Source organism: Brevibacterium sp. S22 (genome assembly GCF_004745485.1).
GTDB lineage: Bacteria > Actinomycetota > Actinomycetes > Actinomycetales > Brevibacteriaceae > Brevibacterium.
Map to the genome: position 1 here is coordinate 57672 of NZ_RHFG01000014.1, position 55879 is coordinate 113550.

Consider the following 55879-nt stretch of genomic DNA (forward strand, 5'->3'; position numbering starts at 1 on the left):
CCGAGGCTGGGCAGGACCTTCTCGATGTACTTGAGGAACACCGTCGACGGGCCGACGAGGAGGACGCCCGATTTCGCGATGCGCTCCCGGTGTCGGTAGAGCAGGAATGCGGCACGGTGGAGGGCGACCGCGGTCTTGCCGGTGCCTGGTCCGCCCTGGACGACGAGGACGCCGGAGAGCGGACGGCGGATGATCGCGTCCTGTTCGGCCTGGATGGTTGCGACGATATCGCCCATCCGACCGGTGCGGTGAGTCGTCAGCGCGGCGAGCAGAGCGCCCTCGCCCTGCAGGTTCGACCGCTGAGCATCGTCGAGCGCGTCGATGTCGAGCACATCGTCTTCGATGCCGGTGACCAACCGGTTCGCGGTGACGAGGTGACGGCGACGGGCGATCCCATCGGGATTGGCGGCAGTCGACTGGTAGAAGCGCTCGGCGGCAGGGGCTCTCCAATCGATGAGGATCTGCTGTCGCTGTTCGTCGGTGAGTCCGATGCGACCGATATACGTGGGGGCGTCTTCGTCGACGATGTCGAGACGACCGAAGCACAGTCCCTCCTCGGCGCTGTCGAGGCGGATGAGCTGATCTTCGTACAGTGTGGCGAAGGCATCGCGTTCGGTGCGATGCTGATGATTGCCTCCGACCTCGGAGATCCTCACCGTGCCCAGGCGGGCCGTCGCCTCCTCTCGGAGCTCATCGAGGCGGGCATAGAGCTCGTCGAGCTTGGTCTGCTCAACACGAATTTCTGAAGTTTCGGTCATCTCACCTTCTTGGGTCGGCATTCAATTATGCCGAACTTTCCCCGGCGTCTGTAGTCGCAACGTCATTTCGCACCGGGGCGTACCTCACATTCGCACTGCGGGCGCACCAGCATCTCCACCTGGGACAGGCAGGCGCGGTTGTCTCAGACCAGGGCGCAGGCAGGCGCGGGAATCAGAGACCGAGGCGGGAGCGCAGGCCGGCTCCGGCCAGGAATGTCGCAGAAGAGGCGGCGGTGCGCAGACTGCGGTCGAGACCGGCGATATCCGGCGGAGTATTGGATGCGAGGACGACGACGTTGCCGCGTCGACGTCCTTTGAGGATCGCCGGTTCCGTCGCTGCCGCCAGGTGTGCGAAGTGTTCGCCGAGGCCGCGCAGCTCGGACCGGAGGATGTGGTGGTCACCGCTGTCGGGGACGTTGGCGATATAGATGCCGGAGTCCTTGACCGCCTCGGCGCAGGAGGCGAAGAACTCAGCTGTCTGCAGGGACGACGGGACCGAGTCGTGATCGAAGGCGTCCCGGACGAGGACGTCGAGGGCATCGGGCCGGAACTTCCCGATCTCCACAGCACCGTCACCGGCACGCAGAGCCAGGGCGGGGGAGCGGGGCAGGTCGAACCACTCGCGCGCGAAGTCGAGCAGCTTGGCGTCGATGTCGATCGCCGTCTGCTTCGACCCGGGCCGTGCCGAATCGAGGGCCCGAGCCAGAGCACAGCCGGCGGCACCGATATGGGCGGCCCGCAGCGATCCGGCGGGGAGTTCGACGTCGATGATCCGACGCATCCAATCCAGGTACTCGAAGTCCAATCGCTGCGGATCACTGAGAGTGATCGATGAGGAGGGGACCCCATTGACATGGAGGACGTAGGAATCGGCCTCACCGTCGAGCTTCTCCAACCGGGCCTCGCCCGTCGAGATGTCGACCACTTGAGAACCAGGAGCTGTGTATATCCGTCTCTTCGCCACCCCTCACTTGTATGTCAGCGAGGGCCTGGAGGCAATTCGGCCCTGATTGACGTGGGGAGGACGATCACGACTCGCCCATCAGTGCGCTGTGGACCAGTTCGGGTCGTCCACAGGCGAAGAGCGGGCTCTGGAGGAATCGGCTCGGTATCGGCTGGAGTGGAAAACCACCGCCGCCGCAGGCGCCATCCCAAGCACGGGAACAGCTCCAGCCGTCACGATGCACCGCGACCAACACGCTCCACCCCGACCAAGGAGGACACAATGAAGACACCGGCCCGCACACCCGAAGACATCATCGGAATCATCCCCCACAATCTGGGCTACACCCCGCGGCGCAGTCTCGTCGCCGTCATCGTCGGCACCGAGAAGAATGGTGGCCAGGCCAGTTCGACGACGCTGCGCATCGACTTCGACCGGGAGAGCGCGGCACAGACTCTGGCCGAAGGCGGCGGCTGGTACGCCGACCTCATCATGCGCGCCTGCACGGTCACCGGCGTCTTCCTCGTCCTCTACGACGATGACTACCAGCCGATCAGTGCCTTCGGGGCCGGTGCCGACTCCGAATACGCCGAGGTCCACCGTGGCCTCATCCGGGCGGCGATCGACGAACTGGCCGTGGCATTCGCCGCCAGAAGCGTCGACACGCTCAGTGCTTGGTGGGTCAATCAGGACCACTTCGGGCGCATCGATGAGGACGGATACGACTGCACACCACTGATCGAGGCGACCACCTCGGCGTGTGCCACGGAACTCGTCGCCGGCGGATCCAATCCGGTCGCCGACCCCGAGGATCTGGTCATCTCCCCGATGCCGGCCGAGGCCTTTGCCGACAGTCGCCGTGGACATGCTCAGGAGTGGATGGGCACCGATGAGGCCTTCACGATCCTCGCCGACGTCTATCCGCGGCTGGAAACGATGCGACACGAGGACGAACCGTTCGACAAGGTGCGCATCCACGACCTGATGGACCTGCCGACCGTGATGGCATTCGATACCCTGCTCGTCGAGATCTGGTCCCGTGACGCCGTTGAGATGATCCTCAGCTTCGACCACCCCGACTTCCCGCCCTCCCTGGTCAGGGAACTCGACGGCGACGGACTCTGTGCGATGAGCCGACGCGTCGTGGCCCAGACTCACGCCGCCCAGCAGCTCGTCGGACTCTCATCCCGAGCACCCCAGCCGCGAGACATCCTGCTCACCATCGCCTTCCTCAAGGTCTATCTGCAGGCCGGACACCCGCAGGCACGCGCCAACACCTATGCCGTCATCGCCTGGTTCGAATGGGCATTGGGCGGGTCGACGATGGCGCTGAATTATGCGCTGGCCGCCGTCGAACTCGAATCCGAGCACGGTCTGGCCGAACTCATCATCAGTGCTGTGAACATGGGGTGCCTGCCTCGGTGGCTGACGGAGACGCAGCGTTCGACCATCTGAGGACTCGGCGAGCGGGAACAGTCTTGCGGGTCCCAGTGTTCTCATGGGCAGACCGGGCGGATCGCCTCGGAGTCTTCTGGGGCCGATTCGCAAAGCCGGGAATAACGTGAGAAAATTAAGCGTTGACCCAGTCATTGCACGATGGGCGGACTATGCGTTCGCCCCGGACCGCACGCGGACCACTTGACTTGGGTCTTAGTACTGTCCGAATGCATGGGGAAGTTTCAACGCTCGCGAAAGGTGAACACGTGCCCAGAGTCGACAAGGAATCCACAACGGTGACGGAGAAGTCGGAGGGAACGGCCGGCACGACCCCGACCGGTGGATCCAAGACCGCTGCGGCGTCGAAGTCCACTGCGAAGAAGACGACCGCCGGCGGAGCCAAGAAGGCAGCGACCGAGACAGCTGCGTCGAAGAAGACGACCGCTGCGAAGAAGACGACCGCCGCCAAGACCGCTGAGACCAAGTCGACGGCGACGAAGACCGAAGCGAAGTCGACGGCTGCTCCGAAGAAGACCACGACGAAGGCCACCGCCGCCAAGGAAGCCAAGAAGGCGACCAAGGAGAAGAAGGCCGACGACGTTATCGACACCACCGAGGAGGTCGAACCGGCTGCGGACGCCCTGGCCACAGAGGAGAGCCCCGCCGAGGCGACCGAGACGAAGAACTCGGAGGAGAAGGAGAAGAACGCCGCCGTGGCCGAGGCCGGAGGCTTCATCGTCTCCGACGCCGACGAAGAAGATGCACCTGCCCAGCAGGTCGTCTCCGCCGGTGCGACCGCTGATCCGGTCAAGGACTACCTCAAGCAGATCGGCAAGGTGGCACTGCTCAACGCCGCCGAGGAGGTCGACCTGGCCAAGCGCATCGAGGCCGGAATGTACGCCGAGCACCTGCTCGACGGCGGAGAGGTGACCGAGCCTCGCGAAACGATGGACTACAAGTGGATCATCCACGACGGTCGCATCGCGAAGAACCATCTGTTGGAGGCCAACCTCCGACTCGTCGTGTCCCTGGCCAAGCGCTACACCGGCCGTGGAATGCTCTTCCTCGACCTCATCCAGGAAGGCAACCTCGGACTCATCCGCGCCGTCGAGAAGTTCGACTACACAAAGGGCTTCAAGTTCTCGACCTACGCCACGTGGTGGATCCGTCAGGCCATCACCCGCGCAATGGCCGATCAGGCCCGTACGATCCGCATTCCGGTGCACATGGTCGAGGTCATCAACAAACTCGCCCGCGTACAGCGCCAGATGCTGCAGGACCTCGGTCGCGAACCGCTTCCGGAAGAGCTCGCGAAGGAACTCGACATGACGCCCGAGCGCGTCGTCGAGGTTCAGAAGTACGGTCGCGAACCCATCTCGCTGCACACTCCGCTGGGCGAAGACGGCGACTCGGAATTCGGCGACCTCATCGAGGACTCCGAAGCCGTTGTGCCCTCAGACTCGGTGAGCTTCACCCTCCTCCAGGAGCAGCTGCACTCCGTGCTCGACACGCTCTCGGAACGTGAGGCTGGAGTGGTGTCCATGCGGTTCGGACTCAACGACGGCCAGCCGAAGACCCTCGACGAGATCGGCAAGGTCTACGGCGTCACGCGGGAGCGCATCCGCCAGATAGAGTCGAAGACGATGGCCAAGCTGCGCCATCCGTCCCGCTCACAGGTGCTGCGCGACTACCTCGACTGAGGTTCGTCTCGACCGGTTCATCCTCGAGTCGAGGCCCGCGAACGCCCCTGGAGACTTCCCAGGGGCGTTCGGCGTTCCCGGTCCATGACGATGAGCTGCTCGAGGGCCGGAATCGGACACACCGTGTCCGATTCAGAACCAGTCGACGATGCCGTCGAACAGGGCATCGGCGTACTTCCGCTGCCCGGACTTCGACTCCATGACCTTCGCTTCGGAACGGTTGCGCATCTCTCCGCATTCGACGATGACGGCGGGAACGGAGGCATTGTTCAACCCGGCGAGGTCCGGTCGCCGGCTGATCGCCGCCTTTCCGTAGGCCTTGTTCGCGGTGAACTCCTCGCCCATCGACTTCCCCACGGATTTCGCCAGATCCACGGAGGCCGCCTCGGTCTTCTCGTCTTCTCCGGGATCGGCCACGATGATGTGGTAGCCCTTCACCGAGCTCGACTCGCTGCCGTTGGCGTGGATGCTCACGAGCAGGTCCGCATCGTCGGCGAAGGTTCCGCGCTCATCCACACATGGCCCCACTCCCTTGTTGTCCTTACGGCTGAGGACGACCTCTGCTCCGGCGTCGGTCAGCGACGTCTTCAGCTTCTTCGCCACCGACCATGTGAAATCGGCTTCCGGATAATCCGAGTTCGTCGACGTGCCCGTGGTGTTGCACGCCTTGGTCCCGCCCCGGCCGTCCGGAACTTCCCGATTGATCTCCTCCGGGTGCGCTGCATTGCCGCCGTTGTGCCCAGGATCGAGCGCAATGACCTTCCCCTTCAGATCCGCGTCGGCTGCCTGCGCCGAGGTGGTCTCACCCGCGGTCCCGGCATCTTCGGGACCTCCGCCGGCCGACGCCGACTGACCGGCGGTCTCAGCCCTCTCAGTCGCCTGCCCCGGTGCCGACGAGTCGTGGGAACAGGCCGTCAGACCGGGGAGGCAGAGACCAGCAGAGGCGAGGAGGCTCGGCACGAGCAGGCGATGACGCATGGACCCATTGTTTCAGCTCTGCGGCAGTTCGTCCGGATCGGTTCCCGACACGACCCGCCGAGAATAGGGTCCTGAGCCCCCAGCGATTAGAATTTAATCGAACGAGAGGAATTGTGTGGAAGACGAAAGCTACGGCGCCAGGCACCTGTCCGTCCTGTCCGGTCTTGAGGCGGTTCGCAAACGACCCGGCATGTACATCGGCACGACCGATTCCCGCGGTCTCATGCACTGCCTGTGGGAGATCATCGACAACTGCGTCGATGAGGCCCTCGGCGGTTTCGGATCCGAGATCCTCATCGAACTCGCCGCCGACGGCTCGGTGGCGGTCACCGACAAGGGCCGCGGCATCCCCGTCGACATCGAACCGAAGACCGGCCTGACCGGAGTCGAGGTCGTCATGACCAAGCTCCACGCCGGCGGTAAGTTCGGCGGCTCGTCCTACGCCGCCTCAGGTGGTCTGCACGGTGTCGGCGCTTCGGTCGTCAACGCTCTGTCGGCACGCCTCGACGTCGAGGTCACCCGCGGATCGAAGGTGCACAAGATGTCCTTCCGCCGAGGTGTGCCGGGACGCTTCGACGACTCGTCCGGCACCCCGAGCCCGGACAACCCGTTCGAGGCCTTCCAGGAGCCGACCGGTCTCGACATCGTCGGCAAGGCCAAGCGCGGTGCCACAGGCACTCGCGTCCAGTACTGGGCCGATCCGCAGATCTTCCTCGCCAAGGCCCAGTTCGACTATCCGCATCTGGTCGAACGCGCCCGCCAGACCGCGTTCCTCGTTCCCGGCCTCGAACTGCGCATCGTCGATCGTCGCGGGGTCGCCCGCGACGAGACCGGTGCCGTCATCGAAGAGCGTGAAGAGGTGTTCAAGTTCGACGGCGGAATCACCGAATTCGTCGACCACCTCTCCATCGACCCGCCGATCACCGACACGTGGCGATTGCAGAACACCGGCACGTTCAAGGAGACCGTTCCGGTTCTCAACTCCTCGGGTCACCTCGAGTCCAAGGAAGTCGAACGCGAGGTCGGTATCGATATCGCACTGCGCTGGGGGACCGGCTACGACACGAAGCTGAAGTCCTTCGTCAACGTCGTCGCCACACCGCAGGGCGGCACCCACCTCGCCGGGTTCGAACAGGCCTGCTTGAAGGCGATGCGCAAGGCCGTCGACGCCAACGCGCGCAAGCTCAAGGTCGGCAAGGACAAGCTTGAGAAAGACGATGTGCTCGCCGGCATCACCGCCGTGGTCACCGTGCAGCTGGCCGAACCCCAGTTCGAGGGGCAGACCAAAGAGGTCCTCGGCACTGCCGCAGTGCGACAGATCGTGGCAAAGACCGTCGAGACACAGCTCGGCGATGTGCTCGCCTCGGCCAAACGTGCCGAGAAGCTGCAGGCCGCGGTTCTCATGGAGAAGGTCGTGGCCGAGATGAAGTCACGCATCTCTGCCCGCACCCACAAGGAGAATCAGCGACGCAAGACCGCGTTGGAAGCCTCCTCGCTGCCGGCGAAGCTCTACGACTGCCGCGACAACGGAGTGGAGAACACAGAACTGTTCATCGTTGAGGGCGACTCGGCGATGGGCACGGCGAAGGCCGCCCGCAACTCCGACCACCAGGCGCTGTTCCCCATCCGCGGGAAGATCCTCAACGTGCAGAAGGCGACTTTGGCCGACATGCTCGCCAATGTCGAGTGCTCAGCGCTCATTCAGGTCATCGGCGCCGGTTCAGGGCGCAGCTTCGATATCGACGCCGCCCGATACGGTCGAGTCGTCATCATGACCGATGCTGATGTCGACGGTGCCCACATCCGCACTCTGCTGCTCACCCTGTTCTTCCGGTACATGAAGCCGTTGGTCGAAGCCGGGCGCGTGTTCGCCGCTGTGCCGCCGCTGCACCGAGTCGAGGTCGTGACGAAGCGCGGAACGCCCAATGACATCGTCTACACCTACACCGAAGCGGAACTCCACGCTCTGCTGAAGAAGCTCGAGAAGCAGAAGAAGACCTACAAGGAACCCATTCAGCGCTACAAGGGCCTCGGGGAGATGGACGCCGACCAGCTGGCCGAGACGACCATGGACCCGAGCATGCGCACCCTGCGCCGGGTGACGATGGCCGATGCCGAGATGGCGGAGAACACCTTCGAACTCCTCATGGGATCGTCGGTCGGTCCGCGCAAGGAATTCATCGTCTCCGGTGCCGCTGCCCTCGACGCCGAACGCATCGACAGCTGAACCAGTCCGGGCGCTCTGAGCCCGGGCCGCTCGACGGCCTGGGCTCAGATGCCGAATGCGGACGGTGTGATGATGAGCAGAGTCGGCAGGAGAAGAAGCAGCACGGCCAGTCCGATCGACATCAGCCGCACGGGGATCCGCGCCGGATCCAAGGGATGTGACAGCCGTCGGATGCGCTGGGCGGACAGGTCGCTGCGGTGTTCGGGACTGATCTCTGCGGCCGAACTCACCGCCTGAGCCAGGATCTGCGGATCGACATGGTCGCGAGCCTGATCATCGGCCATGAGTTCGATGAGCCGATTCACCGAATTCAACCCGATCGCAGTGGCGGAGAAGTACGGCAGGGCCCGATGCCACGCGGCAAATGGAATGACGAGCACATCGTGCCGGAAATCCAGATGCGCCCTCTCATGGGCGATGACGGCAGTGCGCTCATCCTCGTCGAGAGCCCTGAGCAGACCGGTCGACAGAACCGCAGTGCCCTTCCGGGGTCCCTTGGGCAGACAGTAGGCAACGGCTTCATCGGTGGTGATGATGCGGGTGTCGGGATACGTGATCGACGGTTCGCTGAGCAGATGCAGGATCTCGTCGTGGCGCAGACGAGTCTTCCGCGCCGAATAGAGAGTCAGGACCAGGCAGCCGAGCAGCCGACCGATGAGGAGCATGGCGATGACGAGGAAGATCCACGCCAGGAGCGACAGCTGGGTGTGGTCCTTGCCGCGCATGAGGTCGAAGAGTCCCTGTGGAAGACTCGTCGTTCCCGGGGCCACGGCGAAGGCGAGGGCAGCGCCGATGAGAGACAGTCCTCCCGAGAGTCCGACAGCCTGCCAGAGGACGACCTCGGAGATCGGATCACCACGAAAGCGGGACAGTGCCGCAGGAACGGGCCATGCCAGCAGAAATGCCAGCACGGCCAGAACGATTCCCACGATGGTCATTGAGGTGACCGACCTGATTCAGGACTGCGTCGAGTGATTGCGCCCGAGCAGATTGCGCAGCGCCTTGGTGTCAGCCTCCGAGACTGTGCCGAGGAAGCGTGCGAGGACGGCCTGACGATCCGGTGCCTGAGACAGCATCTCGGTCATCAGCTCCGCCACATGATCCTCACGGGTCGAGACCGCAATATAGCGGTGCGGACGGATGCTGCGATCACGAGTGACGAAGCCCTTCTTCTCGAGTCGAGACAGGACCGTATGGACCGTTGTCAGCGCGAGCTCGCGGTCCGAGAGGACTTCGCGGAGTTCGGCGGCACTCAACCCGTCGTCATGGACCCAGATGGCGTCCATGACGCTGCGTTCGAGTTCACCCAGTGTTCCCACAGTTCTTTCGCCCTCAGTTTCTTTGTCGGTCTGATTGCTCCAGTATATCTCTACAGACTGTCGAATTCCACACAGGCGCCCGGGAGTCTGCGGTTCGACGATCCTGGTCGGGCGTGCTGTCAAGAAGGCATACTTGGAACCGGGAGTCTTGAATGATGAAACCGCAAGGATGCTGTTTCTACGGACTGTAGAATTCTACGTGACGTAGAAACATTGCTCTCGTGAAACCTGAATGGAGCACCCATGGAGCTGGACCCGGTCCTCATCGGACGGTGGCAATTCGGAATCACAACGGTCTACCACTTCTGGATGGTGCCGTTGACTCTAGGGCTCGGCATGCTCGTGGCAGTCCTGCAGACGATCTACCATCGCACCGGCAACGAGGTGTATCTGCGGAGCACGAAGTTCTTCGGCAAGCTCTTCCTCATCAACTTCATCATGGGTGTGGCCACCGGCCTGGTCCAGGAATTCCAGTTCGGTATGGCCTGGAGCGAATACTCTCGCTTCGTCGGTGACGTCTTCGGAGCCCCCTTGGCGCTGGAGGCGCTGCTGGCCTTCTTCCTCGAATCGACCTTCCTCGGCCTGTGGATCTTCGGCTGGGGTCGCCTGCCTCGCGCAGTCCACCTCGGCTCTCTGTGGTTGGCCGTCATCGGCACGTGGCTCTCGGCCTACTTCATCATCGTCGCGAACTCCTGGATGCAGCATCCCGTCGGCGTCGAACTGGTCGACGGTCGACCCGTGATGACCGACGTCTGGGCGGTGCTCGGCAACAACACGGCCATCGCCGCATTCACACACACGATCTTCGGTGCCCTGGCCGTCGGCGGATCCTTCCTCCTCGGAATCTCCTGGTACCACCTCTACCACCGGCGCAAGGCCGGAATCGACACAGTCGGAACCGACGGCAAGGTTCTCGTCGGCTCGTCGAAGGAGCTGCCCGGACGGGACAAGACGGATCACGCGGTGTGGATCAAGTCCCTGCGACTCGGCGCCGTCGTCGGCGTCATCGCCTTCGCCGGTGTCTCGATCACCGGTGACGTCCAAGCCAAGCTGATGTTCGAGCAGCAGCCGATGAAGATGGCCTCCGCCGAGGCGGCCTGCCACGACGGCACCCAATTCTCGGTGCTCACGATCGCCGACCCCTCCTCGAACGACTGCGACGGAGTCCAGAACATCTTCGAGATCCCCGGTCTGCTGTCCTTCTTGGCCAACGGTGACTTCGACACCCCGGTCCACGGTGTCACGACCCTGCTGCCCGAATACCAGGAGCGCTACGGCACCCATATCCCCGATGATCCGCGGTACGGCGAACATGCCGGCGAACCGGTCGACTACCAGCCGATCATGATCGTCACCTACTGGGGATTCCGGATGATGATCGGCTTCGGCGCTCTGGCCGCCGGCGTCTGCGTCATCGGTCTGTGGCTGGCCCGGAAGGGCACGGTGCCCGAGTCGAAGTGGCTCAGCTGCGGATTCGTCCTGGCCATCACGGCGCCGTTCCTCGCGAACTCGGCCGGGTGGATCTTCACCGAGATGGGGCGTCAGCCCTTCGTCGTCGCACCGAACCCGGCACAGCTCGACGGGGTGTACATGTACACGCAGGCGGCGCTGTCACCCGAGGTGACACCGGCGATGCTGCTGTTCTCACTGATCAGCCTCACCTCCGTCTACGGGATTCTGATGGTCGTCGAACTGCGTCTGATCACGAAGTACGTCAAGGGCGGAGTCGCCTCGGCGATGCCTGAGCTCGACCAGACGAATACGAAACCCACGATCACCGACAACGGCGACGACGTCCTGTCGTTCGCGTACTGAGGGAAGGTCACGATGGAAATCCTCGCCACTATCTGGTTCGTCCTCATCGTCGTGCTCTGGATGGGGTACCTGTTCCTCGACGGCTTCGACCTCGGTGTGGGTATGATGATGCCCTTCCTCAGCCGCAGCGAACGCAGCAAACGCGTGCTGCTCAACTCGATCGGTCCGGTCTGGGAAGGCAACGAAGTCTGGCTGATCACCGCGGCAGGTGCGATGTTCGCCGCGTTCCCACACTGGTACGCCTCACTGTTCTCCGCGCTCTACATTCCGCTGACGCTCTGCCTGCTCGCACTGATCTTCCGCGCCGTGGCCATCGAATACCGTGGAAAGGGCCACTCGGAGCGGTGGAGGTCCTTCTGGACCTGGGCACTGGCCGTGGGATCGGCGGGAACAGCGTTCTGCATCGGTGCGATGCTCGCACTCACCACTATCGGACTGCCGCTCAATGATCATGGCGACCTGGTCGGCGGAGCCTTCGCCTGGGTGTCGTGGCCGGCGCTCGTCGGCGGGCTCGGCGGACTCGGCTTCTCCCTGGCCCACGGACTCATCTTCCTCGGTCTCAAGACCCAGGACGAGGTCCGGGCGAGGTCACGGCGTTGGGCTGGGCGGATCATGCTGCCGGCCGCGGTGCCGTTCCTCATCTGGTTCGCCCATTCGATCACCCAGCGGACGTGGCTGGTCATCCCGGTGCTCATCGCACTCGCCGCGCTCATCGTCGCATTCTTCGCGGTGCGTGCGGGCGCCGAGAAGCCGGCGTTCATCCTGCATGGGATCTACCTCATCGCCGGTCTGGCCGCTGTCTTCGCCGGAGCCTTCCCGAATGTGCTGCCCTCGTCGATCGATCCCGCGAACTCGCTGACGATCGCCTCGGCCTCCTCATCGGACTACACCCTGAACGTCATGCTCATCGTGACCATTGTGATCCTGCCGATCATCATCGCCTACCAGATCTTCAGCTACCGGATGTTCCTCGGCCGCATCGCCGAGACCCACATCCCCGAAGCGCACAAGCTGCCGGTGGCGATCCGGTCGTGAGTTCGCCCCTGTCGATCCTGCTCGAGCTGCCGACCGGTCGGCGCGGGCTCGTGCTCTCGGTGGTCTCCGCCCTGAGCCGGGCGGTGGGAATCGTCCTCATCGCCGAAGCCCTGGTGCGAGCCATCGTCGGCTACAGCGCTCCCGAGCTGTGGATCGTGCTCGGGGCCTTAGGCGCGCTGCTGCGCGGGGGTGGTCTCTGGCTCGACCGGAGTCTCGGCACTTCCCTGGCCGCCGAATCGAAACGCGGTCTCCGCTCCTCGATCCTTGCGGGAATGCTGCGTGGTAGGGGGCGGCCGAGGACGCACGCGGCGGTGACGGTCACGCGAGGAGTCGACGATCTCGACGACTACTTCACCACGGTGGTGCCGGCCCTGACCGCGGCTGCCGTGGTCCCTGTCGTTCTGCTGGTGCGGATCGTCTTCTCAGATCTGCTCTCCGCTGTCATCATCGCCTTCTGCCTGCCGCTGGTGCCGATGTTCATGGTGCTCATCGGCCGTTACACCGCTGAGTCGACGTCGGCGACGATGGCCGCTCTGGAACGACTCTCGGACCACCTGGCCGAACTCGCCGAGGGTCTTCCCGTCCTCATCGGCCTCGGGCGTTCGCGTGATCATGCACGTCGTCTGCGGGAGCTGGGGGAGCGTTACCACCAAGCGAACCTCACGACCCTGCGCGTCGCCTTCCTCTCCAGTCTGGCCCTCGAACTCATCGCTACGATCTCGGTGGCGCTTGTGGCCGTGGTCATCGGACTGCGTCTGGTGAACGGGACGATGGATCTCAGCCACGGACTGCTCGTCCTGCTGATCGCGCCCGAGTGCTTCATTCCTCTGCGTGAGCTCGGCGCCGGTTACCATGCGAGCGAGAACGGCCGCGAAGCCCGGGGGAGAGCCCACGCTCTGCTGTCCGAAACACAGTCGGCAGGAGAGACGACGACGGCGGAGGCCGGCCTCGACACCACCGGCCGGTCGGGTGAACAGAGTGTCCTCTACGGCGACGGCACGCTCATCACCTGGTCGGGCACCATCGACGCCCAGCCAGGAGTGACGACGGTCAGCGGCCGATCAGGGATGGGCAAGACCACTGTGCTCAGCGCGTTGGTCGGCAGTCTCCCGTCCGATGCCCACACCACCGTTGCGCCCGTTGCGGCTGCCTATGTGCCGCAGGCCCCACGCATGTTCGGTGAGACCATCGGTGCCGAACTCGCCCTCTTCGGACTCGACGAAGAAACGTCGCGGACGGCTCTGGCCGCGGCCGGGCTGGCCACCGATCTGCGGACGCAGACGGCGGCGCTCAGCCCTGGCCAGCAGCGCCGACTGGCACTGGCGCGTGTGCAGCACCGCCTCGGTGACGGGGCTGAGGTGCTCGTCCTCGACGAACCGACCGCCCACCTCGATGCCGACAATGCCGACATCGTGATCGAAATGATCGCCGAGGCGGCCGCCGCCCACCGAGTGATCCTCGCCAGCCATGACGAACGGGTCCGCGCCCTGGCCGACACCGAGATCCGCCCGGAGAAGACCAGTGCCGAAGCGGTCGAGAATGCGTCTTCAGCGGCGTCGACTTCGCATGTGACTGCGACTGCGACTGCGACTGCGACCGCGACCGCGGATCAGGGCCGGGCCGACACTGTCGAGGTTCCTGCGACGACCGAGCGGGACACGGCGGAGGTGCGTCCGGGACCCGGAGACGAAGCAGACAGTCGGACTGCGACAGAGCGGAAGCCGGATGTGTGGAGGCGGCAGTCCGGAGGCGAGAGCTGGACGGCGGCTCTGCGCCGTCGCTGGTCGATTCTGTACTCGAGTCTTCCGCTCTTCACTCCGACCATGATGGTGGCGGCGCTGACCGCCTGCGCCTCCAGCCTTGCGGCCATCGCATTGACCGCGGTCTCTGCGTGGCTCATCGTCGAAGCCTCCTACCAGCCGCCGATCATGCTGCTCATGGTCGCCATCGTCGGTGTGCGCTTCTTCGGACTCAGCCGGTCCGTGCTGCTCTACGTCAGCCGGCTGCGGCTCCACTCGGCGATCTTCGCCGCACTCACGCGACTGCGCACCCGGCTGTGGGAGCATTTCGAACGCGGCGGCATGAGCGATCGGCGGCTGCTGACCTCGGACTCGGCGCTGCGCGCAATGGTCGCCGACGCCGACGATGTCCGCGACCTGGTGCCGCGGACGCTGTTCCCGCCGCTCGTCTCCGCACTGGTCGTCATCGGCGTGGGCATCACCGCGGCGCTCCTCGACTGGGGTTCGCTGGGATGGTTCGCCCTCCTCGGCGTCACCAACCTCGTCATCGTCCCAATCCTCGTCGTCCGGGCAGAGAGCCGCCTCGCATACGGAATCCGGGAGGACCGCAACAGGATTCTGTCCGTGCTCACGCGCGCACTGCACGCAAAAGACGATCTGCGCACGAACGGGATCGACTCCCGGGTTCTCGGCCTGTTGGCCAGTCAGGAGAACGACCTGGAGGAGAAGCAGAAGGCATCCGCCCGAAACTTCGGGCTCACCCAACTGTGGCTGCAATTGAGCACGTTCATCATCGCCGTGATCCTGGCAGCCACCACGGATGCTCCGACCGAGATCGTCGCCGTGCTCTCGCTCATGGCGCTGGGGCTAGGCGAAGTGTTCGCCTCGGCACTCGAGGCATTCCGCCAGCTGCCCGGTCTGGGCGCAGCTCTTGACTGTCTGCCCGAACCGAACAGTCCGCAGGACCGTGAGGGTGCGGGCCCGGACGCCGATACGACGGCCCCTGCAGCCGGTGCCTCGACCCGGAACCCCAGCGCCGCAACGGTGCTCGATAGCGTCCAATCACTCGAATTCGACAGGATCACCGTGGGCTGGGACGACCACCCCGTCGTCGCCGAACTCGATTTCAGAGCCGAACGCGGGGGCTGGACAGTGCTGTGCGGCGACAGCGGAACCGGCAAGACGACGAGTCTGAGTGTGCTCCTGCGGTTCCTCGACCCCTGGTCCGGCCGCTACAGAGCCCGTGACCGGAAGGGGATCGGCCACGATATGCTCACACGCTCACCGGCAGATCTGGTCGGTCGAATCGCCTGGTGCCCTCAGGAAGCACACGTCTTCCGCTCCACCGTGCGGGGCAATCTCGCACTCGCTCAGCAATCGGTGGCCGGGGACGACGAGATGATCTCTGCGCTGGAAGCAGCGGGGCTCAGCGACTGGGCCGACGCCTGGGGGCTCGACCGGTGGGTCGGCGACCGAGGCTCGGAGATCTCCGGTGGTCAGCGACAGCGACTGGCAGTGGCTCGAACCCTGCTGACCGGGGCTGATGTGATCGTCCTCGACGAACCGACCGCGCACTTGGACGATGAGACGGCACAGCTGCTCATCGGTGATCTGCGTCGGAACCTCAGCGACCGGACGGTCGTCATGGTCACCCACGACAGACGCCTGATCGCCGACGGTGACGAGGTCGTCGACCTCGGCACGCACGTACCCGAGGCCGAGCACTCAGGGGCCTGAGGTCAGTCCCGCTTCGAACCGAACATGATCTCGTCCCAGCTCGGGATCGAGGCGCGCGAGTTCTTCTTCGACTTCGGCTTCGAATCCTTCGCCGGAGCAGAGTCCTCGAACTGCTCGTGATCGCTCACCCCGGGCTCGTTGAGCAGCGAGAGCTGATTCTCATCGTCGAAGACACCGACCTTCTCGGTCGGCTCCTGCGGTTCCTCAGCAGAGGCAGCGGAGTCTTCGAAGGCGAACACTTCGTCATCGGTGGCGGCTTCGGGCTGTCCCGGAGCGGTGTGTGCTCCCTGCGGGTGAGTCTCGGGATCCTCTGTGACCGCGCGCAGACGGGTCCGCGGCTCCTCCTCGGCGTGGCGACGCTTGCGCAGGTTCTCCAGAATCCGGCCGGTCTCGGCCTGGTGATCACGGGCATGCTGGGAAGGAGCCGATCCGGCGGTGGGACGGACCGGTCCGTCGGAGGCGATCGAGGCGGAGGTCTGATCCGGACGGGGGAGGACGTCGACCTCATCGGTGTTCTTCTGGCGTTCGGCACCGCTGCCGTAATTCGGGATCGGGCCGGTGTCTGTGGGTCCGGAATCGGCGAGCCACTTCGCCTCATCGTCGATCGGGGTCAGCGAACGGCGGTAGTAGTGCCAGCTGGCTGTGCGGACACGATCGGCGGCAGTGAAGCTGAGCTGGATGTACCAGTTGCCGTCCTGCTGTTTCCAGGAGTCCCACTCCATCGTCTCGATATCGACATCGCGCATCGCCAGACGTTCCTGACAGAGTTCGATGAGAGGGGTCGGCTCACCATTGGGATCATGATCGGAATAGATGGGGTGGCGGCTGGCGAGGTAGGCGGTGCGTTCGCGTTCGGCCATGGCCGGACTCTCATAGGTGCGCACGTATTCGATGTCGGCACCAGTGGAGGCGACGACCTCCTCAGCGTCCATGCCGCCGCGGATCATGGCCTGGATCTCTTTGGGGCGCACGGGAGTCTCGGACTTGGACTGGGTGCGGTCCCTGCGGACCGCGGCGATGAGAGCCTCATCGAGGACGACCCGGTACTGAAGCCCGTTCTCGTCGTTCAACAGCAGATGGGCGCCGTCTGCGCTGACTCCGTTCAAGATCAGTTCACGCATTGCCTTAAGCTCCTTTGTCGCGTCTCAGAAGCATCGTGTCACGTCCGGCGCGTCGTGTCGGGCAGATTTCCGCGCGAGTCGCGAAATCACGGGCCGGTTCGCGCCTGGACGGGGCGAGTCTGTGAGACCGACCACGAATGTCGACGACGTGGATCCGGGCGCCGGCCAGGTCGGGGTCTGCACGGCGAGTCGGCGCGGCTCACTCTGCGGACAGCGGGCGCAGTCACTCTACAGGCTGTAAAATCGAGTTCGTGAATACGACTGCACCCATCGACGCCCTGGTCCTCATGTCATTCGGAGGACCGGAGACCCCAGAAGAAGTGGTTCCATTCCTCCGCAACGTCACCGCCGGCCGCGGGATCCCCGAGGAGCGGCTCGAGGAGGTGGGGGAGCACTATTTCGGCTTCGGAGGCAAGTCTCCGATCAACGATCAGAACAAGGCTCTGCTGGCTGCGCTGCGTGCCGAACTCGATTGCCGAGGAATCGAGACTCCGCTGATCTGGGGCAACCGCAACTGGGATCCCTATCTCACCGATGAGGTCCGCAGCCTGGCCGAGGACGGTGCCACGCAGTTCCTGTCGATCGACACCTCGGCCTATTCTTCGTATTCGTCATGCCGTCAGTACCGCGAAGACTTTGCGAAGACGATCGACACGCTCAAGGGCGAGGGGCTCACAGTCTCGATCGACAAGATCCGTCAGTTCTACAACCATCCCGGCTATGCCGATGCCTGCGCCGACTGTCTCAATGACGGGCTGGCAGACTTCCGGACCAAGGTCGGACAGCTCGACGCGGCCAAGCATCGGATCCTCTTCGTCACACACTCGATCCCGAACGTCATGCAGGACGCATCGGCGGTGGAGACCAACGGCTACCTCGCTCAGCACGAGGAGCTCATGGGTCACCTCCTCGGGCGCCTCGACTCATCCGAACGCCTTCCCGCCGAGCTCGTCTACTGTTCGCGTTCGGGTTCGCCCGAGGTGCCGTGGCTCGAGCCCGATGTCAACGACCGGATGAACGAACTCGCCGAGGAGGGGGTGACCGGTGTCGTGCTCGTGCCCATCGGATTCATCTCCGACCATATGGAGGTTGCCTTCGATCTCGACACCGAGGCGAAGGAGACCGCCGAAGAGCTTGGTCTCGACTTCACCCGCGTCGGCACCGTCGGCACTCACGACGCCTTCGTCAAGGGGCTCGTCGACCTCGTCGAGGAGCGTGCCGCGCAGCTGCGCGGAGAAGACGTCGAGCCTCCCGCCCTGCCCGGGACGAAGGCCCTGGTGCCCGGCAGCGGTGCCTGCAGCATTGAGTGCTGTCTGGGCCGCATCGAACGTGCGACCTTCCCGAACTGGCCTGTCGCGAACTGAGACCCGGACACAGAGAACCCTCCCTCACCGAATCGGTGGGGGAGGGTTCTCGTTTCTGTGTTCCTCAGTAGTCGTCCGGGCTCGGGACTACGGGCAGGGCGCCCGTCTCGGCCTGGATCACCTCGGCGATGGGGCCGGTGTCGACATCGTTGCGACCGGCCAGCTCCATGAGGTTCTGCAGGTCGTCGATGAGATTTTCGACGAGGAAGTCGTCACCGGCGGACCGGGCCTCGTGAATGCGATGACGGACATCATCGATTCGGGTGTCGAGCTGATCAGCGAATTCACTCATTGTGGATCCGTCCTTCCTCGGGCCGCCTCCACAGGGGACGAACCCGGTAATCTACCGGCAGAGCGTGCTGTCGGTGCTGTCCATCACAAGCATTCTTGCAGAGCACCTCGTGAACTCTATGTGTGCTCTGCCTCTGCAGACAAGCTGGTGACGAGAATCACCGTACTGGGTGTTCGTTTCATCTTGCCAACGGAAAGCATACAGTGCACAATTCTGGGGACACATCTCGGAAGAGGGAAATATGCCCTCTTCGGCACCCCCTCCGGACAGAGAGCGATGAGGCCATATGGCAACAGACTACGACGCACCTCGCAAGCAAGACGATGAGATCAAAAGCGATTCGATCGAGCAGCTCAAGGCCCAGCGTTCCCAGGATCAGGCGAGCAAGATCGATGAAGACGAGACTGCAGTAGCCGAAGGCTTCGAACTTCCCGGTGCGGACCTGTCGAACGAAGAGCTCTCCGTTCGGGTCCTGCCCAAGCAGAATGACGAGTTCACCTGCATGGAGTGCTTCTTGGTCCGCCATCGTTCGCAGCTTGCGACAGAAGAGGGCGGTGTCCCGATCTGCACGGACTGTGCAGGCTGACTCGCCTCTCTCCCCAAATGACGGAACGCGCCCTCGAAGGACGCGTTCCGTTATTTTTCTCTCCCCTTGCTACCTGACGGGGGCTCTGCAACCTGGCGCCAGGTTGCAGAGCCCCCGTCAGGTAGCAATTTGGGGGCTTTAGGGGTTGAGGGCTGCCGCAAGCTTGTGCGGGTGGCGGCTGGACACGAGCCAGTACGGGGTGGGGTCGGAATCGTCGTCGAGGTCGATGCGGACGACGGACTTCGCCCACGGACGGATCTTGAGGAAGGCGCGAGCATCGAGATCGACGCCGCGGGCCTGGCGGGCCTCCTCGCCGTCGAAAGCGACCGCACGCGGGACGAATGTGCGGTCAATATGAGCCTCGCCCACGAACAGCTGACGTTCGGTGACGATGATCGTCAGCGTCAGCGAGTTCAGCCACCAGGCGAAGAGGACGAAGCTGACGACGGGAAGGATGATGGTGCCGAGCTGCCACACGGGCAGGACCATGAGCGCCGTCGACGCCGCAGCCACCACGACAAGGATCCACATGCCGATCGAGGGGCGGACCTTCTCCTGATAGACCACATGGGTTCCGGATTGAGTTGTTGCCATGGGCCCATTGTCCCATAGCGAGAAGTTTGGCCGCGTTCAGGCTGGAGCGTTAGAGTGCATGCTTGTGACGGAAACCCTGAAGATCAACCTCCAGCTCGTCGACGCGGGCATGAGCGCACCCACCTACGCGCATGCGAGCGACGCCGGGGCGGACCTGCGCTCGACGATCGACTTCGTCCTCGAACCCTTCGAGCGCCGCGTCGTCCCCACCGGAATCGCGATCGCACTGCCGGAGGGCTATGCCGCCTTCGTACATCCGCGGTCAGGTCTGTCGAGCAAGCACGGGGTCACCGTCGTCAATGCGCCGGGCACCATCGATGCCGGCTATCGCGGAGAGATCAAGGTGCCGCTGATCAACCTCGATGCGACGACCCCGCTGCGCGTCGTCCGCGGCGACCGCATCGCCCAACTCGTGATCCAAGCGATCACCCACGCCGACTTCGACATCGTTGAATCCCTTGACGACAGCACCCGCGGTGCCGGGGGATTCGGATCCACCGGCGGAATCGACGCCGGCCTCAGCGAAAAGGAGAAGTGAGGACTCATGGGACTGTTCTCCCGGTTCAAGAAATCCACACCGACAACCGACGACGACATCCGCACCGACGACGAACTCGTCGACGATGATGAGCTCGACGCTCAGGACACAGGCGCCGAGGCTGACGATCGTGACGACGATGAAGACTCCGCGGAGTCCGCTGCCGATGAGGCCGAGTCCGATGACGACGACCTCGACGACGAAGAGGCGCTGCTGGAGAAGTCGGCTCCCTTCGACCGGTCCGAGAAGGGCCCGTTCGACATCTCCGAGGAGTATCCGGAACATGACCGCCTCGACCTCGGCGCACTCAAGGTGCCTGTCGTCGACGGAATGCAGGTGCGTCTGGACACGGACGACGATTCCCAGCGCGTCCTGGCCGTGACCCTCATCCACGACGGCGGCGGCATCCAGCTGCAGGCATTCGCGACACCACGGTCGGAAGGACTGTGGAACACGGTGCGCCAGCAGCTCACCGAATCCGTGACGAAGCAGGGCGGCGAATCGACCGAGCTGCACACCTCGCTCGGCAAGGAACTGGCCATCGAGGTTCCGGCGAAGACGGAGTCCGGTCGACCCGGCAAACGCGCCATGCGCTTCGCCGGCATCGACGGCCCCCGCTGGTTCGTCCGCGCCGTGTTCTCCGGCAAGGCCGTGACCGATGAGGAGGTGCGTGCCGAACTCTCCGCGCTCTTCCGCGGAGTCGTCGTCGACCGCGGTGAGGACGCCATGGCTCCCCGCGAGCTCATCGCGCTGACTGCCCCACAGGTCGACGGCGACGAGACGGAGGAGAAGGACGAGGACGAACTCAACCCGTTCGAGCGCGGCCCCGAGATCACAGAGGTCCGCTGAGCGACGATGCGCAACGTCATTCCCCGCCTCGTGCGTGACTTCGGATCCCGCGAGGCGGAGGCCCGGGCCGATCTGCGTCTGGTCAGTCGGATCCCGGGAGTCATTCCGGTCGAAGAGCTGGAGGCACGCAAGACCGCACGCATCGCAGGAGTCGTCTCCGCGACCACTCAGTCGTGCAGCGCCGACAATCCGCGGCTCGACATCACCGTCGCCGACGGCACCGGCGAAGCCCGCGCCCAGTTCCTCGGACGCCGGGAGATCAGCGGCATCCGTCCCGGATCCCTCATCGTCCTCGAAGGACGCTTCTGCGGAAAGGACGGAGTGCTCACCGCACACAACCCCGTCTACGAACTGCTGCACACGCGCGACGACGCAGACGACTGACCGGATCCATCGACCGAGCCGACCCAGACACCCGGCCGCCGCAGACACCCGGCCGCCGCAGCTGAACTGCCTCAGCCCTCGGCGTCGGTCTCCTGCAGCAGCGCCAGCAGCGCCGGTTCCTGTTCGGGGGAGGAGAGAAAGAAGAGTTCGTCTCCGGCTTCGATGACGTCATCGGCACTCGGAGCGAACGCCCGCGAGTTGCGGATGATCGCCACCAGCACCGTATCGAGCGGGAAAGTGATCCCGCCGACGCGTTCGGCCACGAGTTCGGCATTCTCGTGCACCGTGAACTCGAGCAGCCCCGCCCGACCGCGTTCGAAGCTCATGAGATGAACCAGACCGCCGACCTCCACGGCCTCCTCGACGAGCGCGGTCATCAGGCGCGGGGTGGAGACGGCGACATCGACGCCCCAATTGTCGTCGAAGAGCCATTCGTTCTTCGGATTATTCACTCGCGACACCGTCCGCGGGACGCCGAATTCGGTCTTGGCCAACAGCGACAGCACCAGGTTGGTCTTGTCGTCTCCCGTGGCGGCCACGACGACATCGGCTTCCTCCAGCCCCGCCTCGGCGAGACCTGCCAGCTCGCAGGCATCGGAGAGCAGCCATTCGGCACCCGGGATCCGCTCATGGCCCAAGGCCTCTTTGCTCTGGTCGATGAGCAGGACCGAATGGTCCTTGTCCAGCAGCTCCCTGGCCACCGAGCGTCCGACGGAACCGGCTCCGGCGATGATGACCCTCATTCTTCTTCCTCCACGGTTCGCACTGGCTGATCGAGGATCCGTTCGATCTCGCCGAGGCAGTCGACCGGAGCCATGAGATGAACGAGGTCCCCGTCCTGGAGGAGCAGATCATCGTGGGCGACGATGCCCTCGGACAAGCGGGTGACATAGGCGACCCGGGCCTTGGTCCGTGTTTCGATCTCCTTGATCGGTCGTGCCACCCACTCCGGATCCAGATGCACCTCGGCCAGGACGAGATTGCCCGACGGCTCGCGGTATTCGGTGATCGACCCCTGCGGGACGAGCTTGCGCATCACCTGCTCGGCCGTCCACCGCACGGTGGGCACGGTGGGGATGCCGAGACGTTCGAAGACCTGTGCCCGGTCGGGATCGTAGATGCGGGCGGCGACATTGCTCACACCGAAGGTCTCACGGGCGACCCGCGCGGCGAGGATATTCGAGTTGTCACCGCTCGAGACCGCTGCGAAGGCGAAGGCCTCGGAAGTCTTCGCCTGGGCCAGGGTCTCGCGGTCGAAGCCGACCCCCGTGATCGTCGAGCCGCTGAAGTCCCGACCGAGTTTGAGGAATGCGTCCGGGTCCCGGTCGACGACGGCGACGGAGTGCCCATTCGCATCGAGGGCCTTGGCCAGGGAGGCCCCGACTCGGCCGCAGCCCATAATCACGAAGTGCATGGGTAATCCCTCCCGCAGTGATCTACCATTGGTTGCCGTGGCCAGCAGTTTTTCTGATGCCGTCAAAAGACTACTCGTCGGACGGCCCTTCCGCAGTGAGGACAGGCGTGCACCTGCGCTGAAGAAGCGCATCGCGATGCCCGTCTTCGCCTCCGATATGCTCTCCTCGGTGGCCTATGCTCCCGACGAGATCCTGCTGGCGCTGTCGCTGACCTCACTCGTGGCCCTGACCGTAGCCCCCTGGATCGGCGTGGCCGTCGGCATCGTCATCCTCGTGATCGTCGCCTGCTACCGCATCAACGTGCGGGCCTACCCCTCAGGCGGCGGAGACTACGAGGTGGCTTCGAAGAATCTCGGCTCCGGTGCCGGTCTCGTCGTGGCTGCGGCCCTCCTCGTCGACTATGTGCTCACCCTGGCCGTGTCGATGACGGTCTTCGCCGCCTACATCACCACGGCGTTCCCGATGCTGGCGCCCTACCGAGTGCCCGTGGCCATCGTCGGCATCCTGCTCATCTGCTTCGCCGGACTGCGCGGCTCACGGGCCACTCCCATGCTGCTGGCCGTGCCGACCTACCTGTTCTTAGGTGCCGTGTTCCTCACGATGTCGGTCGGTCTCATCCGCGTCGGGCTCGGCGACACCCCGCACGCCCAGACCGCCGACTACACGGTCGTGCACAGCAGCATCGGCGACCAGGCGACCCTCGGACTGGCCACTGTGCTCATCGTCCTGCGCGCGTTCTCCTCCGGAGCCGTCGCACTCGCCGGTGTGCAGACCGTGGCCACGGCCGTTCCGGCCTTCAAGAAGCCGCGTGGCAGGAACGCCGGCAACACCCTGCTCCTGTCCGGTCTGCTCGCAGCGCTCATGCTCACGGGGCTGACCTATCTGGCCTCGGTCACCGGCATCAAATACGTCGACGACCCGCATCTCTACCTCGTCCGCGGGGACGGCAGCCCGGTCAGCGCCGAATACGAGCAGGAACCCGTCCTCGCTCAGCTCGCGCATGCGATCTTCGACAACGCGCCGGTGATGTTCTTCATCGTCGTCCTCATCACCGCGCTCGTGCTCATCGCTGCTGCGAACACGGCGGTCGAAGGCTTCCCCGGTCTGGCGTCACGGCTGGCCCGCGACGAATTCCTGCCCCGGCAGCTGGCGACGAAGGGCGACCGACTCACCTTCTCCAACGGCATCCTGCTGCTGGCCGCGGCGGCGATCGTGCTCGTCATCGCCACATCCGCCTCGGCGACGGTGCTCATCCAGCTCTACCTCGTCGGAGTCTTCGCCAGCTTCGTCCTCGGCCAAGCGGGAATGGTCCTGCACTGGCGCAAACGGCTGCGGCTGGTCATCGACGCGAAGACCCGAGCCCGGATGCATGTCAACCAGGTCGTGAACTTCATCGGCTGCGTGCTCGCCGCCGGCGTCCTCATCGTCGTCATCGTCTCGAAATTCCTCGCCGGAGCCTGGCTGGCCGTCGCCGCCATGGCCGGGCTCTACCTCGTCATGGGCGCCATCCACCGCCACTATTCGCGAGTGACACGTGAACTCGCCCCCGATGCGGACATGAACTCGCGGACGATCCCGTCGAACACCCACGCCATCGTCGTCGTCAGCGAAATCGACAAACCGACGATGCGCGCCCTCTCCTACGCTCGAGTGACCCGATCGAGCCAACTCGAAGCCGTCACCGTCGCCGTGGACGAAGAAGCCGCAGCCGGTCTGCAGAAACGGTGGAACGAGATGGAGCTGCCGGTGCCGCTGACGGTGCTCGGCTCACCGTACCGCGAACTCGTCCGTCCGATGCTCGCCCATATCCTCGCCATCCGCCGCAGGTCACCGCGGGACCTCGTCATCGTCTACATCCCGCAGTTCGTCGTCGGCCGCTGGTGGGAGCACATCCTGCACAACCAGGTGGCACTGAAACTGCGCACCCGACTGCTGCTGGTGCCCAACGTCGTCGTGGTCTCCGTGCCCTGGCGGCTGAAATCCTTCTCTCGACAGTACGGCGGCGACGGACCCGATTCCGACACCTCGCTGTACAGACAGGCATAGAACACCCATGCGCGACGCTCAGGTCCCCGCACAGGAACTCACCCTCGACATCGAGGCACCGGCAGCCGGCGGTACGTCCATCGCCCGACATGACGGGCAGGTCGTCTTCGTCTCCGGGGCCCTGCCCGGTGAGAAGGTCCGAGTCCGCACCGAGGCAGGACCGGCCGCCCGGTTCCTCCGCGCCGTCGTCACCGAGGTGATCGAGGCGTCGGCCCACCGCGTGCCCGACCGTCGCCTCGACTATGCCTCCACCGGTTCGGCCGGGTTCGGCGGCATGGAATATGCGCACGTCGACCTCGCCCACTCCCGCACGCTCAAGGCCGAAGTCGTGCGCGACCAGCTGTCGCGCATCGGCCATATCGACCACGACGCCGAGGTGCTGCCCGCACCGGGAGAGACCGACGGCACCGACTGGCGCACCCGTGTGCAGCTGGCCGTCGACGACGAAGGTCGGGCCGGAATGCTCGCCCCCAGATCACACGAAGTCATCCCCGTGACCACCCCGCCATTGGCCGCCGGACCCCTGCATGGCCTCGACATCGCGGCGCTGCGCGTGCCCGGGGTTCGCCGCCTCGAATTCGCGTGGGCCGGCGACCACGGTGCGCTCATCGTCCGCGGTCGGCCCACCCCGCAGGTCCTCGACGAGATCGAATCCTGGCTGCCGATGACGTTCTCCCTCCTCGCCGAGGCGGCCGGAGGAGGGAATGACCGTGGCCGTGGTCGCGGCGGTCGCGCACGCGGTCGTGGGCGTGCCCATGCGCCGGCTGCCGAACTGCGAGTGATCCGCGGCGACCGTACCCTGACCGAAACGGTTCACGGGCGTGACTTCACCGTCGGCGCCGACGGGTTCTGGCAGGTCCACCGGGATGCGGCCGCACTGCTCAGCTCCGAAGTCGTCGCCGCCCTGCCTGCCGATGTCGATGCGATCACCGACCTCTACTGCGGGGTCGGACTCCTCGGCATCTGCGCAGCAACGGCCGCCGGTGCGCCCCTGTTCGGGGTCGAAGGGGCGGAGGCGGCCATCGCACATGCTCGAAACAACGCCGCTGATCTCGACGCTCGGTTCCTCGCGCTCAGCGTCGACCGGGCCCGACTGCCCGATTCGGACGTCATCATCCTCGACCCGCCGCGGGCGGGCGCAGGGAGGAAAGCCACCTCGGCGATCATCGGATCCTCAGCACGCACCCTGGTCTACGTCTCCTGTGACCCGGCCACGCTGGCCCGGGACCTCGCGGCGCTCACGGGTGGGGGATTCTCGATCGAGAGCCTCACCGGATTCGATCTCTTCCCGCTGACTTCGCACGTGGAGACGGTCACCGTCCTGCGGCGGTGACCGCGCGGCGGGGGAGGAGCACGAGGACGATGAGGGCGATGAACGTCGTGAGGAATCCCCACAGGCCCCACCATCCGCCCGACCGCCCCTTCTCTTTCGCGAAGGAGCTGCAGACGACGGCGAAGATGATGCCGACGAGCAGTGCGCCGAAGCCGAATCCGGCGCCTAGGGTGAACGGGTCCATGGGATCTCCTCGGTGGTGATCGGTCAGTGCGCTGACGTTCTGACTGTGCTTCTCACGCTAGGCTGTGCGGCCTGTCCGCAGCCCTGGTGATGCCCGCACGAGCGCCTGCGGAAAACCCGATCGAAGCGTTTCGCACCTCCGTGCGCCGCGGTGGTCAAAGCCCCTCAAATGCGATAGAATTTATCTTGACGTCAAGATACTTTTGGAAACATATGTGTCGCGTAAATCGGTGCGCGATTCAAGGGTCCGGCCATCGATTCGGACGGACCCGGTTTCTTGGATGAGTGTCGGATGAAACAGGAGAATCACGATGAGCAACGTCGATACGTTCAAATCGAAGAGCACCCTGACCGTAGGCGATAAGGATTATGAGATCTATCGCCTGGACAAGGTCAATGGGTCGGAGAAGCTTCCCTTCAGCCTCAAGGTGCTGTTGGAGAACCTGCTGCGCACAGAAGACGGCGCAAACATCACTTCGGAACACATCGAAGCCCTCGGCAGCTGGGATCCCAATGCCGAACCCGATACGGAGATCCAGTTCACCCCGGCCCGCGTGGTGATGCAGGACTTCACCGGCGTGCCCTGCATCGTCGACCTCGCCACCATGCGTGAGAAGGTCGTCGAACTCGGCGGCAGCCCGGACCAGGTCAACCCGCTGGCTCCGGCCGAGCTGGTCATCGACCACTCGGTGCAGATCGACCGCTTCGGCACCGCCGACGCCGTCGAACTGAACATGGACATCGAATACCAGCGCAACGGTGAGCGCTACCAGTTCCTGCGCTGGGGACAGACCGCCTTCGAAGACTTCAAGGTCGTGCCTCCGGGCATGGGCATCGTCCACCAGGTCAACATCGAGCACCTGGCTCGCGTGGTCATGCCGCGCGAGGTCGACGGAGTCCTCCGGGCCTACCCGGACACCCTGGTCGGCACCGACTCGCACACCACGATGGTCAACGGCCTCGGTGTGCTCGGTTGGGGCGTCGGCGGCATCGAGGCAGAGGCCGCAATGCTCGGCCAGCCCGTGTCGATGCTCATCCCGCGCGTCGTCGGCTTCAAGCTCACCGGTGAGATCCCGTCGGGCGTCACGGCCACGGATGTCGTCCTCACCATCACCGATATGCTCCGCCAGCACGGTGCCGTCGGCAAATTCGTCGAGTTCTACGGCAAGGGCGTCGCCGAGGTGCCGCTGGCCAACCGCGCCACCATCGGCAACATGAGCCCCGAGTTCGGTTCGACTGCCGCGATCTTCCCGATCGACGAGGTCACCATCGACTACCTCAAGCTCACCGGCCGCTCGGCCGAGCAGATCCAGCTCGTCGAGGACTATGCGAAGACCCAGGGCCTCTGGCACGACCCGGACAACGAGGTCGAGTACTCCGAGTACCTCGAACTCGATCTCTCCACCGTGGTGCCCTCGATCTCCGGACCGAAGCGCCCCCAGGACCGCATCGAGCTCTCCGATGCCAAGAGCCAGTTCGCCAAGGACATCCACAACTACGCCGCACCCGGCGAAGAGAACAAGTCTGTGGACGTCAGCACCGCCGACGGCCGCAACTTCGAGCTGGCCAACGGTGCCGTGGCGATCGCCTCGATCACCTCGTGCACGAACACCTCGAACCCGTCTGTGATGATGGCCGCCGGCCTGCTGGCACGCAACGCCCGCAAGCGCGGTCTCAACTCGAAGCCGTGGGTCAAGACCTCGATCGCACCGGGTTCGAAGGTCGTCACCGAGTACTACAACAAGGCCGGCCTCATCGAGGACCTCGAAGCGCTGAACTTCTACATCGTCGGCTACGGCTGCACCACCTGCATCGGCAACTCGGGTCCGCTGGACACCGAGATCTCCGAGAGCATCCAGGACAACGACCTCTCGGTCACCGCCGTCCTGTCGGGCAACCGCAACTTCGAGGGCCGCATCAGCCCCGACGTGAAGATGAACTACCTCGCGTCGCCCCCGCTGGTCATCGCCTACGCGCTGGCCGGAACCATGGACTTCGACTTCGAGAACCAGCCTCTGGGCAAGGACTCCGAGGGTGCCGATGTCTACCTGGCTGACCTGTGGCCGTCGCCGGAAGAGGTCGAGTCGGTCATCGCCGATTCGATCTCGACCGATATGTTCGACAACGAGTACGGCCGGATCTTCGACGGTGACGAGCGCTGGCAGCAGCTCGACACCCCCGAGGGCAAGGTCTTCGAGTGGGACGACAAGTCGACCTACGTGCGCAAGCCCACCTTCTTCGACGGCATGGGCCTCAAGCCCGAAGCCGTCGAGGACATCAAGGGTGCTCGTGTGCTCGCGAAGCTCGGCGACTCGGTGACCACCGACCACATCTCGCCTGCAGGTTCCTTCAAGGCCGACACCCCGGCCGGCAAGTACCTCGTCGAGCACGGCGTCGAGCGCAAGGACTTCAACTCCTACGGCTCGCGCCGCGGCAACCACGAGGTCATGATCCGCGGTACGTTCGCGAACATCCGTCTGCAGAACCAGCTCCTCGACGGAGTCCAGGGTGGCTTCACCCGCGACTTCACGCAGGAAGGCGCTCCGCAGACGACGGTCTACGACGCCTCCGTGAACTACCAGGCCGCCGGCACTCCGCTGGTCGTCCTCGGTGGCAAGGAGTACGGCTCGGGATCCTCGCGTGACTGGGCCGCCAAGGGCACCAAGCTGCTGGGCGTCGAGGCCGTCATCACCGAGAGCTTCGAGCGCATCCACCGTTCGAACCTCATCGGCATGGGCGTTCTGCCGCTGCAGTTCCCGGCCGGCGAATCGGCCGATTCGCTCGGACTCGACGGCACCGAGACCTTCTCCATCGCAGGTGTCACGGAGCTCAACGAGGGCGAGACCCCGGCGACCGTCAAGGTCACCGCCGAGAAGGAAGACGGCACGAAGGTCGAATTCGACGCCGTCGTCCGCATCGACACCCCGGGCGAAGCCGACTACTACCGCAACGGCGGCATCCTGCAGTACGTGCTTCGCCAGCTGGCCGAGGCCTGATCACAGGAATCGTGCCTGGCTGCACTGTCGAGGTGAGTCCGTGACTCCCCACGATCGGCACATGCTGGGCTGCTGAACCGGACCCGAACGAAGGCCGGTGGGTATTGAACCCACCGGCCTTCGTCGTACCCATCCGCAAGTGTTGTACGCAGTGGTTCGCCCGGCATCCGGCTGCCGCAACGTGACCATCACGCACCATTCGCGACCTCGCTTACAATCCACCCGGCATCCGGCACCCTCAGCAACATTTCCTACAGCCAGTGCGGCATCCATCACCATAAGCGCCATAACCTCGTGGTGCAGCGAGGTGATGTGCCGCGAACGGTGAGTGGTGCTCACTTTTCGGGCCGGGGTCGAAGGAGGCGTGCGCGTTTCTGCAGGGGACAGCCGATGGTGGCCGGCCGCCTCGGCGATGGTGGTTTTCGGCCGCGAGGACGAGCATCACGCACCGGTGACCGCATAACGACGTGGTGCGGCGGTGTGGTGTGCCGCGACGGGTGAGTGATGTGTTTCCAGCTGTGCGAATCGCCGGCCGCAAGGTGGTGTGCGGCTAAAGGTGGCGGATGCAGCGGGGAGCGAGATGGGCGGGGGAGCGAGCTCGGTAGGGGAGCCAGTTGAGCGCGGGAGCGAGCTCGGTAGGGGAGCCAGGTGAGCGCGGGAGCGAGCTCGGTAGGGAAGTCAGGTGAGTGGGGAACGAGATGGGCGGGGGAGTCAGTTGAGTGGGGAAGTGGTGCGCTGAGGGGAAGTGAGGCCCAGCAGGAGGGCATGTGCGAATCGGGATGAGTCACTTCATGCGGTGAGCGATAAGATGGGGCGAATGGAATCTGTCCGTCAACGATGCCGTCAGAAGAGTGAGACCGAATGACATTTCTCGACACCCTCGGCTCACCGGCCGATCTGCGTCGACTCGACGCGCCGGAATGCGACGTGCTGGCCAAAGAGATCCGCGACTACCTCATCACGACCGTGTCCGGCACCGGCGGACACCTCGGCCCCAACCTCGGCGTCGTCGAACTCACTATGGGCATCCACCGGGTCTTCGACTCGCCCCGCGACACCATCATCTTCGACGTCGGCCACCAGACGTACGTGCACAAACTGCTCACCGGCCGCCGCGAGGAATTCTCCACGCTGCGGCAGCGCGATGGCCTCTCCGGCTACCCGAGCCGGCGTGAGAGCGAGCACGACGTCGTCGAGAACTCCCACGCCTCGGCCTCCCTGTCCTGGGCCGACGGGATCGCGAAGGCCCGCCAACTCACCGGTGAGACCGACCGCCACGTCGTCGCCGTCATCGGCGATGGGGCCCTGACCGGGGGAATGGCCTGGGAAGCCCTGAACACGATCGCCGCCGACACCTCCACCCCGCCGAGGCGGCTCGTCATCATCGTCAACGACAACGGCCGCTCCTATGCCCCGACGGTCGGGGGATTCGCAGCCCACCTCGACGAACTGCGCACGACCTCGGGCTACGAGAAGCTCCTGACCTGGGGCAAGGAGACTCTGCGCCAATCGGGTCGCCCGGGCCGCGCCGCCTACAGCGCCATCCACGGCGTCAAACGCGGACTCAAGGACATGGTCAGCCCGCCAGAGACGGGAATGTTCGACGAACTCGGCATCAAGTATCTCGGTCCCGTCGACGGCCATGATCTGTCCTCGGTTGAAAAGGCCCTCCAGCTGGCCAAACAGTTCGACGCCGGCCCCGTCATCGTCCACATGATCACGCAGAAGGGCCACGGATTCGATCCGGCCGTCAACGATGACGCCGATCAGTTCCACTCCGTCGGCGTCATCGACCCCGTCACCGGCCGATCGACACCCTCGAAATCGACGTCATGGACCTCCGTGTTCGGCACCGAGATCTGCGCACTCGCCGAGGAACGCGACGACATCGTCGCCATCACTGCGGCCATGCTCCTGCCCGTGGGGCTGTCGAAGTTCGCCGAGGAATTCCCTCACCGCGTCTTCGACGTCGGCATCGCCGAACAGCATGCGGTGGCATCGGCGGCGGGCCTGTCCTACGGGGGCCTCCACCCGGTCGTGTGCATCTACTCCACGTTCCTCTCCCGCGCCTTCGACCAAGTGCTCATGGACGTCGCCCTCCATCGCCAGGGCGTGACCTTCGTCCTCGATCGCGCCGGAATCACCGGGCCCGACGGTGCCAGCCACCACGGAATCTGGGATATCGTGATGCTGCGAGTCGTGCCCGGCCTGCGCCTGGCCGCACCCCGCGATGCGTCCCGGCTCACCGAAGAGCTGCGCGAAGCCGTCACCGTCTCAGACGCCCCGACCGTGGTGAGATTTCCCCGCGGCAGCGTCGGCACCGACATCCCCGCACTGAGGCGGCTGACCGACGGCGTCGACATCCTCCGTGAGGGGCCGGCGGGGTCGAAGTCCGACGTCCTCATCGTCTCCGTCGGACCCTTCGCCACGCTGGCCGGTGACGTCGCCGACCGGTTGTCAGAGCAGGGACTGACCGCGACGATCATCGATCCCAGATGGGTGCTGCCGGTCCCTGCATCAGTCATCGACCTCGCGGCCGGACACAGCCTCGTGGCCGTGATCGAAGACGGGGTGAAGATCGGCGGCATCGGTTCGCAGATCCGCTCCGACCTGCGCGAGGCCGATTCGCGGATCGGGGTGCTCGAGCTCGGAGTGCCTGATGCGTTCCTGCCGCAGGGGACCCGCGCAGAGATCCTCGCCGAGGTGGGCCTCGACGTGGACACGATCGTGTCCGATATTCTCCGGGCCCTGCCCGCCGAGGTGGCCGACCGCGCCGATCAGAGTTCCCGCCGCGCGGTGTGAGTTCAGGACTCAGGGTGTGCGTTCAGGCCTGGGGGAGTTCAGCCAGAGCCTTCTTCAGCACGGGGGCACTGAGTTCGATCTGCCAGGGCCGTGCTCCTGCCTCGGCGAGGTGCTCCTCGATATCGACGTGCGACTCTGCGGCCAGGGACTTCACCAGTGCAGGCTGGAGGAGCACATCGTGGGGGATCGTCAGCTCAACGGAGCGCTCCGACATCGCGGCCTTCAGCGCCGCCACCCGTTCCTTGAGCTCAGCCGGGTTGAATTCGCTGCGTTTCGTCCGTCCGCGCTCGAACCGTCCCGGCAGCTCCTCGGCGCCCAACCGGGAGGCCTTGCGGTAGGCACGGAAGAGCCGGGCCGCCTCGGCGCGGGAGAGCCTGCGCCACTGAGCCAGGATGTCATCGCTGGACTTCACACCCGACTGAGCGAGGGCGACGAGGTCACGGTCGCGCAGAATCTTCGTGGGCGCCAGGTCGGCCTCACGGGCCATGGAATCCCGTGCCTGCCAGAGTTCACGCACGCGCGCGATATCTCGTCGGGACCTGATCTTCGACAGCCCGTGCGTACGTCGCCAGGGCTCATCGAAATGCTTCGGCGTGAAGTCGAGCAGGTGCGTGAACTCCTGCTTCGCAAACTCCCACCGGTCGGCATCGATCAGCTGCTGGTGGAGGATATCGCGGATCGGCAGCAGCACCTCGACATCGAGGGCCGCGTAGTTGAGCCATTCCTGCGGCAGTGGACGCGTCGACCAATCGGCGGCCGAATGCTCCTTCGCCAGACGTACGCCCAGGGTGCGTTCGGCGACCGCGGCCAAACCGAACTTCTCCCAGCCGAGCAGCCTGGCGGCGAGCTCGGTGTCGAACAGCGCTGCGGGGCGCATACCGCGCTCCTGCAGGCACGGCAGATCCTGAGTCACCGAGTGGATGACCCACGCATCGGATCCGAGGGCGGGATTGAGGTCGCTGAGATCGCCGAGAGTCTCAGAGTCGAGGAGGAAGGTGCCCGCACCTTCGCGGCGCAGCTGGACGAGGAAGGCGCGCTGCCCGTATCTGATGCCCGAAGCGCGTTCGGCGTCGATGGCGATCGGGCCCTGCGCGGCTGCCAGACTGGCAATCGAGGAGGAGAGGTCCTCCGGGGAGTCGACGACGTCGGGGATGCCGTTCGCGGGTGTTTCCAGAAGCGGTAATTCAGATGTCATCGACGGCGCCCGGGCAGGGCTGTGACTCCTTCAGGAAGTGGTGGCAGTCCGGCGACTGTGCTGAGCAGATCGATCCAGGCTTCGAAGTGATTGCCGATCAGATCCGGCTCGTCAATCACGGGTGTCCACGAAGCGCGCAGCTCCAAGTCTATCGTGGCCGGCCGATCGGCCAAGGTGCCGAAGCTCTCGGACAGCACCCGAGTCGTCGTCCCGCCGGCGGCGAGGACCTCGCAGCCGTTGGATTCGAGGGCGTCCTCGAGCCAGCTCCAAGCGACATGGCCCAACAGGGTCTCATTGCCCAATTCGTGTTCGAGTTCGGCCCGGATATAGGAGACGACTCGGAACCGGCCCTCCCATTCCTCAGGGGCGGAAGGATCGAAGAGGACGACGATGCGACCGGTGGCGAGTTCGTCGATGGTCTCGCCACTGGCCTGCAGGAATGTCTCGTCGGCGCTGACCTCGGCACCCAAAGCATAGGAATAGGGCGCGAGTCGGGCCGGGGCAGGGATCTCGGAAATCGACACGTTGTTCGTGCTGCGCGCCTGACGCAGCACCGACGTCACAGCAGAGAACTCCGCCGGAATGCGATTGAGAGGTGAGGTGTTGACCACAGTTTCCACGATAGATCAGCGGTGGGGGCAGGGGAATCATCCACGCCGAGGCGGCCCCGGACAATCCCGCGGATCATTCGCTGCGCCGCATGCTGAGACGGCAAGACGACCCGTCTTGAAACCGACGCCGAGTGGGCATGAGTGAGCGAAGAATGGGAAGATGGCCCCATGACATCACCCCTGTTGGCTGCCCTGCGTTCGGAGCCGGTTTCGCACACTCCCGTCTGGTTCATGCGGCAGGCCGGCCGCTCCCTGCCCGAGTACCGCAAGCTGCGCGAAGGCACTCAGATGCTCGATGCGTGCCGTGACCCGGAGATGGTCTCCGAAATCACCCTGCAGCCTGTCCGCCGCCACGGCGTCGACGCAGCCATCTTCTTCTCCGATATCGTCGTCCCGCTCCAGGCTGCCGGCGTCGACGTGGAGATCGTTCCCGGCGTCGGGCCGGTCATCGCCTCACCGGTGCGCTCACGTGCCGACATCGACGCACTGCCCGGGCTCGAGGCCGCCGATATCCCCGATATCACCGAATCGATCCAACGGGTGACCGCCGAACTCGGCGCGGCCACCCCGCTCATCGGATTCGCCGGCGCGCCGTTCACACTGGCCAGCTACCTCATCGAAGGCGGACCGAGCAAGAACCACGAGAAGACGAAGTCACTCATGGCCTCCGACCCCGACGCGTTCTCGACCCTGCTGAGCAAGCTCGCTCGCATGTCGGCGACCTTCATCGACGTCCAGCTGAGCGCCGGCGCCCAGGCCTTCCAGCTCTTCGACTCCTGGGCCGGCTACCTCTCCCGGGAGGACTACGAGAACCACGTCCTCGAACACTCCACCTCCGTCTTCGACGCTCTGGCCGGCCATGAGGTGCCCAGCATCCACTTCGGTGTGCAGACCGGGGAGCTGCTCGGCTCCATGGCACAGGCCGGCTCCACCGCCGTCGGCGTCGACTTCCGCGTCGATCTCGCCGACGCCTCCACCCGCGTCAACCCCGGTCAGGCGCTCCAGGGCAATCTGGACCCGGCGCTGCTCTTCGCTCCGTGGGAGGCACTGTCCGCACGCGTCGAGGCCATCGTGGCCAAGGGACTCGACCTCGACCGCGGATTCGTCTTCAACCTGGGCCACGGTGTCCTTCCCGACACCGCCCCCGAGGTGCCCGGTCGCGTCGTCGACCTCGTGCACCGCGTCTCAGCGGAGATCCTCGGCAGCCGCGGTTGATCGGATGAGACAGATCACCATCGTCGGGGGAGGGGTCTCCGGTCTCGTCGCCGCCTACCGCCTCTCCGCCGACCACCGTGTCACCGTGCTGGAGGCAGGCGATCGCCTCGGCGGCTGCCTGAAACCGACCGCCCTCGGAGGTGCCCTGCCCGTCGGCATCGACACCGGCGCCGAAGCGAGCCTCAACCGGCGGCCCGAAACCAGAGGCCTGGCCGCCGAACTCGGCCTCGACGCAGTGTTCCCCTCGACCCAGCACAGTTCCCACGTGCTGAGCCGGGGCCAGCTGCACGCGATCCCCAAACGCACGATCATGGGTGTGCCCGCCGAGGCGGCCGAAGTCGAATCCCTCATCGGCACCGAGGCGGCCAGGCGCCTGGCGGCCGAAGAACTCACAGACCCGATCGAGACCGACGATGTCTCACTCGGAGGGTTCCTGTCCGCCCGCCTCGGCGATGCCATCGTCGACTCGCTGGTCGATCCGCTGCTCGGCGGGGTGTACGCCGGACGGTGCCGGGATCTGTCCCTGGCCGAAACGGTGCCCGCACTGCTGCCTGCCGCGGTCGAAGGCTCCTCGGTGCTCGACCTCGTGGCCGAGCTCCTCGCCGCACGCGAGGCCAAAACGGCGTCCGAGACTCCCGCGGCCCCGGTGTTCATGAGTTTCGAAGGCGGAATCAACCGGATCATCCCGGCCCTGCGCGAGGCGATCGAAGCCCGCGGAGGGGAGGTGCGCCTCGGTGCCGGTGTCACCGGGATCCACCGACGCGACGGGACGTGGCAGGTCACCGGGGACGGGATCGATCTCGAGACCGACGGTCTCGTCCTGGCGACTCCCGCCCATGTGAGCGCGGGTCTCCTCGCCGAGGCGGCCCCCACCGCATCTGCGGCACTCGAGTCCATTCCCTACGCCTCCACCGCTTTGGTCGCCGCCCTCGTCGATCTCGACGGAACCGATCTGCCGGGGTCGGGATTCCTCGTCCCCGCGACGGAGGACACGTTCATCAAGGCCTCCACGTTCGTGTCGAACAAATGGCCGTGGACGGGTGTGCACATCCCCACGGGGACGGCGCTGGTGCGGATGAGCATCGGACGCTTCGGCGACGGGCCCGAGGTGTGGAGCAGCCTGCCGGATGAGGAGATCATCGAACGCGCCTTCGCCGACTGGCAGCAGATCACCTCCCGCCCGAACGCACGGATGGTCACCGCCGAGGTCCAACGGTGGAACTGCGCACTGCCGCAGTACCTGCCCGGCCACGCCGCACGCATCGCCGACATCGACGCCCAGATCGCGGACCTGCCCGGCCTCGAACTCGCCGGATCCGCTTTCGAGGGCGTCGGCATTCCCGCCTGCATCGCCCGCGCTGATGCCGTGGCGCAGAGACTGAACCGACCCGCCCAAAACGACCGTGACCACTGAGAACCAAGAGATGACAGAAGGAGCAGTGATGAGCGAATACAATCAGCCCACCGACGCCCAGATCGAGGAAGCGAACGAGCAGACGCGGTATATCGCCTATTCCGTCTTCGCCTCTGCGGGAGAGCTCGGCGATGCCGACCGCAGGGAACTCGCCGATGAGCTGCATGCAGCTCTGGAGCCCTTGACGGAACGCGGTCTCGTCGTGCGCGGAATCTACGACGTCTCGGCCCTCCGCGCCGACGCCGATGTCATGTTCTGGTACCACGCCCCCGAGGTCGAGGTCGTCCAGGCCGCGTACTCGGCGATCCGCCGCAGCCTCATCGGCGGAGTGCTCGAACCCATCTGGTCCGTTGTCGGAATCCACCGCCCGGCCGAGTTCAACAAGGCACACCTGCCCGCTCTCCTGACCGACCCGGAACCCGGCGACTACATCTGCGTCTACCCATTCGTGAGGTCCTACGACTGGTACCTTCTCGAGCCCGCCGAACGGGCGAAGATGCTGCGCGACCACGGTATGGCCGCCGCCGCCTACAAGGACATCAAGGCGAACACGATCTCTTCGTTCGCCCTCGGCGATTACGAATGGCTGCTGGCGTTCGAAGCCGCCGAACTGCACCGCATCGTCGACCTGATGCGCGACCTGCGCAACACTGAGGCACGCCTGCACGTGCGCGAAGAGGTTCCGTTCTACACCGGACCGCGCCGCGAACTCGTCGACATCATCTCCGACTGGCGCTGACTCGTCCGCCTGGGCGTGAGAACGTCAGGAGAAGGGCCGCCGCACCGGACAGGTGCGGCGGCCCTTGCCGTCTGCTGAGGAACGAGGAGCGGCCCGCGGCTACTTGCTGCCCTTCTTCACCACATAGGAGTGGCCGTTGGCATCGGTGCGCATCTCCAGTCCCATGGCATCGAGCTGTTGGTGTCGCAGGGTCTCATCCTCGTAGTATCCGCCCGGACGAGTGTTGTCGACCTGCGCGGGTCCGATGATCTTGCGGAAGAAGTTGTTCAGCCACCCGACGCCGCGCTGGGACTGCGGCTGCTGATTCTTCTTCCGCACCGGATTCTTCTGCTTCCGGTCCTGCTTCCGGTCCGCACCATCGGCGGGAGGCTGCGAGGAGGACGACATAGAGGGAATCCAATCGACGAGGCGCCGCATAGGCGGGAGGCGAGGCAGGTTTCACCAACAGTGTACACTAATCATTAGTGCACGAATTGTTTTTCGGTATGATTGCACGCCCTGATTTCCGACGCGGAGGATCGACGAAACACGATGCTGGAATCCGAACGTTCGACAGAGCAGTTGGACAATCCGCTGGCGCTCGAGAGCCAGATCTGCTTTGCCCTGGCTGTGGCCTCTCGCGGAGTGATCGGCGCCTACCGGTCCGTGCTCGAACCGATCAGTCTGACCCATCCGCAGTATCTGGTCATGCTCGCCTTATGGCAGCACGACAAGCTGCCCATGCGCGAGATCGCTCGGCTGCTGCGACTCGAGCCCGCCACGGTGTCGCCTCTGGTCAAACGTCTCGAAGCGCTGGACTATGTGACGAAGACCCGCAATGACAGCGATGAGCGGATCGTCGAGGTCACGCTCACCGACAGCGGTCGTGAACTGCGCAAGACCGCCGAGGCGATCCCCGGGACGATGATGGCCAAGCTCGGCATCGACGTCGCCGGAGTGCGTGAGCTGCATTCCATGATGCAGAAGATCATCGCCTCTGTGGACGCCGCCGAGGCCGAGGGCTGATGCGATTCAGTCGGCCGGGCGCTCCATCGGCGTGTGTTCGATCCCATCCTCATCGAAGCGCGGACCATTCGGCGCGAAGCCGAAGGACGCGTACAGGCCCTCGAGGTGGGACTGCGCATTGAGCGTCAGCGGTGTGGTCGACCAGGCGGAGACGATGTCTCTGAGCAGTCGGCGGCCCCACCCCTGTCCGCGGGCATCGGGATGGGTGGCGACGCGACTGATGCTGCGCGCACCTTCCCTGGCCGCCGGTCCGTCAGGGGCGTCGACTGGCAGCAGACGGGCGTAGGCCCACGGTGCGAGGTCGCGTCCGTGCTCGGCGCCGTGGGTGTCTGTCATCGGCGTGGCCGGCCGGGGGTAGAAGAAGTGCAGGGTCTGCGGCAGCGAATCCACCCCGTCCGGGTCGAGGAACACGCACTCCTGTTCGACGACGAAGACACGGGAGCGCAGCTGCAGAATTCCGTAGAGCTCTTCAGGCCGAAGCTCGGCGAAGGTCCGCACGACCGGTTCGGCAGGTGCTTCAGTCCTCAGCATCGACCGGTCCGCCCTGAGCAGCGGCGGGGTTGAGCTTCAGGGAGATCGAGTTGATGCAGTAGCGCTGATCGGTGGGAGTGTCATAGCCCTCGCCTGCGAAGACGTGGCCCATATGGGAATCACAGTTCGCGCAGCGGACCTCGACGCGCTCCATTCCCAGCGAGCTGTCGCGGATGTAGCGGACCCGGTCTTCGGCGAGAGGCGCGTAGAACGACGGCCATCCGCAGTGTGAGGCGAACTTCGTATCCGAAGGGAACAGGTCGGCGCCGCAGGCCCGACACTGGTACATCCCCATGGCCGTCTCTTCGTTGTACTCACCCGTGAAGGGGCGTTCGGTCCCACCCTGCCGCAGAACTGCGAACTCTTCGGGCGTGAGCACGTCCTGCCAGCGGATCTCCTCGGCCGCGGCCTCCTCGTTCGTCGCAGCTCCAGTGTTGACCTCTGATGACTGAGTCATCCTGACCTCCGGTGTTCGTCGATGGCGGTGATTGCGGTGAGTCGGAGATGGACTCCGCCTCTGCCGAGCACAACAGCGATCGGCACACGCTCATTCCGGACAACAGCGTTTGGTTCCTGATCATTCCGTAGGCAACAATGAACACAGGAGGTTTTCATGGTCCGCGACACGAAATTCCCCGCCCGCCTGCTGGCCGCCGGAATCGGCGTCGGCGCCGGGCTCGGTGCCCTGATCTCTGTGGCATCGTCGGGACTGGCCGCCTACTTCGCCCGCAGGATTGTGGTCCCGGAGAACGCGCCGGAAGAACTCGACATCCTGCACATCGACGGGTTCCCGCCGAATATGCGCATCCATCTGCCCGCAGATGAGGAGACCACGGTGCCCGGCACCTATGGTCTCTACTTCAATCAGGGATCCGGACATGCGGTGATCGGCGACATCGTCGAATACGATCCGCGCTCACGCACCGTCTCCCGAGAGATCCTCTCCGTCACCCGCGGTGATATCCGCCGGGCCTGGCAGGGCCGCTGGACCGGAATCGTCTACCCCGACCCGATCGCGGCCGGCGTGAACTTCGACGACATCGAGATCCGCTCCGATGCCGGGAACCTGCCCGCATGGCTGCTGCCCACCGACCACCCGGAGCCCCAGGACACCTGGGCGATCCTCATCCACGGTCGCGCCAGCACCCGGGCTGAAGGTCTGCGCGCCGCCGGAGTGCTCAACACGCTCGGTGTGCCCTCGATCGCCATGTCCTATCGCAACGACGCCGAGGTGCGGGTGGAGACCACATCCCGCTACGGACTCGGCGACACCGAATGGATCGACGTCGACGCCGCCATCGACTTCGCCGTCTCGCACGGGGCGAAGAACGTCGTCCTCTTCGGCTGGTCGATGGGTGGGGCCATCGCCCTGCAGGCCGCCTCTCGCGGCCGCAACCGCAGGTTCGTGAGCTCGCTGGTCCTCGACGGACCCGTCGTCGACTGGGTGAACGTGCTCGACGGGCAGGCGAAGAAGAACCTGCTGCCGACGCCGATTGCCAAGCTCACGCTCGAGATGATCACGCAGCCGTGGGCACGACCGATCACCGGTCTGGAGACCCCGCTCGACCTCGACCGCATGGACTGGGTGACGCGTGCGGCAGAACTCGATGTGCCCGTGCTGCTCATCCACTCCGATGACGACGAATTCGTCCCCTCCGGTCCCTCACACGCGCTGGCCGGGGTCAGGCGGGACCTCGTGACGATGCCGTCGTACAGCAAGGCCCACCACACGAAGGAATGGAACATCGACCCGGTGCGCTGGGAAGACGATGTCGCGAACTTCCTCGAAGCCAAGATCCTGCCCAAGGGCTGACCTCGCGGCGACCTGCCCCTTAAGGCTCGAGCGTGAGCGTGTCCTCTGCTGCCGCGGCCACGGCCCGCTTCGAATACGGCCAGGGGCGATTGACATTGGCCGCCCAATCATTCGTCTGATCGTCGTAGTGCGGGTGGAAGGCATGCCCCGAGGCACCCGTGAGGTTGATCCAATTCGAGGCGTCGAAGTTCGACAGATCGACCGTCTGCCGCATCGACGGCACCCAATTCGTCTCATAGCCGACCGAGGCATCCCATCCGGTGGCGTGGACGACGCCTGAACCGCCGGAGACCTCATAGGGTCCGCGGTTGAAGAGCTTCTCCACCGGTGTGATCCCGGATTCGCCGAGGCTGGCGTTGCGGATCGTCAGCCGGTGCAGGATTCCCCAGCGCCAGGTCACAGGCTCCGGTCCCAGCAGGTCCTCCGTCTCCGCCCAAGCCGACTTCATCGCTTTGCGCAGAGCCTCATCCCGGCCTTCGACGCCTTCCCCTGACCACCACTGCGAATTCGGGTCATCGAGGAGCTCGGAGAGCACGAGGTACCAGCGGGAGCCGCCGCCGGGCGAGACTCCCTCGGGCAGCTTCGAGCTGATCGTCTGTTCGAGCAGGGTCTTTGAGAGCACATTGAAATAGGCGGCCCCTGCGCTGCTGGCGGCATCACGGCCGTTCCACTGCTTGAGCAGCTTCTTCGCTTCGAGGATGTCCTCATCACCGTGGGAGTGGATCTTGACGGCTTCGGGCACGAGCTTCGCGGCAAATGGATTGAGGTCGTCGTTCTGGATCTCCGACATGTCCGCCGGCCGCAGCTCCCGCCCCTCATCCACGGCATCCTTGATGCGTTTGGTGATGCGTCGGGCACGATCTCCATAGTTGAAGTCCTCACCCAGCTGCACGGACTCACCGGGGGCGGCGGCAGGGTTGTTCGCGGTGACGATCCATCCGCGCTCGGGATTGTACAGGTGTGGGAGATCCTCGAAGTCGACCCAGCCCTGCCAGTCCTCCTCGGACTTCCAGCCGCGGCGTGGCACTGTGCCGTCGGCCTTGCCGCGGCGGGGGATCATCCCCGGCGCCTGATAGCCGATATTGCCGGCGACGTCGGCGTAGACGAGGTTCTGCGAAGGCACATCGAACAGGGAGGCCGCATGACGGAACTCCTGCCAGTTCGTGGCCTTGTTGATGGCGAACACCGCCGAGGCGGTCGTGCCCGGACGCAGAGCCGTCCAATCGAGGGCGAGACCATAGTGCTCATCGGCCGGTCCCGATTTCGGGTCCGCCGAATCCGCCCCGATCGTCGAATCAAGCACCTTGCGATAGGTGCCGTCGAGCTTCGACACCAGGGGGCCGTTGCGGGTGGAGCGGACAGTGATCTCGCGCGGGTCCTCGCCTGCGACCTCGATCGTCTCCTTGCGCACCTGCAGAGGTTCGTCTCCGTCGTCGTGGATGACCTTCCCGTGGCGGATCTTCTCCACTACGAGGTCGGTGACATCGGCGCCGAGGTTCGTCAGCCCCCAGGCGATCGATTGGTTGTGGCCGATGACGACGCCCGGCAGACCGGAGAAGGAGAACCCGGTGACGTCGAAGGGGCACTCGTCGGTGACCTTCTTGCATCGCAGGCCCACCTGGTACCAGACCGAGGGCATCGCCGGGGCGAGGTGCGGGTCATTGGACAGCAGCGGGCGACCGGTGTTCGTGTGCTCCCCGGAGATCACCCACGAGTTCGACCCGATGTCATCGCTGTTTCGTCCCAGCATCGGCGGCAGCGATGTGACCGTATCCCGCAGGTCGAGGAGATCATCGGTCGGGGCGGTCGCCTCGGCGGAGGAGTCCGTCCCGGTGACGGTGCCTCCTGCCTGCGCCTCGTCATCGACGTCGTCGCCGCTGCGGTCCTTCGGGGCCTTCTGACCGGCCTTGCCGCCGAGGATCGTCGGCCGGGTGCCATACGGATAGTCCGGGTAGAGGTCGCTCATCTGCTCTTCGGTCAGCTCCGAGCTCAGGATCGAACGGTCGATCTCGTCTTCGAGGTTCGAGCGCAGGTCCCAGGCCATCGCCTTGAGCCAGGCGACGCTGTCGACCGGGGTCCACTTCTCGACCTCGGTGCTGCCCGACTCCAGACCGAGGACGGCGTATTCGAGGGAGAGCTCTGTGGGCGATTTGTCCTTGAGATAGGCGTTGACGCCGTCTGCGTACGCTTCGTAGTAGCCCAGGCTCGTCTTGTCGAGCTTCTTGACCTCCTGTTCGGCGACCTCGCGCATTCCGAGAGTGCGGATGAAAGTGTCGGTGCCGAGTTGGGATTTGCCGAAGAGTTCGGAGAGTCGACCAGAGGTGACGTGACGGCGGAAATCCATCTCCCAGAATCGGTCCTGAGCATGGACGAAGCCTTGGGCCAGGAACAGGTCGTGGGCGGTTTCTGCCTCGATGGTGGGCACACCCGATTCGTCACGGTCGACCGTGACCGGCGCATCGAGTCCCGGCAGTGAGATCTCACCATCGGTGGTGGGGAAGGATCTGCGGACAAGGAACACCCCGACGAGGGCGAGGATGAGGGCGAGGACGAGGACCCCGGCGACGACTCGCAGCAGTACACGGGCACTGACCGAGAGGTTTGAACCGCTGGATGGGCGGAGCACCTTGAGCAATGCGCTCGATTCCTTCTCGTCCTGCGCATCGGGTGCCGCCATGAGTCTCCTTCGGCTGTCCTGAATGATTCGGTCCTCAGTAAGTATAGGTGTCAGGCGGCTTGGGTCTGTCGACGATGGTCACGAGGACGACGGAGATCATCATGAGCAGGAACCACGCCACGAGCTTCGTCAGCGGAACCAGATGCCAGCCCTCGTCCTGGCTCGGATACAGCCAGACCCCGGCAGCAGTGCCGATGTTCTCGGCCACCCAGATGAAGAAGGCCACGAGGACAAAGGCCAGCAGCACCGGCATTCTCAGAGTCCTGCGGTGGACGCTGAAGTACATGCGGCAGCGGAAGAAGACGACCACAGTGGCGGCGACGAGGAGGAGGCGGACGTCGACGATGAAGTGGTGAGTGAAGAAGTTGATGTAGATGGCGGCGGCGATGATCACGGTCAGCCACCTCGGCGGGTAATGGCTGAACCTCAGATCGAAGAGACGGTACACGCGGACGATATAGGACCCGACGGCGGCGTACATGAACCCTGTGAACAGAGGTACGGCACCGATGTGGAGGACTCCGCCGGGGGCGTAGTCCCATGAGCCGACGGCGGTCTTGAAGATCTCCATACCCGTGCCGACGATATGGAAGACGATGATGACGATGACCTCGCGGCCGGTCTCGAGGCGGGCCGCGAGCATACCGATCTGGATGAGCACGGCGAGGATGACGAGGAAGTCGTTGCGGGCCACCGCCGCATCGTCGGGATAGAACCACGAGGTGGCGATGATCGCAGCGAGCATGAGAGCGCCGAAGAGACACGCCCACGCCTGTTTGATTCCGAAGGCGAGGAACTCCCGGATGCCGTCGGGCACCCGAGGGAGGAGCCTGTCGGCGAAGGCGTCGAGGACGGCCTCGAGGCGAGTCAGTTCACGGCGATCGGCCATGGGGTCCTTCGGCGGGGAAGTGGGGAGACGTGCCGTGCCAGAGTATCGCGGGATTCGGCCGGCTCACTGGAGATGGGAATCCGGCGTTGCGCACTCGGGCGTAGGGCCCACCCGAAGTCTCACGTCGCCGACGACTGTCTGGCGTGAGGGGACATAGACTCGCATCATGCACATTCTCCTCTTCGGCGCCTCAGGCCACGTCGGCACCGGACTCGCCCAACGACTCAGCTCACACCACACAGTCACAGGCATCGTGCGCCGTCGCCCGGAGACGCAGACGGCCTACGCACCGGTGACTGTGCCGGAGTGGGTGGACGAACCCGAGGCGGTGCTCACGGCGCTCGCCGCCGCGAACCTGCCCTCGGTCGACGCCGTCATCGCGGCCGTCGGCGGATGGTACGTCGATGAACCGGTGCTCGAGAGGGGCCTGGCGAAGTTCGACGAAGACTACGACTCTTACTTGCGGGGGCACTTCGCTGCCTGCCATATTTCCGAACGCCTGGCAGCCGAACGTTCGGAGCCCGGTCGTTCGGAGCCCGGACAACCGGGCACTGACCACTCGGCGGCTGCGCCCTCGCGTGTCGTCCACCTGGCTCTCAACGGGGTCGCCAGCGTCGAGGCATTGGCCGGGTCCGGGGCGATCAGCGTCTTCGGTGCCGCGCAGAAGATGCTCATCGAGGTTGCCGCCGCGGAATCGTCGAGTGTGGACTTCCGTGAACTGCGGATCATGGCCCCCGTCGGCGGCGATGATCGCAACGACCTGACCGGGGGAGTGGAGACTGTCGCCCTGGCCGAGGTCGCCGAAGCAATCACAGCGATCCTGGACTCACCCGAACGCTTCGACGTGAACACGGAGATCCACCCGACCGCTTCGGCGTAGGCGCGGAGATCCAAGCGGACGCAGGGACTTCGGAACGCTGAGCCTGCGTCAGGCGCGCCTGTAGCGCAGAAAGACCTGACCGTCCTCGGTGTGAACATCGATGAGGCGCAGATCGATCTTGGCCTCGAGTCCGGAGAAATGACTGCCGGGTGTGCGGATATAGCGCGGACTCACACTCAGATGCAGTTCGGCACCCGGGCAGTGCTCGAGAATCCGGAACGCGAGATTCGGACCCGATTCGCACAGGAGCACCGCCTCGGTCGACTGCCGCGGGAGCGACTGCGCTGTGTCAGTCTCGGACTGTCGCGATTCGGGGGATGGTGCCGTCGGGAGTGCGGCGGCCACCTCGGTGATGGTGTCCGCGCTGAAAATCTTGGCACGGTAGTCGAGACCGCGGGCGTCGAGTTCGACCTGCAGTGCATCGGGGTCGGACTCGGTGAGCACATATACCGGTGTGTGCGCGAGCGTTTTGCCGGCCGCGTTGATGACGGGCAGCTGCGGATTCAGCGCGGTGCGGCGGTCGATGATGATTGCATTCGCGCTGCGTCGAAGGGCGAGGAAGCGCCGGAAGTCAGCGTCTGTGGACACTCCGGTCGACCAGCCGTCTTCTGCGAAGGATCCGTTGATCGACTGGACGAGGGAGATGATGACACGGCGTGCGGGCTCCTGCTCATCTGCCTGTTGGGCGCGGTTCTGCCTTTTCGGCTCGGTCATTGCTTCAGCTCGGTCGCCGGGCCCATGGCGATGCGGGGATGGGCGTCGGGGTCGATGGTGCGCATGATCCATTTGAGGTCCGCCTCGTCGAGGGTGACGCAGCCGTTCGTGCCGGAATCGTGGTCGAGGTGCAGCCAGATTCCGCCGCCCTTGTCCCATCCCATCGGCCGCGTCTTGTCCGTCGGCGGGGTGCCGGGCTTGCGGTTGTAATCGATGGCGATGATGTAGTCGAAGACCGATTCGTAGTCCGCCCCGTAGGCCACCGTCGCCGAGGAGGGCAGGCGATCGTCCTGGGTGTACGGAAGATCGGTGCCCGGGTTCGCCTTGAAACCGCCCGCGTCGCTGAGTGTGAACACGCCGATGGGGGTGGTCTTGTCTCCCTCGCGGCGATCCTGCAGCCACCCCTTGGAACCGTTGTGGGTGTCGAACGTCTTGAGCTTCTTCCACTTCTCGTCCGTGAACTCGAAGAAGCTCAGGGTCGAGTTCTCCGAGGCGGCTGTCGGTGAGGTGGCGACGAGGACCTGTGAGGTCTCTGCAGGGATCTGGTCCGTATATTCCTTCGTCAGACCAGGGACCGGGACGGGATGAGCCGGGCCGGTCGCCTCGGTGCCGGACTGGTCGGAGTCGGGCTGGTCGGCGCCGGATTCCGAGGAGCCGTCCCCAGTGGGGGAGTCCTGTGCCGGAGCCGCAAAATCGCCGAAACTCGTCTGCTGAGCAGGAGCGGCGAATCCTGCGGATTCGACAGTCGCGGAATCGTTCTTGTCGTCATCGGCATCGGCTCCGCAGGCGGTCAGGAGCAGAGCGCACGCGAAAAGCGCGGGCAGACCCGCGCGCCGGCAGACTCCATTGGACATGAGGTCATCATCTCACGAGGTATGAGAACTGGCCGGTAGCGACTATGCGAAAATGACCCCATGAGCATTCCACCTGTGCCGAATCATCCTCCGCGCCCTGGGCGTCGGAAGCCGGCCGAGGAGTCTCCGGAGTCGATCACAACCCAGTTGTTCATCGGCGAGGATGAGTCCGCGGCCGCCGACGGCTCCACCCAAGCGCTGACTCCCGCAGAACTTCAGAGGCTGCGGTCGATGGTCGAATCCGATGGCACAGATGCTACCGAGGTGCTCAGCCTCGAAGAGCTGCGCGGACTCGCCGCCGCTGAAGGATATGAGACCGGTGGGCTGCCGGCCGCGCCGCGCAAAGCGAACTCCGATGACATTGCCGCGGCCGAGGCTGCCTCGGCTCCGAAGCAGTGGAACCCGCTGCCCGCTTCGCATCCGGCCGAAGCGGACGCGCAGGAGGCTCAGCCGCACTCGCACCAGCCCGAACCGCACCCGCACCAGGGTCAGTGGGGAGGAGAATTCGGTGCTGCCGGTCAGGCCCCGCAGCCGCAGGCGGCCGGTCCGGTGCAGTCGCCGGTCGGACCTGACTACGGTCAGCCCGGAGCGGGCCAACCCGGAGCGGGCCAACCCGGAGCGGGCCAACCCGGAGCGGGCCAACCTGGTGGACCCGGTTACGGGCAGGCAGGGCAGTATGCCGCCGCACCTGCCGGCTACGCCGCCGGTTACGGCCCCAACGGCCCTCTAGGCCCGGGTGGACCCGGTGGACCGGGAGGCCCCGGCGGCCCCGGGAACCCCGGCGGACCGCACGACCCCTATGGTCGGCGCACCGACACGAAGAAGGTACCTGCGTGGCTGTGGGTGCTCGCAGCCATCGCGCTCGTCCTCGCTCTCGGCATCGTCGGCTATATCGTCTGGGACTCCGCTCAGGGGGAGGACACCACCACGGTCGGACCCACGGATGAGCCCTCGATCGGTCAGACCGATGACCCGGAGCCGTCTGATTCGGGCAGTTCGAAGGCTCCCGTCGCCGAAGAGACCTTCACTTCGCCGTCGGGCAATATCGCCTGCACCATCGACGACGAACGTGCTCGCTGTGTGATCAAAGACTACGAGTACTCGCCGCCGGAGAAACCCGATGACTGCAAGCTCGACGACTGGGGCTCCATCGTCGTGGCGAATAAGGAAGGCGCAGGATTCTCCTGCCTCGATGCGCCTGAGAGCAACGGGCCGGCACGTGTCCTCGGCTACGGTGATTCGATCTCCGCCGCGGGAATGACGTGCACCTCCAGCGAAGAGGGCATGAGCTGCAAATCCGATGACACCGGAGTCGGATTCAACGTCCGGCGTGCCTCGGTCGACTTCCTCAAATAGGTCGACCACAGCAGATAGGCGAGCCGACCCGGACTGATTGGACGCGGCCAGGGCGGAGCCGATGGGACGCGGCCAGGGCGGAGCCGCCTCGGCGATCTTAGGATGTGGACTGGATTCGGACGGAACGAGGGAAGAGGACTACGGTGATCACGTGGCTCACAGGTTCCTCCTCCTTCCTTGCCGCGACGAGTCCTGAACGGACAGCACGCTCGTCGCGGAGTCCTCGTATGCTGGTCAAGCGTTGAGAAACCGAGATAGAGGAACAATGAAACTGCAGAAGCCTTCTCCCATGCCGTTCGGCAAATACAAGTCGTTCCAGGACCGCATCGCTCTGGACATGCGCGACCGCACCTGGCCGGACCAGATCATCAGCAAGGCCCCGCGCTGGTTGAGCACCGACCTGCGCGACGGCAACCAGGCCCTCATCGACCCGATGACCCCGGACCGCAAACGCAAGATGTTCGATCTGCTCGTCAAGCTCGGTTTCAAGGAGATCGAGGTCGGATTCCCGGCAGCCAGCCAGGTCGACTTCGACTTCGTCCGCGAGATCATCGAACAGGACGCGATCCCCGACGATGTGCGCATCTCCGTGCTCACCCAGGCTCGTGAGGACCTCATCGAACGCACCGTCGAGTCGCTCGTCGGCGCGAAGAAGCCCACCGTCCACCTCTACAACGCGACCGCACCGGTCTTCCGCAAGGTCGTCTTCGGCTTCGACGGCGACGGCTTCGACCAGACTCGCGATATCGCCTTGCAGGGCACCCAGGCAGTGATGAAGCACGCCGAGACGCTGCTGTCCGACGCGGACTTCGGCTACCAGTACTCGCCGGAGATCTTCGTCGACACCGAACCCGAGTTCGCCCTGGACATCGTCGGCAACGTCCTTGACATGTGGCAGCCCGCCAGCGGTCGCGAAACCGTCGTCAACCTGCCTGCCACGGTCGAACGCGGAACCCCGAACACCTATGCGGACCAGATCGAATGGTTCTGCCGGAATATGCCCTACCGCGACGAGGTGGCCGTCTCCCTGCACCCTCACAACGACCGGGGCACCGGCGTGGCGGCCGCGGAGCTCGGCATGATGGCCGGAGCCGACCGCATCGAAGGCTGCCTGTTCGGCAACGGTGAGCGCACCGGAAACCTCGACCTCGTCACCGTCGCCCTCAACCTGTACACGCAGGGCGTCGACCCGGAGCTCGACTTCTCCGATATCGACGAGGTCATCCACACCGTCACCGAATGCAACCAGATCGGTGTCCACGAACGTCACCCTTACGGTGGTGACCTCGTCTTCACCTCGTTCTCGGGTTCGCACCAGGACGCGATCAACAAGGCCTTCGCCGATCGTGAGCAGAAGGCGAACGCGCAGGGCACCCCGGTCGACCTGATGGAATGGGACATGCCCTACCTGCCGGTGGATCCGAAGGACTTGGGCCGCTCCTACGAGGCGATCATCCGCGTCAACTCGCAGTCCGGCAAGGGCGGTGTGACCTACCTGCTCAAGAGCGAGCACGGACTCGAGCTGCCGCGTCGCATGCAGGTCGAATTCTCCCGTGCCGTCCAGCAGCACACCGAGGGCGGCGGAGAGGTCAACGCCGAGGAGATCCGCCGTATCTTCAACTACGAATACCTGCCCTCCGACGACCCCGAGAAGGTGTGGGGCCGGTTCCAGATCGTGGGCCTGCGCACCGACTCGGGCACCGTCGACGCTTCCGGATCGTCTGCCGAACGCATCGAGGTCGACCTCATCGTCGACGGACAGGAACGCACCTACGAGGGCCGCGGCAACGGACCGATCGATGCGCTCGTGAAGATCCTCATCGACAACTTCGACGTCGACGTGCGTCTGCAGGACTACTCCGAGCACGCCATCGGCTCCGGCGCCGACACCAATGCCGCGGCCTATGTCGAACTCGCCGTCGAAGACCGAGTCGTCTGGGGCGCCGGACTGCACCCGAACATCACGAAGGCCTCGCTCAAAGCCGTCGTCTCGGCCGTCAACCGTGCAGCACGGGACCGGGACCGGGAACGTTCGGCCTGAGGACGGGACTGCCAGAACCGGGGCCGCCGGCACGTCGCTTCGGACTCGCCGGCGCTCGGGTCACGCGAAAGTCGAAAAAGTCGCCACCGGTGACGTGGTTTTCGACTTTCGCGTGACCTGAGGCAGTTTTCGCCCGGAAGTGCGTGGCCCGAGGGCGTGTGACTGTCGCCGTCATGTTCGTTCGGCCCGAGTCTCCGCAGCCGATCTCACAGCAGCGACGCAGCGCGGCGGGATGATTCCCCGCCGCGCTCTGCGATAATGGGCGGGTGCACAACTATCGTGATGAAGGCATCGTGCTCCAGGGGCACAAGCTCGGCGAAGCCGACCGCATCGTCACCGTGCTCACCCGCAGCCACGGCCTCATCCGTGCCGTCGCGAAGGGGGTGCGCCGGACGAAATCGCGGTTCGGCTCCCGCCTCGAACCTTTTATGCTCGTCGACCTCCAGTGTCATGTCGGGCGCAGCCTCGACATCGTCACCCAGGTCGAACTCATCGAACCCTTCGCCCGCGGAATCGCCGCGGACTACGATGTCTACTCGGCCGCCTCGGTGATGGCCGAGACGGCACGCAGCATCACCGAGGCCGAACCCCAATCCCGTACGCACTTCCTTCTCCTCGTCTCCGCGATCCGCTCGCTGTGCAACCGCGAGCACCCGCCGAGGCTGTCCTTGGATGCGTACCTGCTGCGCGCAATGTCCGTGGCCGGATGGGCGCCGAGCCTGCTCGACTGTGCCCAGTGCGGAAGCCCCGGACCTCACCGCGCGTTCTCGGCTGCGTTGGGCGGAGCCGTGTGCACGAACTGCCGCCCCTCCGGTGCGGCACTGCCCGACACCGATGCGCTCGACCATATGGCCGCGCTCCTGTCTGGGGACTGGGAGCGGGCCGAGGCCGCTGATCTGCACGATCAGATCGACGGGTCGAAGCTGGTCTCGGACTGGGTGTCCTGGCATCTCGAGCGCAATATCCGATCACTGAGAGTTCTGGAGAGCACATGAGCTATCCCGCACCACCGACCCACCCCAGCGGGGCGCGGCCTCCGCAGATCGATGCGAAGTTCGTGCCGCGCCACGTCGCGATCGTCATGGACGGCAATGGTCGGTGGGCGAACCAGCGGGGGCTGCCGCGCACGGAAGGGCATAAGGCCGGTGAGGCTTCGCTGCTCGACGTCATCCACGGCGCGATCGAAATCGGTGTGGATTACCTGTCGGCGTATGCGTTCTCGACGGAGAACTGGAAGCGCTCACCCGAAGAGGTGCGGTTCCTCATGGGCTTCAACCGCGACGTCATCCGACGCCGGCGCGACGAGCTCAACGCCCTCGGTGTGCGCATCGTCTGGTCGGGCCGGCGGGGGAGGCTCTGGCGGTCGGTCATCGACGAGCTCGAAACCGCCGCGGAGATGACGAAGAACAACACCGGACTCGTGCTCCAGTTCTGCGTCAACTACGGCGGACGCTCCGAGATCGTCGATGCGATCAATGAGATCACCGCCGAGGTGGCCGCCGGCAGGCTCAAACCCGGCAAGGTCTCGGAGAAGACCGTCCGCTCCCGCCTCTACGCGCCCATCGTGCCCGACGTCGACCTGTTCATGAGGTCATCGGGGGAGCAGCGGACCTCGAACTTCCTGCTCTGGCAGGCTGCTTATGCCGAGATGGTCTTCCAAGACGTGCTGTGGCCCGACGTCGACCGGCGCACCCTGTGGGCTGCGATCGAAGAGTACGCCCGCCGCGACCGTCGCTTCGGCGGCGCGGTCGACACACCGACCGCCTGAGGCCAGCGCGCGCCGTCCGCCTAAGCGGCGGAAGGCCGCCTAGGTGGGCGAAATAGTCACGAGGTCGGCGGTTTCTGGTGACCATTTCGACCTCTTGAACACGGTCCTCTTACGCACGGTGACATCGTGGCACCAAAACAGTCGGCTTCACTGCCTTATGGCTGTGTCTGCGCTATTCAGTTCGGTCCACGTGACAGTTCGGCCCCGCAGCACAATGCTGCGGGGCCGAACTGTCACTTCAGTGCGAGCTCACGTCGGGCGAGCACGTTCGTCTCAGTAGCGGTCACGCGGGCGGTCGCCACGTCCGCCGCCGAACTTCTTACCGCCTCGGCGATCATTGCGGAAGTTGCGTCCGTCACCGGGCTGCTTATCGAAATTGCGCTTCTTGAACGGGCGTCCCGGGCGGCCGGAATCCGGACGGATGTCGATGGGGCGACCCTGGATCTCGGTGTGGGCGAGCTTGCGCAGCACCGAGGGATCGAGGTCCTTGGGCAGGTCGACCAGCGTGTGGTTCGAACGGATGTCGATATGGCCGATCTGCTTCGAGGTGATTCCGCCCTCGTTCGCAATCGCGCCGACGACGGCACCCGGTTGGAGACGCTCATTGCGTCCCACCGCCAGACGGTAGGTCGCCATGTTCTCATCACGGGCACGTCCTCCGCGGCCCGGACGACCGCCGTCACGGCCGGCGTCGCGGTCTCGGTCACGGCCTTGACGACGAGCCGGCTCAGGCATCGGTTCGGCCTTGAGGGTGTTCGACTCGAGGACGAGGGACGCCAGAGCGGCCGCGATGTTCGAGGCAGGCACATCGCGGGAGAGCGAATACTGCTCGATGACATCGGTGAGTTCGGACAGTTCGGTCTGAGCGAGCACATCGTCGATGCGCTTCGTGAACTTTTCGACACGAGTGCTCGTCAGCTCTTCGACGCTGGGCAGGGTCAGCGGTTCGACCTTCTGCTTCGTGGCACGTTCGATGGAGCCGAGCATGCGCTGCTCACGTGGGGTGACGAAGAGGATCGCCTCGCCGGAGCGTCCGGCACGACCGGTGCGGCCGATGCGGTGGACATAGGATTCGGTGTCGTGCGGGATGTCGTAGTTGACGACCAGCGTGATGCGTTCGACGTCGAGTCCGCGGGCGGCCACATCGGTGGCGACGAGGATGTCGATCTTGCCTTCGCGGAGCATGTCGATCGTGCGCTCACGAGCCTGCTGCGGGATATCGCCGTTGATCGCGGCGGTCTTGAACCCGCGGGCTCTCAGCTTCTCGGCGAGCTCCTCGGTGGCCTGCTTCGTGCGCACGAACATGATGATGCCCTCGTACTCCTCGACCTCGAGGATGCGGGTCAGGGCGTCGAGCTTGTGCGAGTGCTGGACCATGAAGTAGCGCTGGCGGATGTTCGCACCCGTCTGCGACTTCGCGGCGACCCGGACTTCCTTCGGATCATTGAGGTACTTGCCGGTGATCCGGTGGATTGACGTCGGCATGGTAGCGGAGAACAGCGCTACCTGACGCTCGTCGCCGACCTGGCTGAAGATCTCTTCGATGTCTTCGGCGAAGCCCATCTTGAGCATCTCGTCGGCCTCATCGAGGATGAGGTGGCGCAGGCTGCCCAGTTTGAGCGAACCCTTTTTGAGGTGATCGATGACACGGCCCGGGGTGCCCACGACGACCTGTGCACCGCGGCGCAGACCGGCCAGCTGCGGACCATAGGCCTGACCGCCGTAGATCGGGAGCACGGAGAAGTCGGACAGCTCGGTGGCGTAGGAGGTGAACGCCTCGGCGACCTGGATCGCGAGTTCGCGAGTGGGGGTGAGCACGAGAGCGAACGGGCCGTCGTCGGCGCGCCCCGCCTCGGCGAGATCGGACAGGGCCGGCAGGGCGAAAGCCGCGGTCTTACCGGTTCCGGTCTGTGCGAGACCGATGACGTCACGCCCCGACAAGAGGGTCGGGATCGTCTCGGCCTGGATGGGGGTGGGGATCTCGTACCCCTGCGCCTCTACGGCCTTGAGTACGAGCGGGTGAAGCCCCAGTTCGGAGAATCTCGGAGTGGTTTCTTCGGTTGCGGACACATCGGTCATGAGTGATCTCTCTCACGTCGGCACACACTTGATCGCAGATGACTGTAGTGGCGATCTACCCTGCGGCCGCTTGTGCAATCATCGTGAGCAATCCGGGCCGAAACCGTAGAGATCCAAGAACACGCTTGGACAGACGTGGAAACGTCGGTACGGAGAAAGGTTTGGGTGTACCCCCAAGTCTACATGCCGCACCCTCGCCGAGGCGGTCCCGGACCGGGAAACCGAATGTGAGATCAGTCGCCTCCCGCGCTCATTCCGGCAGGGCAGGTCGGGGTTGAGGATGCGCATCGCCGACCAGATAGGCTGGTACCTGCGCGCCACGGCAGCCGGCCGTCGGCGAACCGAATCAAGGAGAGAACTAGTGGCACAGTCCAAGTTGGATGCCGTCATCGCCCTGGCCAAGCGCAGAGGATTCGTCTTTCAAGCCGGAGAGATCTACGGCGGTTCCCGCTCGGCATGGGACTACGGGCCTTTGGGCGTGGAGCTCAAGGACAATATCAAGGCCCAGTGGTGGCAGCAGTTCGTGCGCGGTCGCGAAGATGTCGTCGGCCTCGACTCCTCGATCATCCTGCCCAAGCGCGTCTGGGAAGCCTCCGGCCACGTCGAGACCTTCGTCGATCCGCTCGTCGAGTGCCTCAACTGCCACAAACGCCACCGCGAGGACCACCTCATCGAGGCGTATGAGACGAAGAACAAGAAGGCTCCGGAGAACGGAATGGCCGATATCGTCTGCCCCGACTGCGGCACCCGCGGCCAATGGACGGAGCCGCAGGAGTTCTCCGGCCTGGTCAAGACCTTCCTCGGCCCCGTCGACTCCGAATCGGGCCTCCATTACCTGCGCCCGGAGACCGCTCAGGGCATCTTCGTGAACTTCAACAATGTGCTCACCGCGGCCCGGAAGAAGCCGCCGTTCGGCATCGGCCAGATCGGCAAGGCCTTCCGCAACGAGATCACCCCCGGCAACTTCATCTTCCGCACCCGTGAGTTCGAGCAGATGGAGATCGAGTACTTCGTCCACCCAGATGAAGCCGATGACTACTACAAACAGTGGGTCGAAGACTGCTGGGCCTGGTTCCTCGATCTGGGCATCTCCGAGGACAACGTCCGCCGCTTCGACGTTCCTGCCGAGGACCGCGCGCACTACTCGGCCGGGACCATCGACATCGAATACCGCTTCGGCTTCCAGGGGTCAGAATGGGGAGAGCTGATGGGTGTGGCCAATCGCACCGACTACGATCTCGGCACCCACACCGAGGTTTCGGGAGCGAAGCTGCAGTACTTCGACCAGGCCAGCGGCGACCGCTACACTCCCTATGTCGTTGAGCCCTCCTTCGGCCTGACCCGGTCGATGATGGCGTTCCTCGTCGAGGCCTACAGCGAAGACGAGGCACCGAACACGAAGGGTGGTGTCGACAAGCGCGTCGTGCTTAAGCTCGATCCGCGCCTGGCTCCGGTCAAGGCAGCTGTGCTGCCGCTGAGCCGCAATGAGAAGCTGACTCCGGCGGCAAAGGATCTGGCTGCCCGTCTGCGTCGGCGCTGGAACATCGACTTCGACGATGCCGGGGCAATCGGCCGCCGCTATCGTCGTCAGGACGAGATCGGCACCCCGCTGTGCATCACCGTCGACTTCGACACTCTCGATGATCAGGCGGTGACGATCCGCAAGCGCGACGACATGAGTCAGGAACGTGTGAGCATCGACCAGGTGGAGAACTACCTGGCCGACCACCTCGCCGGAGCCTGATCCCAATTTGCTACCTGACGGCGGCTCTGCAACCTGGCGCTGGAGTGGTCCCCGAAAGTTGGACTGTGATTAACACAGGACAACTTGAAGGGACCACTCCATGCGTCACAACTGTCTGATCACCGACGAGCAAGCCCAAGCCGCGGTCGAACTCTTCGATCAC

47 protein-coding genes (1 of these 47 running past the window's edge) are annotated in these 55879 nt (G+C 65.0%); 26 read left to right on the forward strand and 21 right to left on the reverse strand.

Features of this window, described 5'->3' with window-relative positions:
* Positions 1 to 758, reverse strand: the start of a protein-coding gene (locus tag EB835_RS12485; RefSeq protein ID WP_135809800.1) for a HelD family protein. It extends 1474 nt beyond the left edge of the window; 758 of the gene's 2232 nt are visible here — the first part of the coding sequence; it begins with the start codon at positions 756 to 758; its stop codon lies off the left edge, out of view.
* 172 nt (positions 759 to 930) lie between these two features.
* Positions 931 to 1683 (reverse strand): spermidine synthase, encoded by a 753-nt coding sequence (locus EB835_RS12490; RefSeq protein ID WP_240688721.1) that lies wholly within the window; start codon positions 1681 to 1683, stop codon positions 931 to 933.
* A 300-nt stretch (positions 1684 to 1983) separates the two neighbouring features.
* Here EB835_RS12490 and EB835_RS12495 point away from each other — a divergent pair, with 300 nt between their 5' ends.
* Both EB835_RS12495 and EB835_RS12500 read left to right on the forward strand, forming a co-directional pair.
* Positions 1984 to 3156: a DUF4192 family protein gene (locus tag EB835_RS12495; RefSeq protein ID WP_168216726.1), complete on the forward strand. Its 1173-nt coding sequence runs from the start codon at positions 1984 to 1986 to the stop codon at positions 3154 to 3156.
* Positions 3157 to 3404: 248 nt separating this feature from the next.
* Positions 3405 to 4838: an RNA polymerase sigma factor gene (locus tag EB835_RS12500; RefSeq protein WP_240688722.1), complete on the forward strand. Its 1434-nt coding sequence runs from the start codon at positions 3405 to 3407 to the stop codon at positions 4836 to 4838.
* 132 nt (positions 4839 to 4970) lie between these two features.
* Here EB835_RS12500 and EB835_RS12505 read toward each other — a convergent pair whose 3' ends face one another.
* A complete protein-coding gene (locus EB835_RS12505; protein WP_135809804.1) occupies positions 4971 to 5816 on the reverse strand; it encodes an N-acetylmuramoyl-L-alanine amidase in 846 nt (281 codons plus the stop codon).
* A 115-nt stretch (positions 5817 to 5931) separates the two neighbouring features.
* Between EB835_RS12505 and EB835_RS12510 the strand changes: the two genes are divergently transcribed.
* Positions 5932 to 8043, forward strand: coding sequence for a DNA gyrase/topoisomerase IV subunit B (locus tag EB835_RS12510; RefSeq protein WP_135809805.1), 2112 nt, complete (start codon positions 5932 to 5934; stop codon positions 8041 to 8043).
* Positions 8044 to 8087: 44 nt separating this feature from the next.
* Here the strand turns inward: EB835_RS12510 and EB835_RS12515 are convergent, their stop codons facing one another.
* Both EB835_RS12515 and EB835_RS12520 read right to left on the reverse strand, forming a co-directional pair.
* The gene (locus EB835_RS12515) at positions 8088 to 8981 is read right to left on the reverse strand and encodes a M56 family metallopeptidase (RefSeq protein WP_135809806.1); all 894 of its coding nucleotides are present in this window, start codon (positions 8979 to 8981) and stop codon (positions 8088 to 8090) included.
* Between the two features lie 18 nt (positions 8982 to 8999).
* The gene (locus EB835_RS12520; protein ID WP_039210305.1) at positions 9000 to 9362 is read right to left on the reverse strand and encodes a BlaI/MecI/CopY family transcriptional regulator; all 363 of its coding nucleotides are present in this window, start codon (positions 9360 to 9362) and stop codon (positions 9000 to 9002) included.
* A 243-nt stretch (positions 9363 to 9605) separates the two neighbouring features.
* Between EB835_RS12520 and EB835_RS12525 the strand changes: the two genes are divergently transcribed.
* Genes EB835_RS12525 through cydC form a run of 3 tightly spaced genes read left to right on the forward strand, consistent with a single transcriptional unit; the run spans position 9606 to position 15688 of the window.
* Positions 9606 to 11177: a cytochrome ubiquinol oxidase subunit I gene (locus EB835_RS12525; RefSeq protein WP_240688723.1), complete on the forward strand. Its 1572-nt coding sequence runs from the start codon at positions 9606 to 9608 to the stop codon at positions 11175 to 11177.
* Between the two features lie 12 nt (positions 11178 to 11189).
* Positions 11190 to 12212 carry a cytochrome d ubiquinol oxidase subunit II gene (gene cydB / locus EB835_RS12530; RefSeq protein WP_135809807.1) on the forward strand — a complete coding sequence of 341 codons (1023 nt, stop codon included), beginning with the start codon at positions 11190 to 11192 and terminating at the stop codon, positions 12210 to 12212.
* A complete protein-coding gene (cydC, locus tag EB835_RS12535) occupies positions 12209 to 15688 on the forward strand; it encodes a thiol reductant ABC exporter subunit CydC (RefSeq protein ID WP_135809808.1) in 3480 nt (1159 codons plus the stop codon). Before cydB ends, cydC begins: the two co-directional genes overlap by 4 nt.
* 2 nt (positions 15689 to 15690) lie before the next feature.
* Here cydC and sepH read toward each other — a convergent pair whose 3' ends face one another.
* Positions 15691 to 16809, reverse strand: coding sequence for a septation protein SepH (gene sepH / locus EB835_RS12540; RefSeq protein WP_135809809.1), 1119 nt, complete (start codon positions 16807 to 16809; stop codon positions 15691 to 15693).
* 251 nt (positions 16810 to 17060) lie between these two features.
* On the opposite strand from sepH, the gene EB835_RS12545 reads away from it, so the two are divergent.
* The gene (locus EB835_RS12545; RefSeq protein ID WP_135809810.1) at positions 17061 to 18173 is read left to right on the forward strand and encodes a ferrochelatase; all 1113 of its coding nucleotides are present in this window, start codon (positions 17061 to 17063) and stop codon (positions 18171 to 18173) included.
* Positions 18174 to 18237: 64 nt separating this feature from the next.
* Here EB835_RS12545 and EB835_RS12550 read toward each other — a convergent pair whose 3' ends face one another.
* The gene (locus tag EB835_RS12550; RefSeq protein ID WP_135809811.1) at positions 18238 to 18465 is read right to left on the reverse strand and encodes a hypothetical protein; all 228 of its coding nucleotides are present in this window, start codon (positions 18463 to 18465) and stop codon (positions 18238 to 18240) included.
* A gap of 286 nt (positions 18466 to 18751) precedes the next feature.
* On the opposite strand from EB835_RS12550, the gene EB835_RS12555 reads away from it, so the two are divergent.
* Positions 18752 to 19051 carry a DUF4193 domain-containing protein gene (locus EB835_RS12555; protein WP_101546971.1) on the forward strand — a complete coding sequence of 100 codons (300 nt, stop codon included), beginning with the start codon at positions 18752 to 18754 and terminating at the stop codon, positions 19049 to 19051.
* Between the two features lie 138 nt (positions 19052 to 19189).
* On the opposite strand, the gene EB835_RS12560 is transcribed toward EB835_RS12555, so the two are convergent.
* The gene (locus EB835_RS12560) at positions 19190 to 19645 is read right to left on the reverse strand and encodes a DUF3093 domain-containing protein (RefSeq protein ID WP_135809812.1); all 456 of its coding nucleotides are present in this window, start codon (positions 19643 to 19645) and stop codon (positions 19190 to 19192) included.
* 64 nt (positions 19646 to 19709) lie between these two features.
* Between EB835_RS12560 and dut the strand changes: the two genes are divergently transcribed.
* From dut to EB835_RS12575, 3 genes are read left to right on the forward strand one after another with little or no spacing between them, the layout of a single operon-like run.
* Entirely contained in the window at positions 19710 to 20183 is a 474-nt protein-coding gene (gene dut / locus EB835_RS12565) for a dUTP diphosphatase (RefSeq protein ID WP_240688724.1), read from the forward strand.
* 6 nt (positions 20184 to 20189) lie between these two features.
* Entirely contained in the window at positions 20190 to 21032 is an 843-nt protein-coding gene (locus EB835_RS12570; protein ID WP_135809814.1) for a DUF3710 domain-containing protein, read from the forward strand.
* A 6-nt stretch (positions 21033 to 21038) separates the two neighbouring features.
* The gene (locus EB835_RS12575) at positions 21039 to 21416 is read left to right on the forward strand and encodes an OB-fold nucleic acid binding domain-containing protein (RefSeq protein WP_135809815.1); all 378 of its coding nucleotides are present in this window, start codon (positions 21039 to 21041) and stop codon (positions 21414 to 21416) included.
* A 71-nt stretch (positions 21417 to 21487) separates the two neighbouring features.
* Here the strand turns inward: EB835_RS12575 and EB835_RS12580 are convergent, their stop codons facing one another.
* A complete protein-coding gene (locus tag EB835_RS12580) occupies positions 21488 to 22159 on the reverse strand; it encodes a potassium channel family protein (RefSeq protein WP_135809816.1) in 672 nt (223 codons plus the stop codon).
* Positions 22156 to 22830, reverse strand: coding sequence for a potassium channel family protein (locus tag EB835_RS12585; protein WP_135809817.1), 675 nt, complete (start codon positions 22828 to 22830; stop codon positions 22156 to 22158). The genes EB835_RS12580 and EB835_RS12585 overlap by 4 nt, the downstream gene beginning before the upstream one ends.
* 136 nt (positions 22831 to 22966) lie before the next feature.
* Between EB835_RS12585 and EB835_RS12590 the strand changes: the two genes are divergently transcribed.
* Together EB835_RS12590 and EB835_RS12595 are read left to right on the forward strand one after the other, a co-directional pair.
* Positions 22967 to 24877 carry an APC family permease gene (locus EB835_RS12590; protein WP_135809846.1) on the forward strand — a complete coding sequence of 637 codons (1911 nt, stop codon included), beginning with the start codon at positions 22967 to 22969 and terminating at the stop codon, positions 24875 to 24877.
* 7 nt (positions 24878 to 24884) lie between these two features.
* Complete coding sequence (locus tag EB835_RS12595) at positions 24885 to 26210, forward strand: class I SAM-dependent RNA methyltransferase (RefSeq protein ID WP_135809818.1); 1326 nt, start codon at positions 24885 to 24887, stop codon at positions 26208 to 26210.
* Here the strand turns inward: EB835_RS12595 and EB835_RS12600 are convergent.
* Positions 26191 to 26394 carry a hypothetical protein gene (locus EB835_RS12600; protein ID WP_135809819.1) on the reverse strand — a complete coding sequence of 68 codons (204 nt, stop codon included), beginning with the start codon at positions 26392 to 26394 and terminating at the stop codon, positions 26191 to 26193. The genes EB835_RS12595 and EB835_RS12600 overlap by 20 nt on opposite strands.
* Before the next feature lie 310 nt (positions 26395 to 26704).
* Between EB835_RS12600 and acnA the strand changes: the two genes are divergently transcribed.
* Both acnA and dxs read left to right on the forward strand, forming a co-directional pair.
* Entirely contained in the window at positions 26705 to 29389 is a 2685-nt protein-coding gene (acnA, locus tag EB835_RS12605) for an aconitate hydratase AcnA (RefSeq protein WP_135809820.1), read from the forward strand.
* A gap of 861 nt (positions 29390 to 30250) precedes the next feature.
* Positions 30251 to 32191, forward strand: coding sequence for a 1-deoxy-D-xylulose-5-phosphate synthase (gene dxs, locus EB835_RS12610; RefSeq protein ID WP_135809821.1), 1941 nt, complete (start codon positions 30251 to 30253; stop codon positions 32189 to 32191).
* A 22-nt stretch (positions 32192 to 32213) separates the two neighbouring features.
* Here the strand turns inward: dxs and EB835_RS12615 are convergent, their stop codons facing one another.
* Both EB835_RS12615 and EB835_RS12620 read right to left on the reverse strand, forming a co-directional pair.
* Positions 32214 to 33386, reverse strand: coding sequence for an HRDC domain-containing protein (locus EB835_RS12615; RefSeq protein ID WP_135809822.1), 1173 nt, complete (start codon positions 33384 to 33386; stop codon positions 32214 to 32216).
* Positions 33383 to 33997, reverse strand: coding sequence for a DUF3000 domain-containing protein (locus EB835_RS12620; RefSeq protein ID WP_135809823.1), 615 nt, complete (start codon positions 33995 to 33997; stop codon positions 33383 to 33385). Before EB835_RS12620 ends, EB835_RS12615 begins: the two co-directional genes overlap by 4 nt.
* Before the next feature lie 168 nt (positions 33998 to 34165).
* On the opposite strand from EB835_RS12620, the gene hemE reads away from it, so the two are divergent.
* From hemE to hemQ, 3 genes are read left to right on the forward strand one after another with little or no spacing between them, the layout of a single operon-like run.
* Positions 34166 to 35212: a uroporphyrinogen decarboxylase gene (gene hemE, locus EB835_RS12625; protein ID WP_135809824.1), complete on the forward strand. Its 1047-nt coding sequence runs from the start codon at positions 34166 to 34168 to the stop codon at positions 35210 to 35212.
* Positions 35213 to 35216: 4 nt separating this feature from the next.
* Positions 35217 to 36626 (forward strand): protoporphyrinogen oxidase, encoded by a 1410-nt coding sequence (gene hemG / locus EB835_RS12630; RefSeq protein ID WP_135809825.1) that lies wholly within the window; start codon positions 35217 to 35219, stop codon positions 36624 to 36626.
* A 28-nt stretch (positions 36627 to 36654) separates the two neighbouring features.
* Positions 36655 to 37365 (forward strand): hydrogen peroxide-dependent heme synthase, encoded by a 711-nt coding sequence (gene hemQ / locus EB835_RS12635; RefSeq protein ID WP_135809826.1) that lies wholly within the window; start codon positions 36655 to 36657, stop codon positions 37363 to 37365.
* 99 nt (positions 37366 to 37464) lie between these two features.
* Here the strand turns inward: hemQ and EB835_RS12640 are convergent, their stop codons facing one another.
* Positions 37465 to 37752 carry a hypothetical protein gene (locus EB835_RS12640; protein WP_240688725.1) on the reverse strand — a complete coding sequence of 96 codons (288 nt, stop codon included), beginning with the start codon at positions 37750 to 37752 and terminating at the stop codon, positions 37465 to 37467.
* A gap of 144 nt (positions 37753 to 37896) precedes the next feature.
* Between EB835_RS12640 and EB835_RS12645 the strand changes: the two genes are divergently transcribed.
* The gene (locus tag EB835_RS12645; protein WP_135809827.1) at positions 37897 to 38370 is read left to right on the forward strand and encodes a MarR family winged helix-turn-helix transcriptional regulator; all 474 of its coding nucleotides are present in this window, start codon (positions 37897 to 37899) and stop codon (positions 38368 to 38370) included.
* 6 nt (positions 38371 to 38376) lie between these two features.
* On the opposite strand, the gene EB835_RS12650 is transcribed toward EB835_RS12645, so the two are convergent.
* The gene (locus EB835_RS12650; RefSeq protein WP_135809828.1) at positions 38377 to 38901 is read right to left on the reverse strand and encodes a GNAT family N-acetyltransferase; all 525 of its coding nucleotides are present in this window, start codon (positions 38899 to 38901) and stop codon (positions 38377 to 38379) included.
* Positions 38888 to 39358 carry a peptide-methionine (R)-S-oxide reductase MsrB gene (gene msrB / locus EB835_RS12655; RefSeq protein WP_135809829.1) on the reverse strand — a complete coding sequence of 157 codons (471 nt, stop codon included), beginning with the start codon at positions 39356 to 39358 and terminating at the stop codon, positions 38888 to 38890. The genes EB835_RS12650 and msrB overlap by 14 nt, the downstream gene beginning before the upstream one ends.
* 156 nt (positions 39359 to 39514) lie before the next feature.
* Between msrB and EB835_RS12660 the strand changes: the two genes are divergently transcribed.
* Entirely contained in the window at positions 39515 to 40714 is a 1200-nt protein-coding gene (locus tag EB835_RS12660) for an alpha/beta hydrolase family protein (protein WP_135809830.1), read from the forward strand.
* A 19-nt stretch (positions 40715 to 40733) separates the two neighbouring features.
* Here EB835_RS12660 and EB835_RS12665 read toward each other — a convergent pair whose 3' ends face one another.
* A complete protein-coding gene (locus EB835_RS12665) occupies positions 40734 to 43391 on the reverse strand; it encodes a penicillin acylase family protein (protein WP_135809831.1) in 2658 nt (885 codons plus the stop codon).
* 34 nt (positions 43392 to 43425) lie between these two features.
* Entirely contained in the window at positions 43426 to 44280 is an 855-nt protein-coding gene (locus tag EB835_RS12670) for a DUF817 domain-containing protein (RefSeq protein WP_135809832.1), read from the reverse strand.
* Between the two features lie 166 nt (positions 44281 to 44446).
* Between EB835_RS12670 and EB835_RS12675 the strand changes: the two genes are divergently transcribed.
* Positions 44447 to 45160: a Rossmann-fold NAD(P)-binding domain-containing protein gene (locus tag EB835_RS12675; protein ID WP_135809833.1), complete on the forward strand. Its 714-nt coding sequence runs from the start codon at positions 44447 to 44449 to the stop codon at positions 45158 to 45160.
* A 48-nt stretch (positions 45161 to 45208) separates the two neighbouring features.
* Here the strand turns inward: EB835_RS12675 and EB835_RS12680 are convergent, their stop codons facing one another.
* The gene (locus EB835_RS12680; RefSeq protein ID WP_135809834.1) at positions 45209 to 45874 is read right to left on the reverse strand and encodes a hypothetical protein; all 666 of its coding nucleotides are present in this window, start codon (positions 45872 to 45874) and stop codon (positions 45209 to 45211) included.
* Positions 45871 to 46728 carry a L,D-transpeptidase family protein gene (locus EB835_RS12685; protein WP_135809835.1) on the reverse strand — a complete coding sequence of 286 codons (858 nt, stop codon included), beginning with the start codon at positions 46726 to 46728 and terminating at the stop codon, positions 45871 to 45873. Before EB835_RS12685 ends, EB835_RS12680 begins: the two co-directional genes overlap by 4 nt.
* Before the next feature lie 60 nt (positions 46729 to 46788).
* Here EB835_RS12685 and EB835_RS12690 point away from each other — a divergent pair, with 60 nt between their 5' ends.
* The 4 genes from EB835_RS12690 (at position 46789) to EB835_RS12705 (ending at position 51893) form a co-directional block, all read left to right on the forward strand.
* Entirely contained in the window at positions 46789 to 48084 is a 1296-nt protein-coding gene (locus EB835_RS12690) for a DUF6636 domain-containing protein (protein WP_135809836.1), read from the forward strand.
* Positions 48085 to 48349: 265 nt separating this feature from the next.
* Positions 48350 to 50125, forward strand: coding sequence for a 2-isopropylmalate synthase (leuA, locus tag EB835_RS12695; protein WP_135809837.1), 1776 nt, complete (start codon positions 48350 to 48352; stop codon positions 50123 to 50125).
* A 266-nt stretch (positions 50126 to 50391) separates the two neighbouring features.
* Complete coding sequence (gene recO / locus EB835_RS12700; protein ID WP_135809838.1) at positions 50392 to 51120, forward strand: DNA repair protein RecO; 729 nt, start codon at positions 50392 to 50394, stop codon at positions 51118 to 51120.
* A complete protein-coding gene (locus EB835_RS12705) occupies positions 51117 to 51893 on the forward strand; it encodes an isoprenyl transferase (protein ID WP_135809839.1) in 777 nt (258 codons plus the stop codon). The genes recO and EB835_RS12705 overlap by 4 nt, the downstream gene beginning before the upstream one ends.
* Positions 51894 to 52166: 273 nt before the next feature.
* On the opposite strand, the gene EB835_RS12710 is transcribed toward EB835_RS12705, so the two are convergent.
* Positions 52167 to 53972, reverse strand: a complete 1806-nt coding sequence (locus EB835_RS12710) for a DEAD/DEAH box helicase (RefSeq protein WP_135809840.1) — start codon at positions 53970 to 53972, stop codon at positions 52167 to 52169.
* A gap of 361 nt (positions 53973 to 54333) precedes the next feature.
* On the opposite strand from EB835_RS12710, the gene EB835_RS12715 reads away from it, so the two are divergent.
* Positions 54334 to 55716: a glycine--tRNA ligase gene (locus tag EB835_RS12715; RefSeq protein WP_135809841.1), complete on the forward strand. Its 1383-nt coding sequence runs from the start codon at positions 54334 to 54336 to the stop codon at positions 55714 to 55716.
* Positions 55717 to 55879: the final 163 nt, after the last annotated feature.

Coding starts and splice junctions, on each gene's coding strand:
- EB835_RS12650 (WP_135809828.1), bottom strand. CDS start 38,901: ATGCTGAGGACTGAAGCACCTGCCGAACCGGTCGTGCGGACCTTCGCC.
- EB835_RS12525 (WP_240688723.1), top strand. CDS start 9,606: ATGGAGCTGGACCCGGTCCTCATCGGACGGTGGCAATTCGGAATCACA.
- EB835_RS12665 (WP_135809831.1), bottom strand. CDS start 43,391: ATGGCGGCACCCGATGCGCAGGACGAGAAGGAATCGAGCGCATTGCTC.
- EB835_RS12670 (WP_135809832.1), bottom strand. CDS start 44,280: ATGGCCGATCGCCGTGAACTGACTCGCCTCGAGGCCGTCCTCGACGCC.
- EB835_RS12555 (WP_101546971.1), top strand. CDS start 18,752: ATGGCAACAGACTACGACGCACCTCGCAAGCAAGACGATGAGATCAAA.
- EB835_RS12570 (WP_135809814.1), top strand. CDS start 20,190: ATGGGACTGTTCTCCCGGTTCAAGAAATCCACACCGACAACCGACGAC.
- EB835_RS12680 (WP_135809834.1), bottom strand. CDS start 45,874: ATGACCGAGCCGAAAAGGCAGAACCGCGCCCAACAGGCAGATGAGCAG.
- msrB (WP_135809829.1), bottom strand. CDS start 39,358: ATGACTCAGTCATCAGAGGTCAACACTGGAGCTGCGACGAACGAGGAG.
- hemE (WP_135809824.1), top strand. CDS start 34,166: ATGACATCACCCCTGTTGGCTGCCCTGCGTTCGGAGCCGGTTTCGCAC.
- EB835_RS12685 (WP_135809835.1), bottom strand. CDS start 46,728: ATGTCCAATGGAGTCTGCCGGCGCGCGGGTCTGCCCGCGCTTTTCGCG.
- EB835_RS12595 (WP_135809818.1), top strand. CDS start 24,885: ATGCGCGACGCTCAGGTCCCCGCACAGGAACTCACCCTCGACATCGAG.
- EB835_RS12710 (WP_135809840.1), bottom strand. CDS start 53,972: ATGACCGATGTGTCCGCAACCGAAGAAACCACTCCGAGATTCTCCGAA.
- EB835_RS12675 (WP_135809833.1), top strand. CDS start 44,447: ATGCACATTCTCCTCTTCGGCGCCTCAGGCCACGTCGGCACCGGACTC.
- EB835_RS12575 (WP_135809815.1), top strand. CDS start 21,039: ATGCGCAACGTCATTCCCCGCCTCGTGCGTGACTTCGGATCCCGCGAG.
- EB835_RS12585 (WP_135809817.1), bottom strand. CDS start 22,830: ATGCACTTCGTGATTATGGGCTGCGGCCGAGTCGGGGCCTCCCTGGCC.
- leuA (WP_135809837.1), top strand. CDS start 48,350: ATGAAACTGCAGAAGCCTTCTCCCATGCCGTTCGGCAAATACAAGTCG.
- EB835_RS12600 (WP_135809819.1), bottom strand. CDS start 26,394: ATGGACCCGTTCACCCTAGGCGCCGGATTCGGCTTCGGCGCACTGCTC.
- hemQ (WP_135809826.1), top strand. CDS start 36,655: ATGAGCGAATACAATCAGCCCACCGACGCCCAGATCGAGGAAGCGAAC.
- EB835_RS12590 (WP_135809846.1), top strand. CDS start 22,967: ATGCCCGTCTTCGCCTCCGATATGCTCTCCTCGGTGGCCTATGCTCCC.
- acnA (WP_135809820.1), top strand. CDS start 26,705: ATGAGCAACGTCGATACGTTCAAATCGAAGAGCACCCTGACCGTAGGC.
- EB835_RS12690 (WP_135809836.1), top strand. CDS start 46,789: ATGAGCATTCCACCTGTGCCGAATCATCCTCCGCGCCCTGGGCGTCGG.
- dxs (WP_135809821.1), top strand. CDS start 30,251: ATGACATTTCTCGACACCCTCGGCTCACCGGCCGATCTGCGTCGACTC.
- EB835_RS12560 (WP_135809812.1), bottom strand. CDS start 19,645: ATGGCAACAACTCAATCCGGAACCCATGTGGTCTATCAGGAGAAGGTC.
- EB835_RS12660 (WP_135809830.1), top strand. CDS start 39,515: ATGGTCCGCGACACGAAATTCCCCGCCCGCCTGCTGGCCGCCGGAATC.
- EB835_RS12705 (WP_135809839.1), top strand. CDS start 51,117: ATGAGCTATCCCGCACCACCGACCCACCCCAGCGGGGCGCGGCCTCCG.
- EB835_RS12495 (WP_168216726.1), top strand. CDS start 1,984: ATGAAGACACCGGCCCGCACACCCGAAGACATCATCGGAATCATCCCC.
- sepH (WP_135809809.1), bottom strand. CDS start 16,809: ATGCGTGAACTGATCTTGAACGGAGTCAGCGCAGACGGCGCCCATCTG.
- EB835_RS12550 (WP_135809811.1), bottom strand. CDS start 18,465: ATGAGTGAATTCGCTGATCAGCTCGACACCCGAATCGATGATGTCCGT.
- cydB (WP_135809807.1), top strand. CDS start 11,190: ATGGAAATCCTCGCCACTATCTGGTTCGTCCTCATCGTCGTGCTCTGG.
- EB835_RS12505 (WP_135809804.1), bottom strand. CDS start 5,816: ATGCGTCATCGCCTGCTCGTGCCGAGCCTCCTCGCCTCTGCTGGTCTC.
- EB835_RS12515 (WP_135809806.1), bottom strand. CDS start 8,981: ATGACCATCGTGGGAATCGTTCTGGCCGTGCTGGCATTTCTGCTGGCA.
- EB835_RS12645 (WP_135809827.1), top strand. CDS start 37,897: ATGCTGGAATCCGAACGTTCGACAGAGCAGTTGGACAATCCGCTGGCG.
- hemG (WP_135809825.1), top strand. CDS start 35,217: ATGAGACAGATCACCATCGTCGGGGGAGGGGTCTCCGGTCTCGTCGCC.
- EB835_RS12615 (WP_135809822.1), bottom strand. CDS start 33,386: ATGACATCTGAATTACCGCTTCTGGAAACACCCGCGAACGGCATCCCC.
- EB835_RS12580 (WP_135809816.1), bottom strand. CDS start 22,159: ATGAGGGTCATCATCGCCGGAGCCGGTTCCGTCGGACGCTCGGTGGCC.
- EB835_RS12640 (WP_240688725.1), bottom strand. CDS start 37,752: ATGTCGTCCTCCTCGCAGCCTCCCGCCGATGGTGCGGACCGGAAGCAG.